The 57,671-nt window shown below is 54.3% G+C and carries 48 protein-coding genes and 4 pseudogenes; 19 read left to right on the forward strand and 33 right to left on the reverse strand.

The annotated features are described in order from the left end of the window. From AC56KZ_RS18025 to AC56KZ_RS18035, 3 genes and pseudogenes are all read right to left on the reverse strand, one after another. Nucleotides 1–534, reverse strand: a pseudogene (locus AC56KZ_RS18025) (type II secretion system secretin GspD); the annotation flags it as partial. A 4,372-nt stretch (nt 535–4,906) separates the two neighbouring features. Continuing rightward, nucleotides 4,907–5,956 (reverse strand): ParB/RepB/Spo0J family partition protein, encoded by a 1,050-nt coding sequence (locus tag AC56KZ_RS18030; protein ID WP_497163567.1) that lies wholly within the window; start codon nt 5,954–5,956, stop codon nt 4,907–4,909. Nucleotides 5,957–5,987: 31 nt separating this feature from the next. Continuing rightward, nucleotides 5,988–7,172, reverse strand: coding sequence for a ParA family protein (locus AC56KZ_RS18035; protein ID WP_497163684.1), 1,185 nt, complete (start codon nt 7,170–7,172; stop codon nt 5,988–5,990). Between the two features lie 2,314 nt (nt 7,173–9,486). Between AC56KZ_RS18035 and AC56KZ_RS18040 the strand changes: the two genes are divergently transcribed. Next, nucleotides 9,487–10,854, forward strand: coding sequence for a RepB family plasmid replication initiator protein (locus AC56KZ_RS18040; protein ID WP_497163568.1), 1,368 nt, complete (start codon nt 9,487–9,489; stop codon nt 10,852–10,854). Nucleotides 10,855–11,217: 363 nt separating this feature from the next. Here the strand turns inward: AC56KZ_RS18040 and AC56KZ_RS18045 are convergent, their stop codons facing one another. Beyond that, nucleotides 11,218–12,093, reverse strand: a complete 876-nt coding sequence (locus tag AC56KZ_RS18045) for a hypothetical protein (RefSeq protein WP_497163569.1) — start codon at nt 12,091–12,093, stop codon at nt 11,218–11,220. After that, on the reverse strand, nt 12,090–13,094 hold the full coding sequence (locus AC56KZ_RS18050; protein WP_497163570.1) for a site-specific integrase: 1,005 nt from the start codon (nt 13,092–13,094) through the stop codon (nt 12,090–12,092). The genes AC56KZ_RS18045 and AC56KZ_RS18050 overlap by 4 nt, the downstream gene beginning before the upstream one ends. 1,130 nt (nt 13,095–14,224) lie before the next feature. Here AC56KZ_RS18050 and AC56KZ_RS18055 point away from each other — a divergent pair. The 3 genes from AC56KZ_RS18055 (at nt 14,225) to AC56KZ_RS18065 (ending at nt 15,422) form a co-directional block, all read left to right on the forward strand. Next, nucleotides 14,225–14,398 (forward strand): hypothetical protein, encoded by a 174-nt coding sequence (locus AC56KZ_RS18055; protein WP_497163571.1) that lies wholly within the window; start codon nt 14,225–14,227, stop codon nt 14,396–14,398. 240 nt (nt 14,399–14,638) lie between these two features. After that, a complete protein-coding gene (locus tag AC56KZ_RS18060; protein WP_497163572.1) occupies nt 14,639–14,896 on the forward strand; it encodes a hypothetical protein in 258 nt (85 codons plus the stop codon). 289 nt (nt 14,897–15,185) lie between these two features. Then, nucleotides 15,186–15,422 carry a hypothetical protein gene (locus AC56KZ_RS18065; RefSeq protein ID WP_497163573.1) on the forward strand — a complete coding sequence of 79 codons (237 nt, stop codon included), beginning with the start codon at nt 15,186–15,188 and terminating at the stop codon, nt 15,420–15,422. A gap of 415 nt (nt 15,423–15,837) precedes the next feature. Here the strand turns inward: AC56KZ_RS18065 and AC56KZ_RS18070 are convergent, their stop codons facing one another. The 6 genes and pseudogenes from AC56KZ_RS18070 to AC56KZ_RS18095 form a co-directional block, all read right to left on the reverse strand. Then, on the reverse strand, nt 15,838–16,896 hold the full coding sequence (locus AC56KZ_RS18070; RefSeq protein ID WP_497163574.1) for a CAP domain-containing protein: 1,059 nt from the start codon (nt 16,894–16,896) through the stop codon (nt 15,838–15,840). Between the two features lie 322 nt (nt 16,897–17,218). Then, nucleotides 17,219–18,585, reverse strand: a pseudogene (locus AC56KZ_RS18075) (IS3 family transposase). A 194-nt stretch (nt 18,586–18,779) separates the two neighbouring features. After that, on the reverse strand, nt 18,780–19,082 hold the full coding sequence (locus AC56KZ_RS18080; RefSeq protein WP_497163575.1) for a hypothetical protein: 303 nt from the start codon (nt 19,080–19,082) through the stop codon (nt 18,780–18,782). A gap of 79 nt (nt 19,083–19,161) precedes the next feature. Next, nucleotides 19,162–19,773 (reverse strand): hypothetical protein, encoded by a 612-nt coding sequence (locus AC56KZ_RS18085; RefSeq protein WP_497163576.1) that lies wholly within the window; start codon nt 19,771–19,773, stop codon nt 19,162–19,164. A 2-nt stretch (nt 19,774–19,775) separates the two neighbouring features. Next, nucleotides 19,776–20,498, reverse strand: a complete 723-nt coding sequence (locus tag AC56KZ_RS18090) for a nucleotide-binding protein (RefSeq protein WP_497163577.1) — start codon at nt 20,496–20,498, stop codon at nt 19,776–19,778. A gap of 9 nt (nt 20,499–20,507) precedes the next feature. Continuing rightward, nucleotides 20,508–20,879, reverse strand: a complete 372-nt coding sequence (locus AC56KZ_RS18095; protein ID WP_497163578.1) for a hypothetical protein — start codon at nt 20,877–20,879, stop codon at nt 20,508–20,510. A gap of 1,065 nt (nt 20,880–21,944) precedes the next feature. Here AC56KZ_RS18095 and AC56KZ_RS18100 point away from each other — a divergent pair. After that, a complete protein-coding gene (locus AC56KZ_RS18100; protein WP_497163579.1) occupies nt 21,945–23,171 on the forward strand; it encodes an integrase domain-containing protein in 1,227 nt (408 codons plus the stop codon). Between the two features lie 68 nt (nt 23,172–23,239). Here the strand turns inward: AC56KZ_RS18100 and AC56KZ_RS18105 are convergent. From AC56KZ_RS18105 to AC56KZ_RS18115, 3 genes and pseudogenes are all read right to left on the reverse strand, one after another. Further along, nucleotides 23,240–24,587: pseudogene (locus tag AC56KZ_RS18105) on the reverse strand (IS3 family transposase); the annotation flags it as partial. Nucleotides 24,588–24,903: 316 nt separating this feature from the next. Further along, nucleotides 24,904–25,077, reverse strand: coding sequence for a hypothetical protein (locus AC56KZ_RS18110; RefSeq protein WP_497163580.1), 174 nt, complete (start codon nt 25,075–25,077; stop codon nt 24,904–24,906). A 677-nt stretch (nt 25,078–25,754) separates the two neighbouring features. Beyond that, a complete protein-coding gene (locus AC56KZ_RS18115) occupies nt 25,755–25,997 on the reverse strand; it encodes a hypothetical protein (RefSeq protein ID WP_497163581.1) in 243 nt (80 codons plus the stop codon). 39 nt (nt 25,998–26,036) lie between these two features. Between AC56KZ_RS18115 and AC56KZ_RS18120 the strand changes: the two genes are divergently transcribed. Further along, the gene (locus AC56KZ_RS18120; protein WP_497163582.1) at nt 26,037–26,261 is read left to right on the forward strand and encodes a hypothetical protein; all 225 of its coding nucleotides are present in this window, start codon (nt 26,037–26,039) and stop codon (nt 26,259–26,261) included. Between the two features lie 98 nt (nt 26,262–26,359). Here the strand turns inward: AC56KZ_RS18120 and AC56KZ_RS18125 are convergent, their stop codons facing one another. From AC56KZ_RS18125 to AC56KZ_RS18145, 5 genes are all read right to left on the reverse strand, one after another. After that, nucleotides 26,360–26,617, reverse strand: coding sequence for a Txe/YoeB family addiction module toxin (locus AC56KZ_RS18125; RefSeq protein ID WP_497163583.1), 258 nt, complete (start codon nt 26,615–26,617; stop codon nt 26,360–26,362). Continuing rightward, a complete protein-coding gene (locus tag AC56KZ_RS18130) occupies nt 26,592–26,891 on the reverse strand; it encodes a type II toxin-antitoxin system Phd/YefM family antitoxin (RefSeq protein ID WP_497163584.1) in 300 nt (99 codons plus the stop codon). The genes AC56KZ_RS18125 and AC56KZ_RS18130 overlap by 26 nt, the downstream gene beginning before the upstream one ends. A 96-nt stretch (nt 26,892–26,987) precedes the next feature. After that, nucleotides 26,988–27,167 (reverse strand): hypothetical protein, encoded by a 180-nt coding sequence (locus AC56KZ_RS18135; RefSeq protein ID WP_497163585.1) that lies wholly within the window; start codon nt 27,165–27,167, stop codon nt 26,988–26,990. 199 nt (nt 27,168–27,366) lie between these two features. After that, entirely contained in the window at nt 27,367–27,906 is a 540-nt protein-coding gene (locus AC56KZ_RS18140; RefSeq protein WP_497163586.1) for a cytochrome C, read from the reverse strand. A gap of 146 nt (nt 27,907–28,052) precedes the next feature. Further along, nucleotides 28,053–28,634: a recombinase family protein gene (locus AC56KZ_RS18145; RefSeq protein WP_497163587.1), complete on the reverse strand. Its 582-nt coding sequence runs from the start codon at nt 28,632–28,634 to the stop codon at nt 28,053–28,055. A gap of 893 nt (nt 28,635–29,527) precedes the next feature. Between AC56KZ_RS18145 and AC56KZ_RS18150 the strand changes: the two genes are divergently transcribed. Continuing rightward, nucleotides 29,528–29,722 (forward strand): hypothetical protein, encoded by a 195-nt coding sequence (locus tag AC56KZ_RS18150; RefSeq protein ID WP_497163588.1) that lies wholly within the window; start codon nt 29,528–29,530, stop codon nt 29,720–29,722. A 577-nt stretch (nt 29,723–30,299) separates the two neighbouring features. Further along, nucleotides 30,300–30,503, forward strand: a complete 204-nt coding sequence (locus tag AC56KZ_RS18155; RefSeq protein WP_497163589.1) for a cold-shock protein — start codon at nt 30,300–30,302, stop codon at nt 30,501–30,503. A 605-nt stretch (nt 30,504–31,108) separates the two neighbouring features. Here AC56KZ_RS18155 and AC56KZ_RS18160 read toward each other — a convergent pair. Both AC56KZ_RS18160 and AC56KZ_RS18165 read right to left on the reverse strand, forming a co-directional pair. Continuing rightward, the gene (locus tag AC56KZ_RS18160; protein WP_497163590.1) at nt 31,109–31,528 is read right to left on the reverse strand and encodes a hypothetical protein; all 420 of its coding nucleotides are present in this window, start codon (nt 31,526–31,528) and stop codon (nt 31,109–31,111) included. Between the two features lie 265 nt (nt 31,529–31,793). Then, nucleotides 31,794–32,273: a hypothetical protein gene (locus AC56KZ_RS18165; protein ID WP_497163591.1), complete on the reverse strand. Its 480-nt coding sequence runs from the start codon at nt 32,271–32,273 to the stop codon at nt 31,794–31,796. Nucleotides 32,274–33,227: 954 nt separating this feature from the next. Between AC56KZ_RS18165 and AC56KZ_RS18170 the strand changes: the two genes are divergently transcribed. The 5 genes from AC56KZ_RS18170 to AC56KZ_RS18190 all read left to right on the forward strand — a co-directional run bounded on the left by AC56KZ_RS18170 (nt 33,228) and on the right by AC56KZ_RS18190 (nt 38,364). Then, on the forward strand, nt 33,228–33,350 hold the full coding sequence (locus AC56KZ_RS18170) for a hypothetical protein (protein WP_497163592.1): 123 nt from the start codon (nt 33,228–33,230) through the stop codon (nt 33,348–33,350). A gap of 15 nt (nt 33,351–33,365) precedes the next feature. Then, the gene (locus AC56KZ_RS18175; protein WP_497163593.1) at nt 33,366–33,956 is read left to right on the forward strand and encodes a hypothetical protein; all 591 of its coding nucleotides are present in this window, start codon (nt 33,366–33,368) and stop codon (nt 33,954–33,956) included. Nucleotides 33,957–34,459: 503 nt separating this feature from the next. Beyond that, nucleotides 34,460–34,786 carry an H-NS histone family protein gene (locus AC56KZ_RS18180; protein WP_497163594.1) on the forward strand — a complete coding sequence of 109 codons (327 nt, stop codon included), beginning with the start codon at nt 34,460–34,462 and terminating at the stop codon, nt 34,784–34,786. Nucleotides 34,787–35,297: 511 nt separating this feature from the next. Continuing rightward, nucleotides 35,298–36,797: a recombinase family protein gene (locus AC56KZ_RS18185; protein ID WP_497163595.1), complete on the forward strand. Its 1,500-nt coding sequence runs from the start codon at nt 35,298–35,300 to the stop codon at nt 36,795–36,797. A gap of 64 nt (nt 36,798–36,861) precedes the next feature. Next, entirely contained in the window at nt 36,862–38,364 is a 1,503-nt protein-coding gene (locus AC56KZ_RS18190; protein ID WP_497163596.1) for a recombinase family protein, read from the forward strand. 66 nt (nt 38,365–38,430) lie between these two features. Here AC56KZ_RS18190 and AC56KZ_RS18195 read toward each other — a convergent pair whose 3' ends face one another. Continuing rightward, nucleotides 38,431–38,664 carry a hypothetical protein gene (locus AC56KZ_RS18195; RefSeq protein WP_497163597.1) on the reverse strand — a complete coding sequence of 78 codons (234 nt, stop codon included), beginning with the start codon at nt 38,662–38,664 and terminating at the stop codon, nt 38,431–38,433. Nucleotides 38,665–38,872: 208 nt separating this feature from the next. On the opposite strand from AC56KZ_RS18195, the pseudogene AC56KZ_RS18200 reads away from it, so the two are divergent. From AC56KZ_RS18200 to AC56KZ_RS18215, 4 genes and pseudogenes are all read left to right on the forward strand, one after another. Continuing rightward, nucleotides 38,873–39,630: pseudogene (locus AC56KZ_RS18200) on the forward strand (IS30 family transposase). A 336-nt stretch (nt 39,631–39,966) separates the two neighbouring features. After that, on the forward strand, nt 39,967–40,731 hold the full coding sequence (locus tag AC56KZ_RS18205; RefSeq protein WP_497163685.1) for a glycosyltransferase family 2 protein: 765 nt from the start codon (nt 39,967–39,969) through the stop codon (nt 40,729–40,731). Then, nucleotides 40,728–41,426 carry a TVP38/TMEM64 family protein gene (locus tag AC56KZ_RS18210; protein WP_497163598.1) on the forward strand — a complete coding sequence of 233 codons (699 nt, stop codon included), beginning with the start codon at nt 40,728–40,730 and terminating at the stop codon, nt 41,424–41,426. The genes AC56KZ_RS18205 and AC56KZ_RS18210 overlap by 4 nt, the downstream gene beginning before the upstream one ends. After that, nucleotides 41,404–43,131, forward strand: a complete 1,728-nt coding sequence (locus AC56KZ_RS18215) for an ArnT family glycosyltransferase (RefSeq protein ID WP_497163599.1) — start codon at nt 41,404–41,406, stop codon at nt 43,129–43,131. Before AC56KZ_RS18210 ends, AC56KZ_RS18215 begins: the two co-directional genes overlap by 23 nt. Before the next feature lie 1,031 nt (nt 43,132–44,162). Here the strand turns inward: AC56KZ_RS18215 and AC56KZ_RS18220 are convergent. From AC56KZ_RS18220 to AC56KZ_RS18250, 7 genes are all read right to left on the reverse strand, one after another. After that, nucleotides 44,163–44,582, reverse strand: a complete 420-nt coding sequence (locus AC56KZ_RS18220; RefSeq protein WP_497163600.1) for a response regulator — start codon at nt 44,580–44,582, stop codon at nt 44,163–44,165. Between the two features lie 375 nt (nt 44,583–44,957). Continuing rightward, a complete protein-coding gene (locus AC56KZ_RS18225; protein ID WP_497163601.1) occupies nt 44,958–46,955 on the reverse strand; it encodes a PAS domain-containing hybrid sensor histidine kinase/response regulator in 1,998 nt (665 codons plus the stop codon). Between the two features lie 332 nt (nt 46,956–47,287). Then, nucleotides 47,288–47,704: a hypothetical protein gene (locus tag AC56KZ_RS18230; RefSeq protein ID WP_497163602.1), complete on the reverse strand. Its 417-nt coding sequence runs from the start codon at nt 47,702–47,704 to the stop codon at nt 47,288–47,290. A gap of 735 nt (nt 47,705–48,439) precedes the next feature. After that, nucleotides 48,440–48,724 (reverse strand): response regulator transcription factor, encoded by a 285-nt coding sequence (locus AC56KZ_RS18235; RefSeq protein ID WP_497163603.1) that lies wholly within the window; start codon nt 48,722–48,724, stop codon nt 48,440–48,442. Next, nucleotides 48,721–49,161: a response regulator gene (locus tag AC56KZ_RS18240; RefSeq protein ID WP_497163604.1), complete on the reverse strand. Its 441-nt coding sequence runs from the start codon at nt 49,159–49,161 to the stop codon at nt 48,721–48,723. Before AC56KZ_RS18240 ends, AC56KZ_RS18235 begins: the two co-directional genes overlap by 4 nt. A 384-nt stretch (nt 49,162–49,545) precedes the next feature. After that, nucleotides 49,546–50,013 carry an RES family NAD+ phosphorylase gene (locus tag AC56KZ_RS18245; RefSeq protein WP_497163605.1) on the reverse strand — a complete coding sequence of 156 codons (468 nt, stop codon included), beginning with the start codon at nt 50,011–50,013 and terminating at the stop codon, nt 49,546–49,548. Continuing rightward, nucleotides 50,010–50,573, reverse strand: coding sequence for an Xre family toxin-antitoxin system antitoxin (locus tag AC56KZ_RS18250; RefSeq protein ID WP_497163606.1), 564 nt, complete (start codon nt 50,571–50,573; stop codon nt 50,010–50,012). The genes AC56KZ_RS18245 and AC56KZ_RS18250 overlap by 4 nt, the downstream gene beginning before the upstream one ends. Nucleotides 50,574–51,602: 1,029 nt before the next feature. Here AC56KZ_RS18250 and AC56KZ_RS18255 point away from each other — a divergent pair. After that, the gene (locus AC56KZ_RS18255; protein WP_497163607.1) at nt 51,603–52,178 is read left to right on the forward strand and encodes a DUF4209 domain-containing protein; all 576 of its coding nucleotides are present in this window, start codon (nt 51,603–51,605) and stop codon (nt 52,176–52,178) included. A gap of 305 nt (nt 52,179–52,483) precedes the next feature. Here AC56KZ_RS18255 and AC56KZ_RS18260 read toward each other — a convergent pair whose 3' ends face one another. After that, entirely contained in the window at nt 52,484–52,645 is a 162-nt protein-coding gene (locus AC56KZ_RS18260; RefSeq protein WP_497163608.1) for a helix-turn-helix domain-containing protein, read from the reverse strand. On the opposite strand from AC56KZ_RS18260, the gene AC56KZ_RS18265 reads away from it, so the two are divergent. After that, complete coding sequence (locus AC56KZ_RS18265; RefSeq protein ID WP_497163609.1) at nt 52,627–52,950, forward strand: LysR family transcriptional regulator; 324 nt, start codon at nt 52,627–52,629, stop codon at nt 52,948–52,950. The two genes, AC56KZ_RS18260 and AC56KZ_RS18265, sit on opposite strands and share 19 nt — an antisense overlap. A 2-nt stretch (nt 52,951–52,952) precedes the next feature. Here the strand turns inward: AC56KZ_RS18265 and AC56KZ_RS18270 are convergent, their stop codons facing one another. From AC56KZ_RS18270 to AC56KZ_RS18280, 3 genes are read right to left on the reverse strand one after another with little or no spacing between them, the layout of a single operon-like run. Further along, complete coding sequence (locus AC56KZ_RS18270) at nt 52,953–53,879, reverse strand: hypothetical protein (RefSeq protein WP_497163610.1); 927 nt, start codon at nt 53,877–53,879, stop codon at nt 52,953–52,955. Between the two features lie 39 nt (nt 53,880–53,918). After that, nucleotides 53,919–56,579, reverse strand: a complete 2,661-nt coding sequence (locus tag AC56KZ_RS18275; RefSeq protein WP_497163611.1) for a hypothetical protein — start codon at nt 56,577–56,579, stop codon at nt 53,919–53,921. 9 nt (nt 56,580–56,588) lie between these two features. Beyond that, on the reverse strand, nt 56,589–56,969 hold the full coding sequence (locus tag AC56KZ_RS18280) for a hypothetical protein (protein ID WP_497163612.1): 381 nt from the start codon (nt 56,967–56,969) through the stop codon (nt 56,589–56,591). Nucleotides 56,970–57,671: the final 702 nt, after the last annotated feature.

Here is a 57,671-nt window from a genome sequence, read left to right on the forward strand (position 1 = left end):
GTTGCCCGGATTGGCCATGATCGAATTGTTCGGCGAAATCAGCGGCCGCAGCACGGCGGTGAGGTTGGCCGCCGATTCATACGACAGGTGGAAGATTTGCGTGGCGATCTGGTCGCCTTGGACGCGGGTGCCGCGCTTGCCCACCTGGGTCGGCGAGGATTGCAGCTTGGCTTCCGCTTCCGGCACCACCTTGGCATAGCCTTCGCCGGTGGTGACCACGGCAAAGCCCTGCAGCCGCAGTGCCGACGTCAGCAGGCCGAAGGCCTGGCTCTTAGTCAGCGACCTTTCCGATTGCAGGGTGATCGTGCCTTTGACGCGCGGGTCGACAATGAAGGTCATCCCGGTGTAGTGGCCGACGGCCTTGATGACGGACTCAATGTCGGCGTTCACGAAGCTGAGGGCGGCGGCGTTTTCCTGTCCCTGGGACAGGGCCGGCAGCGGCGCCGTGGCCACCGCGCAGCACAGTAGAACGCTGGGGCAAATACGGCGTTGGGTGTGCGATTGGCGGGTTCTACCATGGACGAATGTTTTCATTATTCGACGTCTCATGGAAGTGTGTTTTTACCGTTCAACATTGGTGTTCTAGGTTCCGACATAAGGGGCTCGGGCGCGTCGGCGCCAACATTTGAACTAGTCAACTTCAGTCTATACGTGACGCAGCGCACAATATCTGACTTCTGCCCATTGGAGGGACGGTTCAGCCTTTAACGCTAGCGCGGCTCCGTCGGTGACTACGCGCCGAATTACCCCCCTGGTTTTGAGCAGCTACTTCCGCGCGGCCTCGTCGGAACGTTTTCTGTTAAGCATTATAATTCGTCCATTCAAACGCATCAGGTCCGCTTCCCGATGCTAGCGGGATTAACTTGCGCTGTCTTGATATGACTCAAGGCTTCTATCCGTAAACTGCAGGTTAAAGAGGCAGTATTAGTGACCTAGTGCCGCAGCAGGAAATGGACAACTGACCAATAAAACGCAACCTCTGCAGTTGAGAAATTTTCGGCAGTCGAAATCAAGGTGCAGCTGAGGGAGCGATTGTTGGACTCGCTCTCTGAACTTAGCGGCTACAGTAAGGTGCGCGGCTGCGATCTAGCAAATCTTTCTGGCTAGGTGAAAGATATGCTGAAATCTTGGCTTAGGTCCTCGCTGCATGAGTCGTCATGGGTTGCTAGACGCTCGCCAGCCGCTGGGAACACTGGTTTTCGTATTTGACCGGCGATAAGTCATTGCTAAAGCTGTGCCAGCGCCTCGGATCGTAGAAAAACTCGTTGTAATCGAAGACATCCGGTCGCGCCCGGCGGAATTGGCCTTAAGGGGCGGCATTAGATCAATTAGGAAAGACCTCGGGTGCATCCTAAGCGCCGGGCACATTGGTACCGACACCCACGTTGACAGTCACCTATCGTCCGACGTCTAATCGCGCTTGCGGAATTATCTTTGCATGGGCAATTTGCGGCATCGCTCTGCCATATTTCAAGCAGCTTATTGATGATTAGCTGGCAGCAGCACTGCAATTTCCACCGCCGAGACGTGCGCATCGGTTATGAGGATGCGTCGCGCGCTTATACGCACTGCGCTATGCGCTGCAGTTACTCGTCACCTTGCACGTGACAATAATCCTATAAACGATGTGTTCCGCATGAGTGTAGACACTTATGCATTTCCGCATCCGATCCTAAACGCAGACGACGTGCTTGCAGCATTTCCGGCATCACGTAAGCAGAGGATGTTCCGAGACGTTTAATTCGGGCAGTCGCAAAATTTTCCAGCGGAGTTGCCAGACAAAAGCTAGTTGTGCCTGATCAGACAGCCCAGGCATCAGTAAAGTTGGACAAATCGCGTAATCGCATATCAGAGGCTTTTCGGCTTTCTCGCATTTATAAGCAGCTTATAACGGGGAGTGGGCCTTCGTTGCATTCGAAGTTCCTGTCGATCACGCTTAAGAGGCGCGCTGGTGCCCCTAGCTCGATTATATTACGCTGCCTGAAAGCGCCTGGTTTCACTTAGTCTGGTGTAGTAGAGCATAACGTGTCGTTAACGCTTGTGGCGCGACAGTCCCTCGTATGCTTATAAGCTGCTTATATTTGAAGAAACCACCTGGCACAACCAATACTGATTCAGGTCGGAAAGTAAGCTCGATTTCGCTGGCTTCTCGTGTGAGCATCGTTTCCAGCCTCTCCACCATCGACTTAGAGGCGATTCTTCACCCATTTTAAATCGCTTGCGGGATGGGACGACACGGAGAAAGAGCCCAACTCAGCCAGCCTATGTGTCGGGACAGATCCCGCGTCGACCCACGAGTGCTTCAGTCGCTCAATACGGTGGCAAGTGCTGTGATACCACGGAACACGAACCAGTTTATAAGCTGCTTATATTTGTGAGGCCTCGCCGTGCTTAGTGCACTTGCATGCCCCCGAGCGCGCAGTATGGAGTAGTGGGCGTTAGTCGCAACTCATTGTTCAGGGTTTATAAGCTGTTTATATCTATTGCAAGCTTCGTCATTGAAGAAGAAACGGTCGGGAGGACAGGTCGCAAACTCCAGGCATCAATGAACGCCGCAATATCTTTCTGCCTTAGCGTTGTACTTGTTCAGCAAAACCCGCTTTTTTGATCTCAGCACGAGAAATGTGTGTTGGCTATGCAGCAGAACCTTACGTTCACAAATTTGATGAGGAGGATGCTTACTTATGACCCAATGAGCTGTTTTCTCCTGGAAATTCCTGCGCTTTTGGCAAAGTACGTGGCGGACGCTAGACATGTTAGTGACAGCGTTACGCGAATTGTGGACAATCTGAATAGGCGGGGTTTATGTTTGCCTAGGCATCTAATTAGTGCGCCTAAGTTGAGATTCTCCACTCAACGTGAGCGTTTTTAGACTAAAGCCGGATTGATAGGTAGAAGAACGGGCCGCATCATGCTTCTCTACAGAGTGGACGGCTGTGCAAAGCTCCACTGCGGGGACCGCAAGCTGTACACTTGTTGATCAGACCTTTTGGCAGGGGCATTATGCTTGTTCACCCATGCCATCGCGCAACACACGTGAACACGAGTTATAAGCTGCTTATACAGTTCAAGTAATTGAATTTAAAGAGATTTCTCGTAGGCTCGGCGCTCAGCTATTAGATTCAGGAACTGTGTTTCAGCTATGGACACGTTGTTGGAGAGGCAAGCCGATAGACACATACTATGTGCCGCATTAGGCTAATTCGAGTTTGGCCGAACGCGAACAATGAACAAAATATCGTAAGTAATTGGCGATCTAGTCCGTCAGCCTCTGTGACGCCCATTGTTTCTGTCCCTGCAGACACTCACCTTTCCCATAGCGGCCGATCGGACCATCCTTTCACGAACTTGTCCCCGAAGGCTCCGTCTGCCGAGGCATGTTTCTAACGCTCTTCTCGGAAGGATAATTTTAGAGTTGGCTCTCGTATCGGATCAACTGTCCGGGCGGAAGCGCCTGGAATACGAGGCGACCCGTAGCCGAGTCGCGGAAAGTGTCGACCCGCGGCCTGTGCTAAAGCGCTCGCATGTGCCATCCTAGTTGCTATCTCGCCACCTAACCAGATGCAACACACCATGTAGCCGTGTGTGAGGTCACAGTGCCAGGATGGTAGAAAGGTAACGCGCGCGCGGTAGGCGGGCAGTGTCAACGCAGCAGACACAAAAGGTGGGAAGCTTTTTACACCATAGACTCTGACTAGGCAGTGGCGCAAATCTTTGGCTTCGAGCACGACTATCCATCCCCGTACGTGCTCACCTTGCACTCCAATGGTCCCTGCTAAAGCTCACCTATGACGGGTTTGATCTGTGTCGAGGCCTAATGCTAAGAAAAGCTTCAGTATATGTGTTTAATATACTTCGTCATCGATCGATGATGTCGAGGCGATACCGTTGTGCCAATGCTATGCATGAAGCGGACACGTCTTTCAGTGGCCGAAATTGCGTGAGCCCAGGCGCGCGCTCTGTACCATCGACCGAATTCCGATTAGGGCTTGAAACCGAATTCGTCTATTGCATAATGGTCGCTATAACACACCGAAGGAGTGGCTCGTCTGCACGGATATCAGCACGTCTTCTGCGAGAAATACTATGGTATAAACGGACAGTGCTTCGTTACTGAACAGCCACATTTGGATCGGCGTCAGCGGCTGCTCTACGAAGTGCCACAACTGCCCCTCCATGTGGAATCTCACCTTACGCTTTCGGTAGCTCGCGTCTATGCCTTTTTTCCCATGGACAGACCAGATGACTCCCGCTGTGTACCGATCTGCGCGCCAAGGGACGTCCGGTGCCGTTTAAGAGCTAGCTCCCGTCCGGTCGTTCCAAGCTTACTCCCTGTAACGTCTCACCTTTATCGCCTTTTTACTTCGCTTAACATCTCGGGGCGACAATGAACGGCAAGACGAGCCGTTGTACGAATATCGTTCCAAAGTTTGTAGGAACGCGCTGAGTTGGAAGACATCGAGCCAAGCGCACAGAGGTGTGAGTTGGTACCGATCACAGCTCGGGAACCAGAACGAGAACGAAGTTTATCTCATTACCCTATATAGGAGCGTTCTGTACGCTTGAGAGACCTGACCCTGGATGGCGCCGCTGCATGTGAATTGAAACCGACGACTGGATGCTCTCCTTGGCCAGCGCTCACATTTCACACGGGACGCAAAACTGAAACCCGTTCTCCACGCGTGGCACCGTTCAGCTCACTCGACTGGAGTGAGAAGGAGGCCGGCACTGGCTCGCCGTGCGAGTAGTACATTTTTGGCTCTATGCATTCTGACATAGAGACAACGCGTGTGTACGATTATGACGATAAACCCACAAAGGGCGCCTCAAACGCCCGTATAAGCTGCTTATATTTGGTCGCTTACACCACCGCCCGCCATGTTGCATTGGCGACAAACTTTTCGGCTTAACTGTTTGCCTTCTGTTTTTTAGGTAGCTCAAGCGTTATAGCGAGATCACGTAGCGCGGCCATTGCACTTTGCAAGACAAGCTCGACGTCGACCCCATCTTCAACCTGGATAAGGATGTCGCGCGACTTGACCTGGATCCGAAAAGCCGACTCGCCGTTCTTATCACCGATCGTCCGCGGCGTAGGGGCTTTCGCACGAACCCGCTTAGCCTCGAACGGTTTCAGTAGTATCGCGCGCAATTCTGACTGGTCCATTTGCGGCTTGTCGATCAGGGTCTCTACCCCACGCAGGATTGTGTCCTCACCGTCGGGATGCTTAACTAAAACCTCTTTAATCACGCGTGCCTTGCGATAGGTGATCAATTCCGGATACTTTGCCATCAAGTCCAGCAGTGGACGGGGCAGGTCGAACAAGCTTACACACTGCGACACGCGGGCTTGTGTGCATCCGAACACGGTAGCGACCTCGGATTGGGTCGACGCGTACCCTTCCTTGAGCGCGGTTCTGTATGCTAAGCCACGTTCGTAATCAGTCAGCTTGACGTTGCTTTCGTTGTGAACCAAGGTCGCCAGGCACGCCTCTCGATCCGGCAGATTCACTACGCGTGCGTTAAGTTCCGACCAGCCAATGAGTCGCGCCGCCCTCACGCGACGGTGACCAGCGATGAGCTCGAACTTGCCGCTGTTGAGTCTGCGCACAGTAATTGGTTCGTCCTGACCTCGCCCCTTTAAGGTTTCACCGAGTAACTGCAACTCGGATTCGTCATATTTTTTGCGTGGCTGATACGGAGAGTCGACAATCAGGTGCAAAGGCACCTGTCGTGCGTTCTCCATCGCGCCGTCTGCCTCTTTTAGCAAACCAGACTGCGCTTCGCGAATCGGATGCTCTGCCGATGGCTGATTATCGTTTAATAAGTCTGTGAGGGACTTCGATGGTCCGCTTGGTAGGTCATTCATGTGCATCGGTGCCGCTGTACGCTGAGTCGTGCGCAGGCGTTCGGCGAGCGAAGCATTGAAAGCAGTTTCTGTTTGCTGGTGTTTGGTCACAGTTTCTCCGTTTTTTCGAGTGGCTCGCCGCTCAGGCGGCACGTGCGCCGTCTTTCTGGACGTTAGAACTCAACATGCCCATTTTTTCCACCAACTCGCGCGTAGCCGCCCGCAGTTCGTCAGCAGATGTACTGGTTGGTCGAGCTAGAGTCAGCGGCAAGCCATCGTCGTCATCGAGCACTTTCTTAAATTCCTCACTCGTGCTGATTTGATTATCCATCCATGCTTCTGGGTATTTGCTAGTAAGCGCAATGACCTGGGCAGCGACACGGACTCGTTTCGCGTCAAAGAAGTTGCCTAGTACCGATAACTGCGGGAATTTACTGTAGGTTGTTTTCATTTCACCGATAACGTCCGCCAGATAGGACACCGATTTCGTACTGTAGCGCTCCATCGACACTGGAGCGACTGCGAAGTCGCTGGCCAGCAGCGCGCCTCGGGTGGTCTGGTTTTTCGCTGGTGGCGCATCGAACATCACGATATCGTACTGCGAGAGATCAAGATTCGGGTTGCGACCGGATAAGCCTTCATCAAGCCAGCGGGCGATCGCCAACTCCGGCTTTTTCCCCATGATGGCGTCAACCGTAAACAGTGCTTCGAGTCGATCGAGTGTTACCTCTGACGGAATCAAGTGTGGGCCATTCTCTCCAAACGGCTTTTTGATGACCTTGGAAAGGGGCTGGACCGTGCCATTCTGCTGCCATTGAGGCAACAGATGACCAAGGTGATACTCGACGCAGGTAGACTGCGCCAGTCCAGCGGCAGCCGCTTCCTCCGGCGTAAGCTCAGGGTCGTAGCCGAAGGAGATCGTCAAGTTGGCTTGGAAATCGAGGTCGATGACAAGTACGCGCAAACCCATCAAGGCGAGGATACAGGCGATGTTTGAGCTAATCGTCGTTTTTCCGACGCCACCCTTGGGTGCGTAAACCGTTAAGATGCGCTTTATCTTCGTCGCAAATCCATATTTGCGAGCACGGTGCGCAGCGAGATCGAAGACGTTTTCGACCGTAAAAATGCGGGTTTTTGGGCCACTTCCGCCCTGACGTTCGATCTGAAGGCCTGCTTCATCGGCGTCGCGGCGTACGGAATCGACACTGATTCCAAGTAGCTTCGCAACACCTTGTACCTTAAATGTCTTCCGCGCCAAGTCGCTCTCCCCAATTTCGATATCGCAATTCTCTCCTAACATCCCGCTTCTTTGCAAGGTAAAAATCATAATCAAAGGAAAAATCCTTGCAACCCTGCTAGATAGCCATCTCAGTGGTTTTGCCTTGCATTGGTTTCGACCTTCGTCAATGGCGTTTGTCTCTCGTTGACAGGGTCGACAGAAGTCGGTCTGTCGGCTGTCTGGTCAGCCAATGCGTTGAGACGGTAACGAGTCTCAGGTACGACTGCACCTGGCCACTAGGAGGCTATGCCGGAAGTGAGCGCCAAAGGTGAAAAGCGACAGGGACTAAGTGGCAGTCATCAAAGCTGTTCTGCAAGTTGAGCATTGAAGGCCATCTCTTTTAGGTGAGAGTGAACGGGGACGTGTATAGCTCTGGCGTCTGCGACCTGAAGCTCTGGATTCATTCGGAGCGAAACATCGCCAACGATTTTAGGTGAGAAGCTACAGGGACTTATTGGGCGTATCGGTATCTATGTGATCTAGGGAAGTGAGGCGTTCCAGGGACTGTGCAGATAACAGGATCGTTTTGCTGAAAGACCATAGCGCAACCGTGTCGTCAGTGGTCTGATAGGCGGTCACAGGTCGGTGCATCTGCACTTAACGTCGAACAGCTGGTTGGGACGTCATAGTACTTCCGACTAGGTGCCTCGGCACATTGAGAGGTCTTTATTTGAGAAAACAAAGTTAACCTCTGTTCATCTGTTTACGTTCGCTGAGAGCTAGCATCCATGCGGGATGTGGACGATTGAGGTGAGCCTGTCCGGTGACATCAGTGAGTGTAAACAGGGACGTCGGTGAGACTGTACAGGGATCATCTCATTGATGGGTGAGCGAAGTCAGGGACGTCAGGTGAGTGGATACAGGTAGCAATAGGATGAAAGGTGAGAGCGTACAGGGAGCAGGACGCATCAAGGGTGAGCGTTAGCGGGGAGTCCTTCTTCGAAGGTGAGGCCAAACAGGGACCGATTATCCGGCGCGTTGCCTCGTGCCGCATGGATAGCTGGGAAATGACTTCAAAGCGCTGAGTGCATGTGGCCAGCGCCTTTAGCTGACGTTACAATCAGGAACTAACTTGGCTAAGGCACAATGAATCTATTTGACTAGGGTTAGCCGGTGTAGAAACGCGGGAACTCATGTCCGGCAGCCAGATTTGTGCGTACATGACTGGGCCTGTTCTGTGCACCATTGTGATGACCACTGTCGTGTTTTGCGTTTAAGGTTGCAGCGTATGACGTGCTGAGGTTTTACCTTCTAATGCTATGTTCCTTCATGACGACCTCTTGCTTGTGGAAGCCACGATAACGATGGCGTCTTTTCGGGCCTTCACGTCACCCGAGCGCATTTTATCGACACAAAAGCGTATGCATTGGCGTGATTTCAATGGTTCGGTAGCCGATTAGTATGGCGTCAGGGGGCGTTAAGCGAAAGCGAGAGTAATGAAATTAGTCAAAGAGCGCGAGGTGATGGGTCGTATTGAGAGGTTTTTAGTTAAAAAACCAAAGTTAACCCTTGTTTACCTGTTTAAGTTGTCTGAAACCTCGCAGCCATGCGGCTTCCAGCCATTTGAGGTGAGGTTTTCCAGGCATGTAGGTGAGGCTGGTCAGGGACATGGGTGAACGCCTACGGGGAGCTGGTCACAGTCGAGTGAATGTACGCAGGGACGGAAGGTGAGTGGATTCGGGTACCTTTATTCCTAAAGGTGAGTGTGCGCGGGGACAAGATGCTTCTATTGGGTGAGTTCGTACAGGGAGGCAGGCTGTAAGGTGAGGCTTACCAGGGACCAAGCCGAATGGTCCATCCGGCTTTCTAGTGCTTGATCTATTCTATCGGCCCAGGGGCCCCTTCATCTTCCTACTGGCGTTTTCAAAGGTGAGTATCTACAGGGGATGGACGACAAACAGTCAGTTTTACAGGTGAGCTTACACAGGGAGTAATGTTCACGCTCCGATCCTTATGCCAGTTGGTTCGTTATCGACGATGTGCTAGGTGAGCTTCCACGGGGAGTTTTCCCTGGTCTGCGCTGCTAAGGTGAGGTACTACAGGGACAGGAAGTCCTAGCCCCGCTTTTCCGCGTTAGTTTGACGTCGCTGTAGCGTCCGCTTTCCTCAGCGGCCGTTTGGACACATTTTTTCTGAGGAGGGCGTGCCTCATCGCTTGTTAAATAGCTGAAAAGGTGAGATCCAACAGGGAGCGGATGGCCGCTGTCGTAGAAAAGGTGAGTCTGCACAGGGACAGCGCGATTGGTGAACTGTCGCGTTCACCCTTACAAAGGTGAATATACTTGACTCACGTATGGTGGCACATGCAATAATTCGTTTCAGCAATGCATTCGCTTAGGTGTGGTGAAGATAGGGAGACGTGGATGGCAGAGAACGCAAAGGAGATCACCGCCAGCGTGACCGATGTTGTCGACAACGCTGTCAAGCGGGCGTCCTTGCGTTCCGAACTTGAGATCCGTAAATCGAATGAAGCGATTGGGCTGCGGGTCGTTTCCGGTCGTTTGACGCTGTTGAACCGCAAGGTGTTCAATGTACTGATGTACCATGCTCAACGAATTCGTAAGCTTGGACAAGATGCACCAATCGATACGCCGGCCGCCCAAAAGTATTTCTGGGTGCCACTCTCGGTCTTGGCGCGCAATGCCAGTTACGACAGCCGGGACATGCAATTCTTGCGTGAGCAGATCTCGGAAATGCAGGACATTAAACTCTTGCTCGAGACCGATCGACAATGGACGAGCGAACGTCTGATTGCCTCGGTTACCTTCGTCAATCCAAAAGGCTTGCATAGCCGGACCGGGCAGGTGTGGGTTGGTTTCGCGTTTCCACCGGAAGTGCATGAAAGCGTGATGCAGCCGGAAACCTATACTCGGCTGAGCATTCACTACCAAGGGCTGCTTAGGTCCGGCACGGCCCTAGCCCTGTACGAACTGTGCAGGCGTTACGCTACCAATCCCTCCAAGCTGACTTCGACGTATTCCGTCGAGCATTGGTACGGCCTCCTGACTGGCAACCCGGTCCCGGAAAATCCGGAGGATTTGCCTGAATATAAATATTTCAAGCGAGATGTACTGAAAAATGCCATTGCCGAAGTGAACCGCGTCACCGACATTGAGGTTGAGCTGATTGAGCACAAGTTGGGCCGTCGGGTTCAGCAGCTGCAGTTTCGCGTTGCTTTCAAGCCTGATACACAGCAGGAATCTCGTGCCCCGTTCACGATCGACTTGTCCCTACTTGAGAAGCTAATGGCTCTGGGTATGACCCAGCAGGAGGCCAGTAATGTCATTGGGGAGTACGCGGATGAGAAGATCGTACAAGCCCTGACCGTCGTCGCTGCCCGCGTCAGCTCTGCCAATGGTGGACCGGTCCATTCGAAAGTCGCCTATCTGCGTTGGGCTCTAAAGAGCGAGGCCAAGCTTCCAGAGAAGAAAGCGGAGCTGAAGCTAAAAACCGGCTCTGCGAGCGAAGGACCAACATTGCTCGAGCGTTTCCTAGCGGCGCGGGCCAAACTGGCGCTTGACGTGTTCAACGAGATGGATGCCGAGCAGCGCAGCGTCACCTACGAGCAATACAAAACGCAGGCGACTGGAAAGGTGCCCGCGCTGGAGAAAGCGCTCGAGAAGGGTGTTACACGCACCGCCCTCAGCCTGTGGTACGCCGATGCGCTGTGGGGTGAGCCCACAGTCGAAAAGCTGTCTCACTTCGCCGACAAGAGCCAGGTCTTGATTTGACAGGTGTTTATCAAAGGCCTGAGTGCGGCGGTTCATGACGTTGGTGTCGAAACGATCCTCGCGACGCCGATCCGTCGCACATCATGTACGGCCAGCCGATGGTCATGCCTCTTCGGGTAAGCGAAGCGCTGTCTGATTTTTGCAAGTTGTCAACCGCTAAAACGGCTTGCACGCAAGATGAGAATCGAGGTCCCGGAACTGCGTGAACAGCTTTCGAAACTGGCCGTGTACGGCGGCTTTGACGTGTTTATCGCCGCTTGCGCACACTGGGCGTCCAAGGCAGTGTAGTAGCGATTACGCACTGCTGCTGCTGCGACGCGAGTCATAAAACTAGCTTGCACTTTAGCTCCAGTGCCGGATGGTTTAGCCTCTCTGTGTCAGCACCATCGACGCCATTCGGCCAACCATTGTCCGTACGTCCTCAATGCGCAGATGTGGGTCATTAGCAAGCAACTGCTTAAACAGGAGCGAGACGATCTGGAGCGATTCAACCGCACGCACCTGAACTGCCACAGCAGCCTTACCGCGCTGGATGATCCGGAAAAAGTAGTGCGATTTCTGGAACTCGATCTGAAGCGACTTGTCGTGCGTAGGCCCATGGCCGTCGAACTTTACGCTCGGGATTAGGTTCTCGAATAGGGCCAGTGCCAAGTATGCCTCCTGCACGGTCAACTGAATGATAATCTTGTTGTGCCAATCGAACTCTCGGCGAGCGTCGCCACCGCCCAGCGCCAGCGCGCCTTCGATCTGGATCGTGCACTGGTTACCTGCGCGAGTCCGCGCCTCGCTCACGCACAGCGCGGCCGAGCTGCCGAATATTTTGAAGGAGTAGTAGGGCGGTTCCATCGGTGCGGCCGCTGCCAGTGCCGCAGTGCGGGCGGCCAACTGCAGTCCAACGCCCTGGAGATAGGCAACTGTCCGGGCACGGTTGCCAGGGTTTGCGTTCGCCGCCGTGATCGTTTCGATTCCTGCTGATCCGTCGAGCTTGGCAGCGGCGATGAGAGCCTGCAGGTCGAACTTGAATCCCAGTTGCTCGACCGTGCGGCGCACACCTGGTGCTAGCGCATGAACGACAGCGGCCAGCTGCTGGCGGCGCTCGGCCGCGCCGGCGGCGAACCACTTCAGGTCGTCGGCGAATGCTTTGCCTTCAACGGTGCCGACGAGCTGCTGCAGCTGCTCGCCCGTGACAGACGGAAGCCTGGCGGTGGCTAGCGTCTCGAGAATAGTGGACAGCTTCATTTTTTCGGATCGTCTGTAACGCGGGTGAATTGGTAGTCGGCGGCAGACCGCTCGAGCGCCAGGCCGAGCACATCCTTCAATTCGTCTGGACTGGCGCCGGCGTCCAATTGTCTCTTCGCGAACGTGTTGCGCAAGGTGCGGCCGCCAGCCCGGGACATGTCCAGGCCTGCGCGCTGGAACGTCGCCCGGATTTGCTTGTACACGGTTTTCTTCGTCATCTTGCCGCCGCTGACGTTGGCGGGAAAAACGAAGCCACCGGGTAGCTCGAGCGCCTCGACCATCCGCTCACGCTCGTCCAGCCACCGGCGCAGCTCGGCCACGCCTTCGCGGGGCAGGGGAGTGACGTGCTTATAGCTGGTGTCGTGCTTTTCCTCTGGCGTGATGGTCAGGTCGACCGACTCGTCAAGCGCCACCTGGTTGCCGATTTCGTGCACGAGAAGCCCGATCGCCTCGGCCACGCGCAGGCCGGCCAGCGCCATCACCACTTGCATCGCGCGATCGCGCCGGCGCTTCCAGCCATCGAACGCGGTCACGCGTCGGCGCCGCAGTGGATCCGCTGGCAGCGCGTCGAAGAACCGCTGCAGCTGATCGGGGGAGAGAGCGCGGCCCGCGTCGTCCTTCGGCTGCTCCGTGCGGTCAGTGGCCAGAATTGCTTGCTTGGCTGGATTGGGTATGACGCTGAGGTGTTCGTAGCATCGTTCCAGGAGGCGCAGGTAGCGGTACGCGATCTTACTGTTGAGGACTCGCTTTCCGCCGTCTACCCGGTTGACGAAGCGGATCAGGTCGCCCTGGGTCACAGTCGAGAGCGTCTTCCCCTGATCGGTTATCCATGCGGCGACGTTGGCAAACATCGAGATGTACGTCCTGGCCGAGTCTTTCGAGACGCCGCGAAGCATGCCATGGGCAGGGAGACGCTGGGCGGTTTTTACGAAAGCATCGGTACCGACGAATTCCTTGAACGCCTGGACCGGGTCGCTGTCCCAGGAAGTCAGTTTTTTCATGGTGAAAAGGGGAGTGGACTTGTCGGCAAGTATATCACGAAAGGTAACTAACCCACACTTACCCACCACTACGCCAAGACTGTTTTGCTGCCGCTGACTCCGACGTAACTGGGTGGTCCTCTTTGCTCTCTTTTTGCTCTTTTCTCTCCCTTAGCTCTTTTAGCACTGGGGCTGGCCGAGCGGCCAGGGGCGTTTGGACGTAGAGTAGCCGAAGAGTATCTGGAGGGATAGGGTGAGGCCTGTATCGGTGGGTTAATTACCTTTCAAAGCATGTAATGCTTGTTCTTTCTGAATGGTCCGAACGACTAGTTTCTGCCTGTACATCCGACCGCACCTCAAGCACCTCCACATCTGACCCGCCAGGTAACACCACAGACAACAACCCTGGCTAACGAAGGCCATGTCGTTCCTGTAGTGTTGGAAACGCGGGTCAACGGTGACTTGCCAAGCCGCTCCCTTGCGCGTGCGATCTCAGGCGTCTATGACAGCAATCAGCGTTCTATCGTGACCCTAAAGGGCCGCGGGCTCATTAGCGTGTATAGCAGCCGGATTGTCGTGGGCTAGGAATAACTGCTTACAGCAGTGAACCACCAGATTCTCCTGAATGGAAGCTGGCTCTGATGTTCTGGCGTTGGTGCATCCGGTATGAGCGGAATGCCGGGGGTGAAGACGAAAATGAACAACCAGTTTATGAAGATTTATGGCGGAGGTTGCGCTCGGTGCATCAACGCTCCTGGTGTCATATGCGGACCCGCCTACCGGCACCCTGCAGAGTCTCGCCGAAACGGTACAGCAAGCTGTGCAACAGGGGCGATTTCGCGACATCGCTGAACGACGCGCTTGGGACACTGCCTGCGCGAAACAAGCAAATCTCTCCGACGCTGAGCCTGTAAGAAGCTGAAGAGGTCATTTTCATGGTCGCGTAGGACATCGCGATGATTCTCTCTACCAACCCTAAAACGATGGACACAGTGTCCATCGTGAAGGTTCCGTAACCCGTTGAATATAAATAAATCACAGTATCGCGCCATGCAAAAACGGGGTCGGTTTTTTGCACGGCGCGATAGCGACCCCCGCGAATCCTGCACTAAATCGGCTACTTATTTGATGCTCAGAAACACGAGTCTTGAATGAGAATTCAGCCGCACAACCTGACGTTCAACATGAACCCAACTGTTTTCATCGCTGCGCTGACGCTCGACGAATCGTTGTCCCACTTGCGTGGTGTTGGAAACGCGGGTCAACAGCGACTTGCAGGCCGCCCACTCGCGCCAATGAACGTGGAAGCCTTCGACAGCAATTAGCGTTCTGTGATGATTCCAAAGGACAGCGGGCTTATTGGCCTGTAGAGCAGCCGGGTTGTCTTGGGCCAGGAACGTCTCTTAATGGCGATGAACCGCCTGATCCGTCCAATAGTAGCTGCATCCCCCATCTCAGCGCCTAGGCAGCCGACATGACTGGCATGTTGGGACAAAAGGACTGTGAACAACCACTTCGTTAAGTTGTTTTGCAGCAGACTCGTGTTCAGTACGTCGACACTCTTGATGTCTAGAGCGCACACAATCATTGACGACTTTCAAAGCTTTGCAAGCATTGGAACGAAAGGCGGCACGACGGACTCGATCTTTGAAACATCGATGAAGGATGCTCTCCAGACGCGTCTTGAGCCAAACAAGCAAATCTCACCAACGTTCGGTCTGCAAGAAGACGAGGAGTTTATTTTCATGGTTGCGCGCGATATGGAGACGGTCCTTACCGACCTTGACCCGATGGACACAGTGTCCATCGGAAAAGCGCTATAACCCTTTGAATACAAAGAGATCATGGTATGGCGCCCGTCGAAAACGGGGCCTTGTTTTCGACGTGCTCCGTAACGAACCATGCGAATTCTGAAGTAAATCGGCTACTAACTGACGTTCGACATATGTGTTCTGAATGAAAATTTAGCCATAAAACCTAACGTCCAGAATGCAACCAGCTGTCCTCAATGTCATCCTTAATCTCGCTATGAGGACCGCGTTGACCGCCTCGCCAGCGGTGACTGACCGCAGCTACTACGTGACAGAGCCGGCGCCCTAGACAAAGTTCGATATGGACAACCACGTCCGCAACACTTACCTCGAGTCGGTTCCCGGCTTGGCCATCATCGGCGTAACGGCTGACGGTGAGCACTACATTGTCAATCGCCTCCCACCGCAGTTCTGCGGATTTATGAATGGCCCGGTCATTCATGGTTGTACGTTGCATCCGCCACGTACAAAGGCGGTTGCTCCTGACCCTGCTGCGCGCGACGATGGCTACATCGGAACGCAATACTTCACTGCCTAAAATACTTGCCCTACCCGCTCATATATCACGAGAGACACCTCTGACTGCGGTTGTGCCAATGGCGCCGACGACAACCCGACATGTACACCGCAAGAGCTAGAGCCGGCGTTCGATGTATTGGAGAGAAACGTGTCCTATCGATGAATACTAAATCGTTTAGCAGTGGCATGCATGAGCCGGACGAAATCGAGCATGGGAAGTCTATGAGATCGACAATGAAACGTATCCCAAGACCTACCAGTACACCTTTACTCGCGGACAACGCAATGCGCTTCGGGTGACTTTGGATGGGATAAGGACGCGGCCATACTAATAGGATAGCAAAGTAAGCTTGCTGCCCAAAAACGCCTGGTCGTTGCCCGGCGGTACTACTATGAACGATAGTTGGTCAAGCCGCCAAGCTGTGCTGCTGATCCTACTGGCGAGTCGTAAACTGCCACTCTTTGTTGAGCAGGACGTTAACCACGCGGCCGGAAAACTTTGCCGTGTAGGTGGTGGTGGCCTTGAGCGGCGCCCTCGCGGCCAAGAACGCGAAGTTCGATGGGAGGTAGCGGTTCGGATCGTTGGCCTGGGTCATCATACGTGTGTCCAGCGGCGTCAAGCTTCCTGCTTCGATCAGGGTGAACGACAGCACTTCAAGAACTGCACCTGCCTTTGCCACAACGCTGACCGGATAACCGGTTTTAGTTGGGAAATCGGCGTTAGCGGTTGACAAGTCAGGGAACGGGTTCGGCGACTCCACACCAGTATGCAGGCCGACGCTAATTTGATTCGCAGCGGGATACGTACCGAAGAAATCGCTTGGGTTGACCTGTGGCTTCTGGTTGCCAGTCACATAAACAAAGGTCTGTGAAAGATCTTTACCGACCGCAATACCAATTTCACGCTTCGCTTCAAACATCAAACCAGCGCGATGATAGATGGTCGAGGCAACACTATCGAACGCGGCTTGCGCGCCTTTGCCGCCACCAAACGTGCCCTGTTCGCCGACGCCGGTACCGGCATACCCCACAAACTTTGCCCGGTCGGCTTCTTGCACGCCAGTGAACAGCGGCTTATCGCCGTGCTCGATGTGGAACCAGGCTCGGCCAGTTGCCGGATCGACCGCCTTCATGTTTACTTTACCGCCAGTGGTGACGTCGTTCTTGAGGACATAAGCCAGGTGGTTTGCCGCAGCCATGTCCAGCTGAGGACTTTGTGCCAGGATGCCGAGACCAACCCGTGCGCGGAACTGATTGTAGAGGGTAACGAATTTGTGTTCTTCGCTAGTCGCTGCGTAAGTGAAGGCTGTAACACTCGTTTGAATGTCAGCAGCGGTGACGAGTGGCGCAGGTGTTGGTGCTGGAACCGAAACTGGTCGAGTCGGCGTGGTTGAGATTAGAGCCGATGGGGCATCGCTGCCGCCACCACCACCGCAAGCGGGGAGAAACAAAGCAACTGCCACGGCGGAAACTGAGATCTTGAATTGCATCATGGTCTTGCCTTTCGAGGGGTTACGTGCGTTTCTTATCTGAAACTTACAACCACGATATAGCGGCAGACCGATAGTGCAAGTCAACAATAGAGACCGAAATTCTACCGATTTCAGCCCCCACTTTCTGAGACTCGGAAAGACACGATATTGGCACAATGCAACATACCTTTCCAACTGGAGTGTCATGATGAGCCGTACCGTGATGTCAAGCACAACTCGCCGAGCTGCAATTGCAGTCTCCGTGGCATCCCCCCCGGTAGCAAAAGCGTAGGACGAAAAAAAGGGACGCCACTTGAACTGACAAAGTTGGACGGTTAGTTTGCTAAGCGGCCAAGGCCTGAGTCCTGTACTGAACGGGACTTAGGCCTTTTAGTTTGAGCTTGATGCGTTTGTGGTTGTAATAGTGGATATAGTCAGCTAGGCCGTCGCGTAACTCATCGATGCTGTCGAACCTGTTCAGGTGGAAGTACTCGGACTTGAGCACGGCGAAGAAGCTTTCCATGGCTGCATTGTCGAGACAGTTTCCCTTACGAGACATGCTCTGCACAAGTTGACGCTCTTTAAGCTGGCGTTGGTAGGCCGGCATCCGATACTGCTAGCCTTGGTCGGAATGCAACATGGGCTTCTCATCTGGTCCTAGCTTGGCCAGCGCTTTCTTGAGCATCGAATCGACCAGTGCAAAGGCAGGTCGTTTGCTCGTCTCGAAAGCGACAATCTCTCCGTTGTACAGGTCCAGCACTGGCGACAGGTAAAGCTTTTCTCCAGCCAGGTGAAATTCGGTGACGTCCGTCGCCCACTTCTGATTGGCGCTTTGTGCGTTGAACTGACGCTGCAACGCATTCGGCGTAGCATGGCCCACGTCGCCTTTAAACGAGCGATATTTCTTCGGTCGTACCAGCGATTTCAAGCCCAGCGAGCCCATCAGGCGCTGAACCGTCTTGTGGTTGACCTAGCATCCCAACTGGCGTAGCCCGGCCGTGATGCGCCTGTAACCATAACGGCCCTTGTGGCTGCTGAAGATCGTCCGAATCTGTACCTTGAGCTGCTCGTACTTGTCGGCAGCTTCGAGAGATTTTCGTTGATAGTAAAAAGTACTGCGCGCTAGGCTGGCCAGCCTCAGCAAGCCAGCCATTGGAAACAGCTGCCTTAGTTCATGCACTACTTGCGCTTTTTCTGCAGTGTTTGCTGCTGCCGGGCTTGAACTAAGGCTTGCAATTTTTTTGTGTAAGCGAGCTCTATACGCAGCTGCTTCACCTCGGCTAGCAATTGCTCGCGGCTGAGTTTGTCATCGTCGGGCGGATTATCTGGCGCTGATGTTGGTGTTGGCATTGCTCTAGATCTTCCTCGCGGGCGCGGGACCAATGCCTCAACGCCTCCATCTCGGTATGCTCGCTCCCAGATGCCAACCACTGCATGGTGACGAATATCTAACTTGGCGGCAGTCTGGGTGATCAATAGATGATTCTCCCACATGTGCTGCAGTACCGACAATTTGTATTCGGCATTGTACGTACTAGACTTCTTGACCAACCCCGCGCCCCCACGCAGCCGGTAAGCCAGAACCCACCTCTCCAGCATCGTATGGCTCGTCAGCCCGTAACGCCTTGCCACTGCACGAAAACCGTCAGATCGATCCAGTAGATAGTCCTGGACGACTGTGATCTTGAATTGCTCGTCGTACTTCGCCATAAAAAAAAACCCCAAAAGTTGTGTCCAACTTTTGCGGGTCAGTTCACACTGCCTTCCCTTTTTGCATTCTTGCTGGTCGCGCTATCGTTTCATTTCCCGCGCAACCGCATTGCTCGCTGCCGCGAGCACGCCGTTCTGCTCAATGTCGGCCGCGGTGTCGGCGACCAAGAAAGCAAAGCTGAGTTTGGCCAGGGTCAGGCGTGATGGAGGCTGTGGAACGAGAACCTCGCACGTTCCACCGATGCGTCCGGGATGACGGTCATGTAGATCGTGTTGTTGAATTCCCACCAGGTGGCAAGCAGGTCGCCTTTGCCGGCGAGGTAGGCGCGTAAGAAGCGCGGGTCCTCGCTGGTTACTTCCGTACCCCATCCGCTTGACGCCGGCGTCGGCGTGCGCATCGCCTGGCCAGCGCGCAGAGATCGGAGCAGAATAGCACGGTCGCGCTGCGCGCAGTCGTGCTGGGTGAAGTCGGCGTTCGTAGCTTGACCGTTGAACATGCTGTGCTCCTTTTGGTGGTGTAACCGGAGAGTAGCAACGGAAGTCTGCGGCGCAAATGGGCTATGCGCCGCCAATGGGTCAGCCAGCTTTTTTTTGCAGGTGTTCCATGATGTGGGCCCGCACCTTCGGATCCAGCTCGGGCACAACACGTGAAAAGGCGCGACCGACCGCAGCTTCTTCTGCGCGTGCAGTGCCTTGCTGCACGCCCAGCCACCACCCTGCAGACAGCGCAACACCCACTGCCAGCGATCCGACCACGGCATACCAGGCAGGAATATAGCGAAGCGACAGCGGACCAGCATTCGCCCGGGTTGCCTGTCGCAAGGCTTTCGCCACCTGAACTTCAACGGACTTAACTAGATGCATGCGTTCAGCAGCTAAGCAAGCAAGCTGCGCGGTAGCGGCCTGGGCGGCCAAGTCTGCCTTTCCAGACGCTGCAGCAGCTTCTGCCGCGCATTGCTGACTTGACTCGTTCATCGCGACCGAAGCTTTCTGAGAGGCTTCATGGATCGCAGCTGCTGCATGTTGCCCCGCCGCCTGCATATGTTTGGCCGAAAGGGTGGCCACCTCGTTGAGCTTGTGAGAAAACAGGATAGCGCCTGTGACGATATGGTCGTCTTCTGGAATGCTCTCGCCAGTGGCAGCGAACAGTTCGAACGTAATGGCTTTTCTCGCAGCAGGGTCGACCATCGTTACAGTTCGATCTTTTCGAGTTGGTCTGAAATGTCGCGACGCATGATCGTGAGCCGGTTACGCTGCATCGTCATGAATCCGTCGTCCTCGAGTGCTTCATTCCATGTCAGCCGGCGCGCATGCATAGCGCGAAGATCCGCTTCGGCGGTTTTTTGATTTTTCTTCGCGAGCAGAACTAAGCCCAGAACCCTGTCCTTGAACTGCTCATACCCAGAGGTTTGCACGAAACGCTTGCCGTTCAATTCAACAGCGCCGAAATATTCGTTCTCCCACACGACGACAGGGCATTCACTCATTTTTAGAAGCGCTTTCAGGCCGCTGATGGTCTCATTCATGGCAACCCCGCCGACCAAGGGCGAATGAATTACGACGCGACGGCCAGATTTAACGAGGAATGAAAAAACTTCATTCTCCGCAAGGTAATTTACAAGCGGCATAAACGTCGGTGCGCCGGTGTCGATAACCCAGTCCGTCTCTGACGCGAGAATCTTTTCCATCAGTACATCGAAGCGAGTCGGGTCGATGTTGCACTCACTATCAGCGATATCGATATGCTCGACGTTGAGTGCTCTAAACTGCTTAAAAGTCGGGCTGGTAGGATCGAGATCGACGCAGTTAAGCGGGCGACCGATAGCTACGAGATATTGAGCCAGCGTTACCGCAATAAGCGACTTACCAACGCCGCCTTTACCCATCATTACCAAGTGAATAGTATTACTCATATAATTTCCTTATGAAAAAAAGTCGCCTATCGGCTCGCTTAACACCGCCTGCAACTTACTTCGAGGCGCATCATTTGATTGCGGCGTAGTGGTCCGCTGAACCGGTTTCAGCGGCGCTGGCCGATCCTGTACTGCTACGGGGATCGTGGCATATTTTGCCTGAGCCTTATTGCGCTGCCTGAGCCGGTGTAGCGTATTTTTGTAATACCCGAGCGTAAGGTCGAGTCCTACTGTATTTCTGATCTGTTCGAAGATAACCTGGTGACTGTGCCCTGCGGCCAGTGCTGCCTCAATTTCCGGGAGTAGCTCGGCGACCTGCGCCGCTTTAGACTCAGCATTTGCAGCTGGCTCAAACAAAGAAATAGGGAGTCGCGTCATCATGGGGTAGGCTAAAGCTATCGCAAAGCCGCCAGTTGCATATTGGTCGGGAAAATCAGCGGGTACTATTTGGATGCTACTTCGATGCTACCTTTAGTGCTACCTGGGTGCTACCTGGTTGCTACCTGGGTGCTACCTGGGTGCTACCCAGATGCTATCCGCCAGCTAGTTGCTACATTACACCGTGCATCCAATTGAAAGGTCGATGAAAGCACCTCGTTTTACGTAAGGATTTAGGTTTGCTTTTAGCAGAAAACGCTTTAGACTTCTCTTCGTCGCCATGCGGCATTGTTGTAACCCACCACCTTTTCGATTCCTATGGAATAGAAAAGCACCAATTAGTACGCCGCCTTAGCGCATGCCTCCTGACCAGGGAAATTTGGCCTGGCAACACAACTTCAATCCGTTCTTCTTCCTGCCTGTCGGTGCATTCCTGCACCAATTTTTTTGGCAGTGTGCAGGAAACCTAGAGGAACACTGAGTGATGACAAAATCCAGGCTGCATCGGAGCCCGGCGTCAGTTGGGAACACTGATTTCACACTGATCGCAAAGTTCCAGCGCATTTTTGCTAGGACGGTCGGCCGGATTTCGGAACGTGACAACAGCAGCTCGGCAGCAGCTGCGCCGTTGGCCCCAATCCGGGCCAAAGACATTTACATCGAGACATAGACAGGCGGATATCTGGAAGCTCCCAGACGCAGGAATCGCTGGCCAAGAGCTAGTGCCAATGCAGCCTCCGCGACGCTCAAGGGCGTGAGCAAAACCATCTGGTGATAGCGCCACCAAAGGCCTGCCCCTGGGGCAGGAAGCGCTACGTGAGAAACCACGTGAGCGTTCCGGGCCTGGCAGCAGTAAGTCAGGCGATCGGTTGTCGAAAGGTGCCGACATGTTGTCTTCTTGCCAAGAGGGGAGACTGCATGAAATTAGTGTGCTTACGTTTGGGTCCCTCTCCCCGGCAGGTTGTAGCAATTTCGAAATCGATGGCAAGGCTGCATCTCTCTGCGCGTAACGTCGCTGCGCGTACAGAGATGTGTCTTTTCCGCACGTCTTAATCTAATGGAGCAAGTATGGACTCGCTAAAACATCAAATTAACGCAATTCTGCACGTGAACTCAGGAACGAGGACTAACGGCAAGGTAGCCAGTGAGAGGACGAAGACGGCAATTGGGGAAGCGATTCATGCTGACTTCAATAGGCTGTCGTCCTTGGGATTTCGACTGCAAAAACCAGATAATCTTGGCGAGAAGCACGTTACTGCGCTCTGTACATCGTGGCATACTGACGGTTTCACCCCTAAAACAATTCAAGTCAAGCTGTCATACCTTCGAATCTTCTGCCGGTGGATCGGCAAAGGCGAAATGGTTAAAACCGCGGCATATTATCTGCCTCACGTTCCAACAGCTGAGCTTCGGGTTACGTCCGCAGCCACATTGAGTAAGAGCTGGGCCGCTAACGGCATTGATATCGCTGTAAAGGTTAGGGAAGCCGATGCTTTGGACATTCGGTTCGGCGCTATGTTACGCCTGGCTGTAGCCTTCGGGCTACGCAGGCATGAAGTTCTCGAATGCTATCCATGGGAAGTGGATAGGGAAATCCATTTTGCTGCATATAGAACTAAAGGCAACCGGCCCCGGAACATTTACATTGACACACCGGAGCAGCGAGTAGTTTTAGACCATGTAAAATCCCTGATCAAGAAAAGCGAACATTTGGGCTGGACCACTAAGCGTAACGGACAGGCGGCTACGATTGCCTATAACCTGAGCAAATGGCATAAGATGTTAGCGAAAATTGGGATTACGAAAGCCATTAGCAATGTAACGGGTCACGGCTTGCGAGCTCAATATGCTGAGAATGCAGCGCTGATCGTTAATGTGATTCCTCCTACCTTGGGCGGCACCAGCGGCCAGATGCTGAAAGAGAACTTGGATTTAAAGCGTGTGCAAATCAGTGAACTGCTGGGGCACTCTCGCAAAAGCGTAACCTCGGCCTACTTTGGCTCCTTCGGCCGGGACGCAACATTTGATTCGCCCGATCGAACGATGCTTGCAATTGCTGCAGCAGTTCCATCGATTCCCTCCGATAGACTCAAAACAGTGCCGCTGGAGCGTGTGAACGATTGCATTCGTCTGTCGGCAGAATTGATGATGGCTGGTGCTTATGTTGAGCCGCGTGTGACCCAGGCGCTGTGGGAGTACCACAGCAGCCGGCATTGCACTGATTGGCTCGCGCCTGGGACGCAGAATCTTGCAGCGCTTGAGGCGGCGGCAAACCACTTCGCCGCCGCGTGCTAAGTATGAAAAAAATGCCTGGGGATTATGAACTGACCCCGTAAAGTTGGACGGTTAAGATTGTAGACAGCCAAGGGCTGGGTTCTGTATTGCACAGGACTCAGCCCTTTTAGTTTCGACTTGATCCTGTCGTGGTTGTAGTAGTGGATGTAGTCGGCCAGCCCATCACGCAATGCATCGAGGCTGTCAAATTTGTTCAGGTAAAAGAACTCCGACTTGAGCACCCCGGAAAAGCTTTCCATGGGTGCGTTGTCATAGCAGTTCCCCTTACGCGACATGCTCTGCACCAGTTGGCGCTCTCGAAGCTGGCGTTGATAGGCGGGCATTCGATACTGCCATCCCAGGTTCGAATGCAGCATCGGCTTCTCATCTGGCGATAGCTTATCCAATGCCTTTCTCAGCATCGAGTTGACGAGGTCAATACAGGACGTTTGCTTGTCTTGAACGCGACGATCTCGCCATTGTACAGATCCAGTACCTGCGACAGGTATAGTTTCTGTCCGGCGACGTTGAACTCCGTTACGTCGGTCACCCATTTTTGATTGGCAATGTCTGCAGCGAAGCGACGCTGCAGTTGGTTTGGTGCCGCGTGCTCTACCTCGCCCTTGAATGAACGATATCTCTTCGGTCGCATTAACGATTTCAGGCTTAGCACGCCTATCAGTCGCTGGACCGTCTTGTGGTTGACGCAGCTACCCAACTTGCGCACCGCTGCCGTGATACGTCGTTAGCCATAGCGTCCCTTGTGCTGCTCGAAAACGGTCTTGATGATCTCTTTCAGCTGCCCGTGCTTGTCGTCCTGCCGAAGTACTTTCTGCCGGTAGTATAACGTGCTTCGGGGAAGCTGCGCCACTTTGAGCAGACCAGCAATCGGATGTTGCTGCCTCAGTTCTTGCACTATTTGCGCTTTTTCGGCGACGCTGGCTTTGGCCTGGCCTTAACTAAGGCTTGCAACTTTTTTAGGTAAGCATTCTCCATGCGTAGATAGTCCAGCTCGGCCTGCAAATCCTCCCGTGACTTCTCTTTATCGGGTTTCGATTCTGGCGGTGGTGGAGCGACTGACATTGACTTCGGCCTTCCTCGTAAGGCGCGTCGCCAAACCATCCAGGCCTGCTCGACGATATTGGCGTTCCCAGATACTCAAGCTGCGTGGTTGCGGATGTTGAACAATGCAGCCGTCTGGCCAAGGGCAAGCGAATTGTCCCACATGTGCCGCAGCACTGACAGCTTGAACTCTGCGCTGTAATGGCTGAACTTCTTCTTCAGTCCATCCAAACCATGGGCGCGAAAAGCCAGAACCCATCGCCATAACACTCCATGTTCCATCCCATGCTGCTTCGCAAGCGACTTAACGCCCGCCGCCCCATTTAAGTACTGCTGCACCAACGTCAGCTTGAAATGCTCGTCGTACTTCGCCATGTAAAACCCCAAAAGTTGGTGTCCAACTTTTGGGTTCAGTTCAGATTAGCTAGGAATGTTTTTCCGCCAGCGCGTCCGCTGCGGCTGATCAGGTTCGGTGCGCGAGACCCAACCAGTCGGTACTGGCATTACGCGCGTCTTACAGACTGACCTGGCCGCCGTCGATCATCCTTATACGAGGAGGACACTGAAGAAATTACGGTAAGGGGACAGCCACTCTAGAACGTCCGTCAGCATATCGCTCCTGGCAAGGATGAGTTAAGTACTCAGTACCTATAGTACGTCCGCTCTTGGTCTTGGATTCATTCGCCCAGAATCAGTCATTGTAATTCACGCTTGCAGGGTTCCAGCTCGCGTTCTCGTAATCGCTATTGTCTTCGGGATCTTCCTCGCAGATCGAGCCGCCGCTGCACATCGCGAGGACGCCGACCACGGTCAGCAGGATGTGGATCGGGTTGGTGTTCATGAGAGTGTCGAAAAGTTCTAGCATTTTGCGCTCCTAAAAAGCTGCTCGGTAAAGTACGATCTATGTATTTATAGTAACTCCCGAACCTCCTGGCGCAAGTCGACAAACCATTCCCGATGAAGAAGCTGGACACCGGTGCTGGTGTTCTGGCTGCTACGGGTTTTTGCGTCAACTTACTTCAAGTCCGACAGGTGTTGCGCAGCTCGACGCGTCGTCCATGTGCGCGATCACGGCCGACGCGACCTTCAAGACCACCCTCGGCGATAGCTCGCGAGCAACTCACGTTTTCTCGAGCACGAAATGCTCATACTGCCGAAAGATCGAGCCTGAGCTTGACTGCCTGGAGAATATCAAGGTCTACCAGCACATGCGTCCCGATGTCACCGAGACGAGTCGCGTCCTGTCAATGAACGTCTGGTGTGCGGGAAATCCGGTGCTAGAGTGAAAGAAAATCGCTGCAGGCCAGCCAGCGAGTTTGAAGAAGTGTGATGCGCCCGCGCTGGAACAGAATCTGGTGCTCGCTGGGCGCTTGGGACTGAGCAAGACGCCGAGTATCGTCTACCCGGATGGGCAAGTCTCCGCTGGAATGCTTTCTGCTACTAAGATTACCAAACGCCTATCTGCGCCATCGTCACGCTGTCGCTCTCAATCGCGCCAATCGCCGCGCCCATCCAGTCCGTTCCAACGAGGCCATCGACAGACTAGCCCTGCACCATATCCACTTTTGCGGCCTGGGCGAAGGCAAACATCGCCTCGGTCTCGGCGCCCTCGGCGATGGACTTGACCCCTTCCAGAGCTACTGGTCGATAAGCATGCACAGCTTCCAACATGCGTCCGGACGCTCCATGCCGGTCAGGAAAAATTCGGTCGATCTTCACCGCCGCGACGTCGCGAACAGCGTACAGGCAGTATTCGATTGCCAGCGTACCTGATGACTCGATCAAGTTTTAGTGGCAGAATACCCACATGCATTGGAGGAAAAAATGTTCTTAAATTCTCGCCTAATTCGCATTGGCCGTTTGGCCATTGCGCCCCTCAAAGGCTTTTTCTCGTTCAAGACCGAGACAGTGATGCCGGTTTATGATTCTGAACGCACCAGCTTTGGGGCTCATCTCATAGCGCTGGCTCGGCAGGATACGATCCTTTATTTCGAGCCTTTCAAGTTTGCGATTAGAGCGTTCAAGCAGGAACGTGCCAAGACCTTTTAGAAGGTATGGAGCTACAAGCCTCATCGCGGGGCAACAGTACCGGCGGCGATGCATGCGAGGGAATAAAAAGGGCTCCTCGGTTGAGGAGCCCTTCAAGGTCAGTAGTGGTAGCGGCAGCTGATGATCGTGATCTCGTCGTCATCTGCCTCATAGACCACGCGGTTTGCCTCGTCTATCCGCCTAGACCATAAGCTGCTTAAGCTGTGCTTTAAAGGCTCGGGCTTGCCGATTCCTACGAAAAGATTGCGCCGAACATCTCTTATTAGATCGTTGATGCGTCTCAGCGCTTTCTTGTCTTGCGTTTGCCAGTAAATGTAGTCGCTCCAAGACTCATCCGTGAACTTCAGATTGCGCATCTTGCTTTTCCTTAGCGTCGGATACTTCAATTAGATCCCGATGCTTCGCTTGACCTGCGCGGGCCTGCGCTATGGACTTTGCCAAGTGAGCCGCATTTGCAGGCGAGCTTAACAAGTAGACAGTCTCCATGAGGCTGCTGTAATGATCGAAGGACATGACGACGGCGTCAGCCGCATCGCGACGTGAGATTACCGTTACGTCAGCATCCTCGACTACTTGGTCGATAACAGTCCGAAGACTGTTACGAGCATCAGAAAAATTAATGATTCTCATGGGTGTACTCCGTTGCTTATCCGGTGGAATTAGTCGTAGTTAGATAGTGTAATTAGCGAATTTAGTATGAATTTTGTCGTAGGTGTTAGCAGGTATCTAACAGATGAAGACTTGTACAGTGAGCCGTACAAGTGCGAGTATTGCGCACGTCCGGTGAAAATACTTCGCTACCATTGCCATATCCCAGAGCTGATCGGCCAGCGGCACCGCTGGCTGCTCGAGCAAGGCAAGGAGGCTGTCGAGCTTAGCCTCGAGCCGCGCCAGATCGTGACTCATGCGGTCACCGCTTGACTAGTTCGGCTGGCTTCACGATCCGCATCACATCCCCTTGGCGTTGAGCTCCTCACTGCACTGTTAGCAGAGGGCAAAAAAAAGGATACCCAAATGGATAGCCTTTAGATACAAGGTAGCTACTAGTCATTTAGTATGACTACTTGCAACCCTTATGAAGGTAAGGCTAACTATGAGTTGCCAATTATTTCGGTGGCATAGGGAACTGGACATAGGGTCCAACGGGAACTTCGTTTGGTGGAACATATGCTGGGGCGGAAACACCTGCAGGCCCTAAGTAACGTATGAAGCGATAGATTGCGCGTACATCCTCCTTATCCATGTCGCGCAATGCGAACCAGGGCATTGGAGGTCGCAGCTTTGTTGTTTGAGCGGTCTTCATCCAGTCGCTTTCCGTGATTTTACTCATGGTCAAACGTAGGTTGGCCGGGTAGGTAGTCCCCCATGGGCCACGAAACCCAAGGCGGTCCCCAAGCAACCATTCCTTTTCCAGGACTTTTCCGTCAGTCTGCGCATACTTGGCTGTATGGCAATCGTTGCATCCTGCAACTCGTACAAGGTAGCGACCACGCTCAAGATAGTCACCATTGTTTGTGATGCCAGGCTTTGGCGTACCTACAATAGTGTCCGCAGCAAAAGTTGTAGATGATATACAAACAGCAGAAAGTATTACGACATTGAAAAATTTGACAGGATATGACTCGTATATTTTTGTGAATATCATAGTTCGCTCCCCCCAACTGATCTACGTTGATAATCCATCATAGCCAGCGGTACAACGAAATCAAGTATGAAAATCGGCTTTATGACGTCAGCTAGACGAACCGGCAGAACGGCTTAATGCCAACAGCAATGATGTGAACGAAGCACTTAGGTTGCGGCTGATATCGGCTTCACGATACGCATCACGCTTGCACGCGAAACGTCATACTCGCGGGCCAAGGCGCTGATCGTCTCGCCAGCTGTGTGTCGCTTCACCATGATCGCGCGCTGCTCATTGGTCGTTAGAGCCGGCCGGCCAAGAGTCTTGCCCTCCGCCTTCGCGCGCGCCAGGCCCGATTGCGTACGTTCAACAAGCAGATCGCGCTCCATCGCGGCAACAGCGGCCAGCATGGTCAGCATCAGCTTGCCCGCGGCACTGGTCAGGTCGAGCTTGCCCAGCAGCAGAACGATGACCTCGATGCGTCGCGCGGCTAGCATCTTGATCGTGGCGCCGACGTCCTGGGCATCACGGCCGAGGCAATCGAGCTTCGTCACCACCAGGGTTTCGCCGTCGCGGAGCTGGGCGAGCATCTTGGCGAACTGGGGGCGCTGCAACGCGCAGACCTTGCCCGACACGCGTTCATCGGCAAACCAGTGTTCCATCTGGTAGCCGGCGGCCTGGATCTCGCGACGCTGGTTCTCTGTCGTCTGCTCTTCAGTGCTAACTCGACCGTATCCGAACGTTGCCATTTTGTTCCCCTTTTTGTCCAAACCGTACATTAAGGTCTATTCTACTTATGAACATGTTTAAAAGTTAAATACCTATTATTTGAACAGTGCGCAGGGGTGTTGTTTTTAGGTGTTCATAAACGTCGTTTTTGAAAGACACAGTACGCTCTTGAAAAACAAGGAGATGATGCTAATCTTAAAACTTAAGTCCCCAGCGGCTAGTCAGCCGCTTAGGCTCCGTTCCTGGAGCCATTTTTTTGATATGCATGGCTAGCATCCCAGTCCGCGCCGGTACACTCCGCGCGAAGTCCGCGCCGTATAGTAGAAAAGCTGTCCTCCCACCATCTAGTCTGGCCCTGGATTCCTGTTTCTGATCGACTGAACGTTTGTCGGTTTGATTCAAATCAAAAAATAGTGCTTGCCTGTTCAGCAGTCGTCAGGCCGACAGGTCGGCGTGGTCGTAGCGCGCCGCTCATTTCATTGGTGGCGGCGTTGCGCATTCAAGTTTGCTTACTTCTGTTTAAAAATGACGGGCAGAAAGGTGTTAACTATTTCCCCTGCCGCCCCACCAGGATCTCGGTGTGGCACGCCTGCATCCCCGTCACGATAGTGTGGTCGACTGACTATCTCGTTACGATGCCAGCCATCGATCGTCGAGCGGCGTGCGATGTTAGGGCCTGTTGCTGGCAGGGAACCGGCAGCGTGTCAGCTACTTAGCGTGACATCATCTACCGTTGTGCCATGGCGATGATGCGCGCTCGCCTCCAAGCAGCTGCCGAGGACGCGCTCGCCCTTTCTCTACGTCTGGTTCATACTTTGGATATGCGCAGTTGAAAACGCCTTCTAGGCCTTTGTAAGCACATCTGTGCGTCGATGTGCAGTCGGTTGCTAGGGAGTTATCGAGGGAGATCATCATGACTCAGTATGTGCTGCATGTGTACCTTGACCATTTCGGCTGGGTGGTCGGTCGCCTGTTCACCGGCGAGGATGAAATCTGTAGCGTTGCCGGTTGCGCTACGGTCAATGAAGTTAGGCAGGTCATTGAGGACACCGGCCAGCGAGTTGATTTTGTGGTCGATGGCATTTCTGGTAAGGGGCTTGCAAACTGAGGACAGATTCGTCAATAGTGTAAAGAGCCGGGTCATGTGCGTGTCTTGTCTGCGTTGCTTAACGTGTACTTTCTGACCCCTTGTAAGTTCGCTCGGGTGGCCAATTCGGGAAGCGTCTCGTAATGTCATGATCTGGCACACAAACCTTCTTCGAACGATCTGATCGACCCTAATTGAATTTTCTACGGGTCGGCTCCATTTAGCATGACTGCAGGCAGTAACTGCCAGTGCAGCCTATCCAGGCCACGCAAACTGTCCGTGTTGGGCTTTCCAGTCGCGGCAGCCGATACGCGCTTCTCGTGCCCTGAACGGCCTTCGGATGTGTGATGGCACTTAGCCGTTAAAGGCACAGCGTCAGAAATCACCTTCGGTACAAACGGAAGTAGCTACACTCAACTACGCAAAATTTGAGAATGTCGGCCCGATCAAGCTCGGAAGCAAAATTACAATGAATTATGTTTACTATTGTTTATTTGTGCTTATAATAATTTTGCCTTGGACCGCTTGGAGCCACGCTTCTCGTTACCAATCGGCCGAAACAAGGTACACAACAAATAATCTTTAGGGGAGCAACAACATGGCGAGCGGTATAGTTAAATGGTTCAACGATGCCAAGGGGTTCGGTTTCATTACGCCCGACGACGGCGGTGAAGACCTCTTTGCGCATTTTTCGGCAATCAGCTCCACAGGCTTCAAGTCGCTTAAAGAAGGGCAGCGCGTGAGCTTTGATATCACGACCGGTCCGAAGGGCAAGCAAGCTGCCAACATTCAACCGCAGTAGCAAAAAATCTACTGTTCACCTAAGAGGCGCAGTGGGTGGCGAAAGCGAAAAGCGTTCTTCCGGGGCGCTTTTCTTTTTGGTACATTTACCGTTTGAAGCCGTAGCTACCGCCCCTTCAGCAAGGACTATCGTAGTTGACAACACAGGATCTGACTTTGATTGCTTCATTAGCCATTGCCACTCGAGGCGGCCGGCGACTCAACGCGACGCTGGTTTGATCGAATCGCTGCTGGGTGCGCACAACGGCACGGCTTCGATCTTAACAAGCTACTGCCTAGTTTATCGGGTGCTAGTTGAATCAGGCGACGCGGCTTTGCTGCCGACAAACTCTCTTCAACTAGACACGTCCAACTCAAGCTCTCGTTGTAGTCAGTCTTCAACTAATGATCCAGTATGCTGCGTGAGTCAAGTTTCTGCACCAAGTTGACAAAAACACAAATGCGAAACGTGCAAACCTCTACAATTTTATAAATAGCTTTGCCTGCCCGATAGGGAATTTCATGGTTCGGCCAGTCAATCTAATCCCAAGGTGACAAAAGGGCAGGACCCAACAAAAACGCCAACCAGTAGTTGGCGTTCGAGCCTCCGTACTAGATGCCCAGTGCTCATCGCCTAACCTTATGTGCGGGTATCGACAGCATTGATGGCTTTTTGGGGTCGGGTGCATAGGTCAGCTTCATATCGTCACCGATACCCTGCTGGAATTCCATCGTTACGTTGCCATCGCCGGAAACGAATTTATTCTTCGACACAGGTTGAAGCCGCAGCGGCTTTTCAGTGTCGATTGTGGCGTCGATATAGTCCGGCCTGCCGCGCACTTTCAGTTGCCAACCGTTCGCCATGTCATAGGTTCCGGCAAGCTGCTTGACATCGTCTGGCCTGAGTCGGATCGTTTTGGCTGGGGCCGTAACGGTCACGGTCGAGATCGGTGCCGTATCGGATGGTGGATAGGGTTGGGTTTGAGCACCCGCGCTGGCGGCAAGCACGAGCAGGGATGCCGGAATTAGAAAAGAATAGGATCGCATGATCGTTCCTTTTAGAGCAAAAGCGTTTAACGGGCGTCACGCCGAATCAATATGTGACGGGCGTCAGGCATCACAAAACCGACACTGCAATTGTGATGCTCCAGTGTAGGCCAGCGTCCATCCAGAACAAGAAAACAGGCGTACGCATCACCAAACTGTCTCGAACTGGAAGAAGTCATATTCGCGCGTAATTAACGGCGTCCGAGCGCAATAATACGAGCGTTAGGCGCTTATGCACCTTCCGCCGATCATATGTTGCCAAAATTCAGTAAGGAAAAATGATGAATGCTCGTTTCAACAAGAACGAGGTGATCATGGGATTGAGGTTTTGAAAATCTTTCAAGCTGACACCGGGCGTGCGTCTGAATTTCGGCGGTTCGGAAATGTCTTGGACTCTCGGCCCGCGGCGTGGCGCGTCGGTCAGCATCGGCAAGCGCGGCAGCCACTTCAATGCCAGTCGAAAGGACACCGGCTGTCGGGCGCGAATTTCGCTTGCGCGGCGCGCATGACCAGCGGAACACTCTGCGCTTCGACGCCCTCGACCAAGTTGATCCATGGGAGGCGTTGGGCGCTTCGAGATCGCGCGAAACATGACCGTGACCGGCATTTTCAGGCCGGTCCAACCCCTGGTGCTATTGAGCTTAGACCTTTTCCGACGCGCCTCTATATCGGTGCCGTCTTCGCGCCAGCTACTATACGCGCCTTGGCGTCCTTGGTGACCCTCGCCGGCGGTGGCCAGTGCCAAGCCTTGTATGCTCGCACCGTGCCTCAGGAAGCAGCCCAGCGAGCTGCTCAATTCTTCTCGAAGGCGGTCGTGGCTTTGATGGCGCGGTAGGCTGCTATGCTGCTGAGGCGCCGTTGTCGCGGTCAAACTGATCAACTAGCCGGCTCTGCACCATTGGAGCGCCGATCGGTCGGTCGAGCAAGAACCCATGCTGCAACACTCACCGGCACTCCTTTCTCAACAAGATCCCACGCCATGTCAATCAGGCTACGGGACTCGCCCGCCTCCAGGGTTCCCTCGATGAGCCGAGCTGTGGTTAAGTCATTACGGTCATGCATATTTACTCCCGTAAAAAGCGTGCTTCCGCCTTTGGAATCTCATGCAAGAACTAACTGTAACACGTTGATAAACCGTCACTAGCTCGTTTGCGGCAATAAAAGTTTTTGCCGATAGTTCCCGGCTATACTCGGCTGCCATCGTGCGCTTGATGCTCTTCAGTAGTGCCCCGAGCGGCGTGCCATCGTCGGTAACTACTTTCCGCTGTAGACGGCCTTGATACCGGCCCGGCAGCAAGTATGTTCATGGTAGGCAGCTTCGTCAATGTCTTAGAATCGGCCCCAGCGGCTCACCTCTCTCAACAGCTATCGTCTCTGCGGGGGACGTTCCTGAAACGGTTCCGCCAAGTGCTATCATACTAACGGTATCGACGTCGAGCGCATCCACATTATCGACACAGCAAAAACCCTACTTGCGCCCCACGGCCGAGGAGAAGGTTCTCTTGGCGCGATTTGAACCGGACGTAGCTTGGTCGAAATGATGGCCCGAGACTAGGACTACAACAGCGCTCAGGAACTGCGTCGTACCATCGATGTCGTTTGCTGGCTAATCATGGTCGAAGGATGGAACTTCGACACGGCAGCCACGCTGGCCTAGCAGTCGGTCTTGGTTCAGCCAGTACAGCCGAACGAGATGTTCTTGGCCGATGTGCTGACGTTCTCGCGGGGGCATTCTGAAAATAATGTGAAGCGCGCGGTCTCTCTACAGCAGGAAGCGCAGGTCAAGCGGAAAGTCGCTGCCACCGCCGAGGTGACCAGCTAGCCAGAAAAAGCAACAATGTTTCAGGTGGAAGCCAACTATCACGCCGCCGCGGCCCTCAAACAATTGCAACCGCTTGTCCTGCAGTCGATCACTGCAGGTAAGGTAGTGGCGGGCGAAGAAGCGGATCCACCGCACAACCGCGGTAGCTGGACGGTGCGTGATATGTTTGCAATACTTGACACACCCGGCCTGGCTGCCTTGCTGGCACGTACAGAACTTCTAAAAGCAAACCGTCTTGATGTTTTGGCCCTCGGTATTGACGCCGCTTCGGCGCAAACATCGCCTCAAGCCTTTTTTGCGACACCTGGAGATATGGCCGCACATGGTCCAGCTCGGCGTGCCCAGCAGCAGCTGTACGGTCTCTATGTCCTTGCCTTGCTGGATGAGTCGCAACGCCATCGTGCGCCGCCCACTGTGCGACGAACCGCCCCGAATGCCGGCGTCGCTCTACAGCTACGTGACGTGCGACTGCAGGCTGTTGCACGCCGGGTATTCCACTGGCTCGCCCGCCCAGCTTATGCGCCGCTTGATATTCAATTGGAACTTGTATCAAAACGAGCTTGCTACTCGGCTCCAGGCCTCGGTAGCGGCTCGGGTCGCCCGTAACGCGCCGGTGCCGCTTCACCCGGTAGGCCAGGTAGCGGTCGAACGCGTCGATGGCCCAAGCGTGGGGTGAGGTAGATGCAGCGCTGCCGGCATCCTTTCGTGATCGCTGCGCGCAAGATGATCTCATCGCGCAGGGCGCCGGCTAGGAATAGCACTTCCTGGACCTTGATCTGCGCGACTTTGGTCACGTGCATTCCAGCTGTCCGGCCGCGAAGCAGGACTAGGCAGTATCGCTCTGGATGCCGACTTGTGGCCGCAGTGACGCAGAGAAGGTGACGGATTTGCCCCGGCTCGAGCGTGGTGGCTTGGACCAGTTGAAACTCTGGATAGGACGGGTTGAAGACGGATTCAGAGGGAAAGCCGCGCGGGCTCAATTTCGCCAGCGCACAGCCGTAGCGCTTTTCCCTCGTCCAAATGGTCGCGAATACGTTTGATTAGCATGCACATAGTAGAATCGCTTGTGGCATTAGCTCACAAGCAACCTAACGAAGAAGGATAAATCTATGGCCAAGGTGGATCTGTCGGACTATAACCTCAGCGAGCTCAAAGGACTGCAGGCAGATATTGAAAAAGAACTTAAAGCCCGCCAACAACAGGACGTCACTAAAGCGCGCGAACAAATCCTTGCTATTGCTCAGGGTTTGGGTTTATCGGTAGAGGAGCTGCTTGCGAATGGTGGCGCAAAACCGAAAGGCAGCGGCAAGAAGGTGCAAGCGCAATACCAGAACCCAGCCGAAAATGCGCAGACGTGGACCGGTCGGGGCCGACAGCCGAAGTGGATTGCTGAGGGATTGGCCGGTGGGAAGTCGTTAGACGATTTCAGAATCTAACTATCGGTTGTTCTCTGCTGTCACAAGGCGTATCGCTACACCTCCGAGCGTCCGAGTGCTGCCCAGCGCAAGGCATGGTTACCCACATTTTTTGTGGATAACCTTACTCTTAACTTCGTAAGAACCAGCGCTCGTGCGGCTCTCCGTGGGTTGCCTGATAATTGGGCAACCACCTAGATCGGCGCTTGCAGCAAAGTCCCTTCGGCGATAATACCGAGTAGTAAGCAGATGACGCCGAAAGTGCGAGCTTTCGTCGACTTCGTGGCCAAGCGGTTTAAGCAAGAGCTTGTAGCTTGACGCGAGAACGTTCCCCAAACATTTCTTCCTGAGGACAGTCCGCTCCGGGTCGTAAACAGACGCTCTTTGCTCACTTTGTCCTTACGCTAGTTGTCGCTTGAGACGGCAAGCTCAACCTGCGCTGTCATTCTCACGCGGGCGTCCGGCTGTCGCCTATTCCGATACTCTTCTTAACTCTACAAGTTTCGTTGGTAGCTCAACAAGGAGTGCAGCCGTGTCATCAAGCCAAAAACCTCAGGCCGCAATTTATGTGCGGATGTCGACCGAAAACCAGAACTACTCAACCGACCACCAGCGTGCCAAGATTCGTGATTACGCGCTCGGCAAGGGGATTGAGATCGTAAGGGAGTATGTCGACGAAGGAAAAAGTGGACTAGACATTCGGCGACGTGCCGGCCTAAGCACCCTGATCCGCGACGTGCAGTCGGGGGAATCTGCCTTCCAACTCATCATTGTCTACGATGTCAGCCGCTGGGGCAGGTTCCAGGACGTTGACGAAGCCGCTTACCACGAGCACACCTGCCGCCGTGCTGGCATCAAGGTCGTCTACTGCGGTGAACAGTTCGGTGATGATGGCACCCCGCTTGGAGCGCTTTTGAAAAGCATCAAGCGAACAATGGCCGCCGAGTACAGTCGGGAGCTTTCTACCAAGACCTTTATTGCTCAGTGTCGGTTCACCGAAATCGGTTTCAAGCAAGGGGGCCATGCTGGTTACGGGCTGCGGCGCTTGGCCATTACAAAGAATGGAATACCGCGGCGAGTACTCGAGTATGGCGAAGGGAAAGGGGCGGTGACCGATCGGGTTGTTCTCATCCCAGGGCCCGAACACGAAGCGGCGACAATCCAGCGAGTGTATGCGCTCTACCTGGCCGAAAAACTAAGCGAACCTGCCATTGCCCGACTTCTGAACACTGAGGGGATCGCCGGCGAGTTCGACAGGCCTTGGACCCATTCCATGGTCAACTCCTTGCTGACGAACCTAAAATATTGCGGGACGTTGGCGTTCAACAGAAAGTCGTGCAAGCTGTCTAGTCGCCGCAAGCCAAATCCTCGTGAAGACTGGATTGTGAACGAAGGCGCTGTCAAACCGCTTATCTCGTTATCGCTGTTCGAACAGGCGAAGGAAGAGCGCGCCAGGCGCCTGCGCCGTTATATGCCAGGTGAGCTGCTCAACCTACTCCGGACATGCAATGAAACCCATGGCAGGGTGAACGCCAAGATCATCGCTTTGGACCCCCTGATGCCCGATCCTCAACTGTTCGTGCGAACCTTCGGTTCACTAATCGCTGCCTATGATGCAGCCGGACTCGCTCGATGTCCATCACATACGTTTGTTGAGACGAAGAGAATCATAGCGTCAAGACTGCAGGAACTTTCTGCCGAAGTGATGAGGCTTGCACGCTCAGCAGGGGCTAGTGTGAGCGAGTCTCAAGCAGCCCACTCGTTGACCATTAACCAGACTGTTCGTGTCAAAGTCGAGGTGGCAACCCGGCGAAGGCCGAGGAAGGGTCACATCAACTGGAGAGTCAAACCATCTCCAGGCACCGATTTCATCATTACAGCTCGCCTCCATGGTGACACGCATGAGCTCATCGACTATTTCCTCATTTCGGCAGCAGAATTGTCCAGCGGCCCGCTCTACCTGAAAGAATCGAATCTCGAACATTTTGAGGCAATGCGGCACGAGTCATTGGCATCGATGTTTGGTTTGTAAGGGGTTCGCGGAGCATGCCTCGACGGTAGCTTTGCTTCCTCAGCACCTCTCCAGGAGTATCGCTATGGGCCTCTCTTCTTCTCACAGCACGGCGCTGTACATGAGGGCATCTACTGAGCATCAGAACTACTCAACAGATCATCAGGAATCGGCTTTACGAGAGTACGCGGCTCAGCACGATTTCGAGGTCGTGGCCGTATATCGAGATGAAGGCCGAAGCGGGCTCACCCTCGACGGGCGCACCGGCTTATTGCAACTACTCAAGGACGTGCAGTCCGGCGAAGCCGGCTATGTCGCGGTGCTCGTGTATGACGTTAGTCGGTGGGGGCGGTTCCAGGACGTTGATGAGAGTGCATATTACGAGTACGCGTGCCGGAAGGCCGGTATCATGGTCACGTACTGCGCCGAGCCGTTTACCAACGACGGTTCACCTCTTGCGACTCTACTCAAGAGTTTGAAGCGCGCTATGGCTGCCGAGTACAGCCGGGAACTTTCCGCGAAGGTCTTCAGGGCTCAATGCCGTCTTACCGCGGCTGGCTTCAAGCAAGGTGGCTCAGCCGGGTATGGACTCAGACGTCAGTGCCTCTCGGCAGATGGGCGCACGCTACGAACACTCGAGATGGGCGAACGAAAAAGCTTACTTACCGATCGGGTCGGCTTCATTCACGGCCCAAGCAATGAAGTGGCTGTCGTGCGCAGGATCTTCGATATGTGTACGAACCAGCATATGCCTGATACAAGGATTACGGAAGCCCTCAACGCCGAAGGGCTGACAAACCAACACGGCAGGTCGTGGTCTGAGCATAACGTGAAGGCCATCCTCACCAATGAAAAGTATGCGGGAACACTCATCTTCAATCGCAGCACGCAGCGGCTGAGAAGTTCTCGTCGCCCGAACGACGCGAACAAGTGGATCCGGGTTGAAGATGCCTTTCCCGGCATTGTAACCAAGGAGTTGTTCAGCCAGACCAGACAAGTCCGATTGCGTCGTGGGAAGCGTTGGTCAAACGACGAGATGCTGGACGGTTTGCGCGACATCCTCGTCGAGCACGGCAAAGTGTCTGCCGAGCTTATCGACAACAGCGATCTCCCGTCAGCGAAGTCGTATGCCCTGCGCTTCCGAGGATTGGTTGCAGCATATGTGGCTGCTGGGGTTTCCGGGCCATCTCTGTCACAAGCAACGATCACACGGTACAGGCTTCGTTGTGTCGTCAAGGACATGTCGATCGAGCTCGAGCGTTGTGCACTTCGAGCGAACGCTCAGGTAGAAAAAATCACCACGCGTACTTATCGGGTTAACGGAGTGACCGTACGCTTGTTGTGCACAAGGTGTCGCTACGAGCGAAGCCATCCCTGCTGGAAGGTCACCGTGCGCCACCGCCCAGCGGTGGACTTCGTTCTATGGGTACGCATGAACCAGGCTAATGAGGACGTTGCTCAGATCTATTTGCTGCCAGTCCAAGACTTCCCTGAGCACCAACACCTTTGGCCGTCGACACTCACTCTACCTCGCTTTCAGCAGTTCGCCCATGCATCCCTCCAGCATCTCTTTGGACTGCCTGAGTAGCGACTGACCACGAATTTTGAAAAGTTCCAAGCGCTGGAGAGATGCGCAGTTGGCAAAATACGGTAATTACTGGAACTTCTCGTCGGACCAGGCAACATACACTGCGCGTTCGATGATACCGCCACCACTCGATTTCCCGGTCAACTCCTCATCCGTAAGCGTAGCGATCTGAAAATGCTCAGGGTCTTCTTTCATCCGGGCCAGCCATTCGTCACGTGACACAATTTGACCTGTAGCGACTGGCAAATTTATCCAGAAGCCTGTTTCCCTCTCTGCGGTTGCCTTGTAAAGGTCTAGCATCTTGTTTATGGCAAAAAGCGTCTCCAATGATGTACGGTATGGGTATCAAATCGCGAATCTAGCTGGGTTCTGCTCAATAAGCTTTACGTCAACGTCCAGCTACGATGAGAACAATATCATGGACACTTTTGATCTTGCTTAGGACCGCTTCCGACCGTGGATTCAAATGGTGAACGCAACACTCTAAGCCTTATGGAGGAGTGTTCACATGAAGCAGCGACCCCGAATTTACTACACAGACAGTCAAAAGGCGCTCATGTGGGAGCGATGGCGCCAGGGCGATTCGCTGCAAAAGATTGCCCAGCTGTTCGACCGTAATCACTCGTCTGTTATCCGGATTCTGCGGAAACGGGTGGCATCCGTCCACCCCAAAGATGCCGCTCTCGACTGGCGCTAACGCTCGCTGAGCGCGAGGAAATATCGCGATCTGTAGTTGCTGGCCAATCGATTCGCTCCATTGCCGCTACTCTCGGACGGGCTCCGTCCACAGTCAGTCGGGAGGTCAGGCGAAATGGCGGTCTGGAAAACTATCGCGCAACCCTGGCCGACCAGCGTGCATGGGATCGAGCGCGCCGTCCCAAGCCATGTAAGCTCGTGGTGAATCGGAAGCTCGCCGATATCGTCGCCGGCAAACTGCAGTTCCAATGGTCGCCGGAGCAAATCGCTGGTTGGCTGAAGCAGGCATACACGGGTGACGAGGACTTCCACGTGTCGCACGAAACGATCTACCGTAGCACCCATATCCAGGTGTATTTTTGCGATCCTCATCAACCTTGGCAACGTGGCTCTAACGAAAACACCAACGGACTCTTGAGGCAGTATTTTCCAAAAGGGCTGGACCTCTCTACGTACTCGCAGGAGAATCTGGACGAGGCGGCCAGGCTACTGAACGAGCGTCCACGGAAAACTCTCAGCTACCAAACACCCGCACAGCGATTTCATGAATGTGTTGCGTCGACTGGTTGAATGCGCAACCCAAAGCAGACACTCGCGAGCACAAATTCGGACACCTGAGCCAGTTTGACTTGTTGTAGACGGTTAGTTGTGTTTCTTTGCCATCGTGCTATATTTACAACTTGGACACTGCAGAGTTTCATTGGCGATTAATGAGAAAAATCGCTTACTGTTGCAACGGAACACAGTGCGCTAGATCACGATTCCTTTTCCATTCACGCATCGAGCGCGACCTCGGCGTATTGGAGCCAACGGCTAGTTGGATCGTCACCAAGCAGTAGCGAAGACTCTGGAGATCGTGCCACACAGATGTACATCCGCAATCTCTTTTAAAAGAGCTTGAACAATATGCCTGACGGAAAAAACGATAAGCGAGCATTCCTCGTCTCGGTGCTGATTCCAGCGAAGGACGAGGCCGGCAACATCGGGCATCTGGTGGATGAAATTCATCACGCACTCGCCGGTCGTTACTCCCATGAGGTGGTGCTGGTCGACGATGGCAGCAGCGACGACACCGGCGCTGTCTTCCTGCAGCATTGCCAGCAATCGGGCACGCCGGCGCGGCTAATCCGTCACGCGCGCTGTGCCGGGCAGAGCACTGCCCTGTGGACCGCGGCGCGCCACGCCGCCGGGCGTTTTTTCGTCACGATAGACGGCGACGGCCAGAACGATCCGGCCGACATTCCGGCACTGGTGGGACAGGGGCTGACGATGGAAGAGAAGCACCAGCATTTCTGCATTGCTGGTTTCCGCAAGAGCAGGCGCGACACGCGCTGGAAGAAAATGCAGTCACGCATCGCCAACGCCGTGCGTCGCCGCATACTCGACGACGGCGTACCCGATACCGGCTGCGGCATCAAGCTGGTGCCACGCGAAACCTGGCTTTGCCTGCCGTACTTTGACCACATGCACCGCTTCGTGCCGGCGCTGGTCAAACGCCTGGGGGGCGCGATCACGGTAGTGCCGGTGCACCATCGGCACCGTGCCGCCGGCGTATCGAAATACACCGCCTGGAACCGGCTGTGGGTCGGTATTGTCGACATGTGGGGAGTCAGCTGGCTGATCCGGCGCAGCAAGCTGCCGCTGATCGACCGCATGGAAGTGCGGCATTGAAAACCGAACTAAAGCTGCTGGTCAAGCCGCTCCTGATGACCTGCCTGCTAGCGCTGGGCTTTGCTTCTCTCCATTTCCAGTGGTGGGGATCATTCAGCGAACTGGATCTGCTGAACCGGCTATTTGAACGACATTGGGCGATCGCCTGGCCCGTGTTCGTGATAACGAGCGTCGTCTACACCGCGCTCGGCGGCCCGCGCCAGCTGCTCGCCTTCGGTTGCGGTTACTTGGTGGGTGGCTTGCCGGGTGCGTTTCTGAGCACCGTCCTCACCGGATTCGGCGCCCTGCTGGTAATTTATTGCGTGCGCAATATCGGCATGGAGTGGCTGCGCAAGCGCCACGGAGAACGCGTCGCCTTCATCCGCCGGCTGCTGGCGGAGGACACCTGGCTGTGGATTTGCACGGTGCGTCTGATGCCGGTCGGCAGCAACCTGGCCATTAATATTGCGGTGGCGCTGGCCGGGCTGAACACTCCGGCGGTTTTCTGGGGCAGCCTGCTGGGCTACCTGCCGCAAATGCTGCTGTTCAGCTTTGCCGGCGCAGGCCTAGCCTTGCATGACGAGCAGCAGATCTGGATCAGCCTGCTGATGCTGGTGCTGTCCACGGTGCTGGTACTCTATCTTTACCATCATGGCTTCAAGCAGCGGCTACAGGAAATCCGAGGACAAATGCATGCGTCTCCCGCACAACTCTAGCGCTAGGCAAGACGCAAGCTGGTGGCCGTGGATCGCAATCCTGCTATTCGCTGCGCTGTTCGCCGGGATCGGGCTGCGCGACCCTTGGCCTGCCGACGAGCCGCGCTTTGCCCAGGTCGCACGCGAGATGGTAGAGTCGGGCCAGTGGCTGTTCCCCACTCGCGGCGGCGAGTTCTATCCGGACAAGCCGCCGCTCTTTATGTGGCTGATCGCGCTTTTCTACCAGCTGACCGGACGGCTGAAGATCGCCTTCCTGCTGCCCAGTGCGCTGGCAGGCTTGGGCACGCTGTGGCTAGTATTCGACCTGGGGCGCCGGTTGTGGGGGGAGAAGGTCGCGCGTTCGGCTGTGCTTGCCCTCGCGTTCACGCCGCAGTTCCTGCTGCAGGCCAAGGGCGCGCAAATCGATGCCGTGGTCTGCTTTTGGGTCACGCTCGGCTGCTACGGACTGGTTCGTCACTTCCTGCTCGGTCCGGCCTGGGGCTGGTATGCCGCCAGCTGGGTGACGATGGCACTGGGCATCGTGACCAAGGGCGTCGGTTTTCTTCCGGTTCTGATGCTGATACCGCTGGCGATCTGGCGCCGGACCGCCACCGCATCCGAGCAGCAGGTCTGGCGCGCGCGCGCGTGGTGGGGACCGGCCCTGATGCTGGGCACACTGGCGCTGTGGCTGGTGCCGATGTGGATGGTGGTCGAGCGCATCCAGAGTCCGGAACTGCTGGCCTACCGCGACAACATCCTACTCAGGCAAACCGCTGAACGCTATGCAAATGCCTGGCACCACATCAAGCCCTGGCACTATTACCTGACGACCGCGCTGCCGAGCATGTGGTTTCCGCTGGCCGTGCTGTTCCTGCTACGGTTGCGCGGCATCAAGGATCTGTGGCCGTCCAGCGCGGCAATGCGCGTTCTGCTGAGCTGGGTTGCGCTGGTGCTGCTCTTCTTTTCCATCAGCCCCGGCAAGCGCGAAGTTTACATCCTGCCCGCGCTGCCGATGTCCGCCCTTGCGCTCGCGTATGTCTGGGAACAGGCGCCGGCAGAAGGGCGCCGCGCCACGTCTCTTTTGTTGCGCGCAGCGCTCGCGATCGTGGGTCTGCTGCTCGTACTGCTTGCGGCGGTATCGCTGTTTGCGCCGGATCGCCTGTCTTCCCGGGCGGACGACTACGCCGACGCTGTTGTTGCAGTGGCTCCGGGCTTGCTGATCCTCGGACTGGCGCTGTCCGGCATCGTCTGGCTATTGCGCAAACGTGCTTTGTTCGAACAGCTCGCCTTGGCCAGCGTGCTGGCCTGGCTGTTCATTTCTTTCTGGGTGTGGCCCATCCTCAACACACATCGGACGCCGCGTGCCATCATGCAGAAACTCGAATGGAGCATCGCCCCCGAAACGGAAGTCAGCATGCTCGAGTTCAAGGAACAATTCCTGTTGTTTTCAGACCGGCCCGTGGTCCATTTTAGTTATCTGGCACCGCTACCCCAGCAGGAGTGGAATGCCTGGCGCTGGGTGCGTGCAGACCCAGCGAGGGTGCTGCTGCTTCCCGATCATCTGGCGCTGCGCTGCTTCGATCTGGCGAAGAAACGCGTTCTTGGCGAAGCCCATCGCCGCAACTGGGTCTTGCTCGATGCCTCGTCCGCACATGAAAGCTGCAACGTGGCTGCCGACCGCGCACCCTACCGCTACGTACCCGTAAAGAAGGACATCCTTTCGTAAATCCAAGGCAGAAAGACAAGCATCACGAACGCATCCATTTATCATCTTCAAGATCCACTGCTGTAGGCACTTGAGTTCTGTCCGCTTTTGGCCGAAAGCAGACTTGGCTGAACGCCTGCTTAATACACACAGCACCAGGACTTTCATCTCTCACTTCTTAACCGCAAGTCTGACTAGCCGCAGCTCACGGACGGCCTGGTCAAGCGGGAGGCTCGGCGCCGTTAAATCACGAGGACGGTTCGCACTACTGAAAACTAACCAGCGTTTGATGAGCCCATTTTTGTCGCGAACCGGGCTGCCGGGCTCGTACGGCGAACCTAGCCAAGCGCTCACTCCGCAGCTGGCACCGAGGCCGGAGGTCACCGTATGGTATCGCTCGCCCGCTCGTAGCTTGCCCTTGAAAACCTCATCAATGCGAAACACCAACGACTCCGTCTGGAGGTCGCTAGGTTGGCCATGCGGCCCCCGTTTGGCACGCACGATCGTAGCGATGAACACTTTGTCCGCCATGCGCACCTGGGCCCGTAAACGCTGTTCTTCGTTCGGGTAGATTGGCGGCGGCGCGCATGCGTATGCCCCAGCACTGGCAAGCGTTAGCAGCAGCGCTGCCTCCCAACGGCGGATCCCAAGCTTGTACCGTTCATGATGCATCGTCCGTCTCCAGCTAATAGGTAAGACTATGGCATTACCTCCTTGCCGGCATCAAGCCCCGGTCAGAGGCGATTATTCGGCGGATTCTTTAACTCTCTCGCTAACAGTCTGCGCCTCGCCAATCTCTGCGGCTGTGGAGGACCGCTCCTAGCCGATAGCGGTCCTATTGTAGCGTCCGCTTACGACCCAAGCAGACCTTTTAGCTGGTCAGTGAAACGGTCCGACTGTCTCAGGAAAGGTTACGGGCTTTGGAAATGAATTACAGGAGCTTCGAGCGAGCTTTAGGAGACGCCGAGCATATTTAGCACCAGCGACGGTCGTACTCCCTGACGATATCCAACACATCATCTGAATGATGACCAACGTAGTGCGCTCAGGGTCTACTTCGGTATTCGGCGACGCTCAACCGGGGGAAGCATCGGTTCAGCACGCACGCCAAATCCTTCGATGTTCGTTTCCAATAGCCGCCGAAGCACCTCAAGGGAAGCTTGAGGCGGCACCACTGCACTGACACCGACGGGCGGATACAACTTTTTGACGATGTACTCCTTATCGTTAGCCGCGATAACGACCACTGCCGCCTCAGGCGCAACCCTCTTCAGCTCTCCTGGCACTTCACGTCTGTCGTCAGGCAGAGTCAGCACAGACGTAAAGATCAAATCAAAGTTTGCTGCAGCTGCAACTTCAAGAGCCTCATCAGCAGACTTCGCAACCGCTGGTGTGTAGCCGAGCCATCCGACTAACTTCTTAAGACGCTCACGCGCGTTTTCATTCGGTTCTAGTATCAATGCAAGTTTCATCGAGCACCTCCTATGCCTTAGGAGTTGTGGTCGACTTAACAATTTCAAGTAATTTCTTTGCAGTTTCTCTCAGCAGTATCCAATAACAAAACGTTGAAGTGAAAAAATGCCCGGCACAAGGCCGGGCGTAACCAAAGCGTCTAAAAGAGTGAAGGTTTTATGCTAGCTAAGGGTGCGACGACTGTGACGCACAGTTGAGGGTGCGAAGGCACCAGAGGCCCAGATGTGTTCAGACTCTGCGGACGATAGATCATACGTCCGAGAGTAGGAACACTCCTGAGGCCTCCTGTGCTGGTGAGGCGAAGACACCTCGACCCACTATCGATTGCGTCCGCTTACGACTGCGCAGACATTCCGGTTTTGGGCGAAAACGATTCAATGCAACTGTTCACCCGCGCGCCGCTGTGGGGTGCCATGAGCAACGAACTCTACGCCGAACTGATTTGCTCCGACCTGAGCAAGTATAGAAAGTAGCTCCTGTGCATTAACCGGTTTGACGAGGTGATAATCAAAGCCAGCAGAAAATGTAGCCTGTCGGTCGTTTTCTTGGCCATAACCTGTAACCGCGATCAGAACTGCATGTGCAGTCTCAGGTTGCATCCGCAGCCTTCGGGCCAGCTCATTGCCATCAATCTCAGGTAAGCCGATATCGAGCAGGAACACTTGTGGCGCTTCCTTCTGGCTCCGTTCGAGTGCTTGCAAAGGTGCATGCTCAATCACTACCTGATGCCCTGAGGCCTCGAGCAGCATGGCCAGCATTGACGCTGCATCGACATTGTCGTCCACAATCATTACGTGCAGAGAATAAGGTGTCCTTCCGGTATTGTGATTATCGGCGTTCCGATTGTCTTGACGCCGATCTCTGAACAAGCGCGGCAAACGAATGGTAAACTTGCTTCCTTTTCCGACCCCGGCACTGGTGCAGGTGACCGACCCTTGGTGAAGCGCAACCAAGCTCTTGACCAATGCAAGTCCGAGACCAAGGCCACCTGATGAACGGTCGGAGGTACGCCGCCCCTGCATGAACAAATCGAATACGTGCGACGTCAGTTCCGGTTCTATACCGATACCGTTATCGAGAACGTTAATGACCACTTCGGATTCCTGCACGCCGATATCTACCGAGATATTTCCACACTCAGGAGTGTACTTCGCAGCGTTATTTAGGATGTTGGCAACAACCTGCACAAGCCGTTTTTCATCGCCGAGTACCATGTCACTGTCCGGTGGCAAATGCATTTCGAGATTGTGGTGCCGGGACTGGATCAGAGGCGAGACCTGTTCCATGGCGCTGGCCAAAACATCCTTGATGTTAAGCGGAACAATGTCCAGTTCAATCAGCCCCCGGGAAACGCGTGAGACGTCAAGCAGGTCATCGATCAGCCCTGTCATGTGGCGGACTTGGCGGCCAATAATCTGACAGCTGTGCCGCATTCGCTCATTGTCAAGCTTCATTGTCTCAAGTAATTGCGCCGCCGCGCTGATCGGCGCCATTGGATTTCTGAGCTCGTGCGCTAACATCGCCAAGAACTCATCCTTGTGGCGGACTGATTCCATCAGCTGTTCCTCGGCCGCTTTGCGGTCGGTTATATCGCTGGCAGCCCCGATCCATTCGTAGATGTTACCTTGTTCGTCGAGCATGGGTACTGCTCTGGAGAAGGTCCATCCATATGTCCCGTCCACGCGGCGAACCCGATGTTCCAGTGTGAAAACTGACTTGCCGCCGATCGCATGTTCGATGGCCTCCTGGACCATCTCCTGGTCTTCGGTCGGAATGTACGCGTCAATCCAAGCACGACGGGAGTCGCAGGTATCTTGCAAAAAACCGCGTCCTTCGAGTTGGTGCATTTCACTCCAGTCGGGTCCCATACGATAGACCACTTCCGCACTCGCGCTGACCAAGGCCCTGTAACGTCTCTCGCTTTCGCTCCGCGCAGCCTCCGCACGGATCAGTGACGTAACATCCGTCGTGCTATGCGATATGCAAGCAAGCTTTCCGTCTTCCCCGAAGATCGGCGTACTGACCGCATTCCAGAAACGTTCCTCGTAACGCATATCGCCAGACGGAAGCTCGATACGAATCGGGTAACGAATCGCCAGCAAGGTATCCGGCTTTCCTGTTGCGATGACACGAGCGAGCGAGCAGCGCAGGGCAACCTCGCCTGTATCTTCAGGATCGTTCGGATTGCCAGGAAAGGCAACAAAGAGGCTAAGCCCAACTAGATCCGTCCGCTGTCGCCCCGACGCCTGAAGGAATGTATCGTTTACCGCGAGAATGATTGCGTCCGGCGTGGGCGACACCAAGTAGTTACCCGTCGGAGAACTGGCGAAGACTGCTTCGTACAGAAACGCTGAGTTCATTGAATTAAACATCGATATTGACTGGTCATCGAGACAATAAATAATCTTATCGGATCTTTAAGAAAGCAGGCGCGTCCATGACGTGTCGGGGGTCCCGTTGCATAGGCTGCTTCGGACCTTAGCCTCCGACCACCCTCAAATTTTTGGTGGAGTAACTGAATTTTGGGCCAATTGCAGACCTAACTCGAGTGTTCGTAATCGACTCGTAGTGCAGACAACGTCCGCTTCTGGCCGGTAGCAGACCTTTAATGTGCGATAAGTCTACCGGAGTTGTTGCTGACTAGGAAAGTTCAGCCTGGCTGCTCGAGGCGTGCCGGACGTCTGCTACCGACCCAGAGCAGACGCTAGCTTGACTCCACTTCGTCAACGGATACGACCTCAATGCCAGTGTCGGCGAGCGCCGCAACGACAGCGTGCCCCAGACGTTCGACCTCAGCGTCATGAGAAATGCCTTTGAACCGCTGCCTTATTGACGTGTGCGGGCGAATAAAGATGGACCATTGGATTGGCAGCCCTCGATACCCTTCGCTTTCTTCAGCCATGCTGGAACAACCGATAGTGAATTCGACCTTTGCGGGGTTTGAATATTCGATCATCCAGCCCCAGTCTTCCCCGAGAGGGTAGCTCGTAACGATGCCTTGAGCGGCGAGCATCTTGGCGAGCCAAAAAGCTAGTTCAAAGCCATACACTCCCGGGTTGCCTTGGCATTCCTCGGGGAGGGTCGGAAGAAATTCTGAAGAGGTAAATTCAATACGCCACATGAGGAGTGTTCGCCTAACGATAGATAACGGCGGTGTGCCGATATAGTGGGTTGTCTCTGGCCGCCGTAAGTGTTGACCCGCTCAACGACTTGTTCAAAGTCCGCTTCTGGCCGAAAGCAGACCTATTGTAACGTCCGCTAACGACCTTATTTCTGAAATCGGTTCGAAGGACTGATTGTTGGCGAAAGACCAGACCTTACTCCGGCTGCGTACTTGTTCACTTTCTATGAACGCTGTAAGCCTAATGGGCCGTCTCGTCTGACCAAGCGACGTACACTGCACACTCGATAACGTCCTCGTCAGCCGTCGAGTACCTAGTCAGCTCTTCAGCTGTGAGCCTAGCAAGTTGGAAATGTTCAGGATCGTCTCTCATCTTGCGCAGCCATTCGTCGCGAGAGACTGTTTCGCCGGTAGTGGCTGGCAGACCTATCCAAAAGCCTGTTTCTTTTTCGGCAACGACAGTATAAAGATCTAAAAATTTGTCCATGGCGTAGATTGATTGTAATGATTTCCGCAGCATACCAAAGGTAAATGCTGCTCTTACGATTCGAGTTGAGCCTTTGCCATCAGAACGGCAGGAACCGCAGCCGCTATCCCAACCATTCGCAGACGACGAATACTCTTGGCTGTCGTCTGCGACTAACGGCGAAGCGTATCGTTTGACATAAAATTCGTTCTACGTTGAGCGGAAAACCGTGACATCTGTCCGGGCCTGCGCAGGATAAGTAGAACTGGCTAAATAGCTGCGCGGGGCAGCCGGCGTCTGGTTGCACAAACATACAGCTCGAGCCGGCTGGCGACGCCGAGCTTTTTGTAGATGGTAACGAGATAGTTGCGTAGGGTGTGTTCGGAAATGAACAGGCTTTCGGCCAGGGCCTTGTTAGTCTCGCCGCTACCGGCGACGATGGCCTCGACGATCTTGCGCTCCTCGGGAGTAAGCGAGTCGATCTTGACCTGATGGGAATCGGGCTCGGCCGGCAGGCGCTGACGGGTCAGTTCGCCAAAGATACGGCTCATCATGTTCTGGTCGACCCATATTTCGCCCTGGTAAATTTTTCAATCGCGCGCAGCGCGATCTCGGCCGTCGCATCCTTACGCAATACCCCGCGCGCGCCGGCTAGGATAGAGCGGTCAAGCACGGCTTGGTCGCGCATGCCAGTGAATACGAGTGCACGCGACACCCCGCTTACTAACAGGGCCGGCAGAAAATCGAGAGAACAGGCGCCGCCAAGGTCGATATCGAGGAGGATGACGTCCGGCCCGTGCGTCGCGGCCAACGCTAGCGCTTCCTCTTGGCAGGTGGCCCAGGCCACCACCTTCATGCCGCTGCCTTCCCTGCCGATGAGACGCTCCAGAGCCCAGAGCAGGGTCCTGTGGTCGTCCACGAGTAAAACGGTGATGAGGGGCGGCAGGAGAGGGGGCATCTTAGTTGAGAAAGGAATGTCGATCTGAACCAAGGGGTCCCGTCCACGCTGCCCATACGAACACCGAGGACAAGCAAATCACGTGACAACCTGCGCTAGAATGCTGTCCTTAGATGATAAACGGTATTATCGTCGAAGTGACTTTGCTGCGAGCGCCGATCAGTGTGTTGCCCAATTTTCAGGCACCCCCCAGAGAGCCGCACGAGCGCTGGTTCTTACGAAGTTATGAGTAAGGTTATCCACCAAAAATGTGGGTAACCATGCCTCGCACTGCACAGTACTCCGGCGCTCCGAGATGTAGCGATATGCCTTGTGGCAGCAGAGAACAACCGATAGATCAGGGGAAGAAAGGCGGACGTCCCCGGGTCTTCTTTGTGCCCAGACAGACAAGCGGCCGTTCGGACTTCCTGCCGCTGCTTAGAAGTAACGCGGGTCGTAGTGCCACTTGCGCACGGCCGTAGCCACAATGCGCGTCGCGTCAGGATGCAGCGGGTTGATGAGCACGTTGAATTCCTCCGGCACCATTACCGAAGGTACCACTGCCAGCGCGGATGCTTTGCTCAGCAGCCAAGCCTCGCCCGTGTGTACGCTGGCCATCCCCGCAGGCAGCGCATCCCACCCGATCGGCGGTGCCAGCACTCGGCGCGCAGTCCAGACATCGTCCGGCACATCGATGCGCACCAAGTAGCGGTTCAATGGCAAACCGCCGCTGCGCAGGTGCACGATCGTTTCGTGCACGGCCAGCGCAATACTCTCTGAGCTGTACGTGACGGCCATGCCCACCGGGTTCCAACGCCCGCCCGTGTTCTTAGCGCCCGTACCGGACATATCATCGGCGACATACTTTGGTGTGGTGGCTGCGATCCGCCAAAGCGACACCGTCACGCGTACGCTCCGCCCTGGACTATCTCCAGCAGATTGCCAACGTACTTCTGGCCCTCGACCGTGTCCATGAAGCTCGCGGGCGTGGCGCCGCCGAGCGCGGGCAGAGGAGCCGCTAACCAGCCTGCCAACCACTTCGCGGCGTCAAATTCTGGCGTACTCTCCGTGTCGATCATTGCCTGCACCTGGCCGATCAGCGCTTGCATGCCCATCACGCGTTCGGTTTCGTCGGGAGATAGCCGCTGCTCGCGCTGCACCTTGCGATTGATGGTGGCGCGAGACAGGCCCAGCGAGTCCATCAACGCCTCTTTCGGCATGTTCATGACTGAAGACAGTTCTCCTACGCGCTGCGCGGGTACGCCTGACCGAATAACCTGAATTTTGTCGGCAACGTCCATTTTGTACCAAGAAGTTAATTGCCCGGTTTTTGCGTCCCGCTTGAGGCTGAGCATCGTCACCTCACGCGCCGTTTTCCGGGCTGCGGGCGTCGCTGCAGACTTTGCTACCGCCGGCGGCGCTGAGCGCTTGGCGGCAGACTTATCAGTTTCAGATCGAGTCGTCATATTTGGCTCCTTTGAGCCTAAAGGATAGCTCATATGAGCGCAGCTCGCAACTTGGGCTCGGTGTGGTGTTGATCAAGTCTGACCGCCGCAGGGCACGAGAAAAGAACACTCATCATGCGTTCGGCGCCCCAAATCATTCATCCACGTGAGCTATCGCTTCAACGCACAGGCCGGCCAAAACCTGAATCTGACGTTTGAAGAAGACGTCGAGAAGGTCTGCAAACAGCTCAACGAAACGCTCTCGAAAAAAACGCCGTTTGGTGGCGCCGTGTGCCCGTACGGCAGATATCTTTTCAAAAATTCATACGCTCGCCTTAGATGATAATTCGTATTATCAGCGAAAGGACTTTGCAGCCAGCGCCAATCTGGGCAGTTGCACAGTTATCGGGCAACCACCAAGAGTCGCATGTACGCTGGTTCTTACGGACTTATCAGTAACGTTATCCACCAAAAATGTGGGTAACCTTGCCTTGCACTGAGCAGTACTCGGGCGCTCAAGGTGTAGCGATACTCCTTTTAGTACGTGTACCCCTGATGTTGAATGGAGACCCGTAAGACAGACGCTCCTTCTATAAACTACTAGTGCATATGACAGAACCTATAGATGTTTGCAGCCAGTTCGAATGTTGACACGAATACCACTAGTGTTCAGCGACGGTCGTATCCTACCTTTGTCTAGTTATTCATCGAGTTGCCAAGTTGCAGTTATTTTGAGCATAGGAACTTTCTCCTTTAAAATCAAAGGCTTCCACACATGGCGCTGAGGTTCCTCACAAAGTTATCAACATTTTTTGCGAAGAAGTAACCCTCTATTGTAACGATCAAGTCTGCGGGGTAGATTTGGTATTCGCTGTGCCCCTATGCGTGGTCGTGGAGCATCGCCTCCGTTCAGTTTTGATACCAGACGACGACTGCCGCTGGCGGTTGTTCTTCGAGCACTTAGGCAGGAGTAGGAGCGCACGCGGGGTAACCTTCGGCGATCACCCAATTCTTGGAGCAGACCATGCAGCGCCTTAAATTTGTGAGAAAATGATCAAAGCGTGTGCACGCCGAGCTGATATTGCCGCGAGGGCACTGGTTGACCCCGCGCTCGACGTCATCCGGCAGCAGTTCCACCTGTCCCCTCACGATTTTCTCAAAATTACACAGCTATCGGCGCTGGTACCGAGCGACCGCGCTGACTTGGTGGCCAAGGGGCTCTATGCCGGCTACTGCCGCGATTTCGTCCAGGCCATTCACATCCTGATCCCGCAGTTCGAGCACATGGTCCGGATGGTGCTCAAGGAAGCTGGTAGGCCGACCACGAGCCGCCAGGAGGGGATTGAGATGGAATTGGGCTTGTCAACGCTGGTTGAACTCCCGGCCATGATAGAGCGCTTTGGCGAGCACCTGACGTTCACGATCCGTTCTCTGATGTGCAAGCCGATCGGACCGAACCTGCGCAACCAAATCGCGCGCGGCCTAGCAGGCGCAAACCTGTGCAACAGCGGCTACGGGGTCTACGCTTGGTGGCTGATCCTCGCCTTGGTCGTGGAGGGTTTCCACATGATGCTGCGAGCTGAACAAGCCAATCATCGTGATAGTCCCCTAGAGGCTCAAACATGAGCCAGCACGCCAACGTCGAATTTCCGGAGCTAAGCTTTGATCGGGCCAACTACACGGCTCTGCGAGCATTGTATAAAAACTCCCGCTGCCGCGCATCGCCAACTGTACTAAAGTGAGGGTAGTCCGCAGGTCGGACAAGGCTTAGCGCGCTGGCTCATCGACATGCGCGCGAAACTTGTGGAACGTGCGCGTGAACACAACGCGCATATCGCCGAAGTCCTTGTGGGAACCCGGTAAGGCGGCGCGATTACCACCAAGGCGCTCAATGTACTGTTCCAAGCTGCAGATCAAGACGCGCATGTATTTCACCCTCGATCGGATAACTCCTGCGTCACCAGCTCTTGAGTGAGTTCGATCAATCTAACTGGCGACAGTCCCAAGGCAGTGGCGAGCTTAAAGAGAACACGTACCGTTGGCTGTCGTTCGCCGCGCTCGAGTAGGCTTACAAATGAGCCAGGCACTGGCACAACTGGAGCGTCACCTGAATGTGCGCCCGTTTCACCGCACGACCCGGGTCATGTCCCTGACGGACGAAGGGCTGCGCTTTCTCTACGAGGCCCGCCCCGCCTTGCTCTGCATGCAAACAGCCTTGCACAATGCCAGACACAACAAGGACGAGATAACCGGGCCACTGAGGATTGTGAAACCGCGTACGACCTTCCACCCGATCATCTGGCGCTTGATTGATGAATTCTGCGAATGCCATTCAGGAGTACAGCCAGACGTGCAGCTCGACGACCGCCTCGAAAACTGGGTCGAGGATGAGCCATGACGTCAAGGTTGAGGCAATGTCACTTGCTCAACGAACTTCTCCGTGCTTTTACCGAGATAGATTCCCGCCCCGGCGAAAATAAGTCCGCAGGCGAGAAACCCCCACCCGGCCGTGGTCAAAGTGAACGTCGCGCATAGGGCAGGTGCGGCAAGCATAAATGCTTTCTCAACGACGGCGCCGGATGCCTTTCCGCCCAATTCTGCAACAGCTTTACGCCGCTCACTTTCGCTCTCTGTCGTCAGCACAATAACTGTCGCAGGCATAAGCTCGACCACCTGTATAACGTCGCCGACAAAAGTGAGTTTTTTGGCAAGCTTCTTATTTAATATCATTGGGGCGTCCTCAAGCACCGACACCCCTTGATCTAGCCTCTTGATGGATTGCCTTGCCAAATTATTGGCTGTCTTGCCAGTCGTCTTGGACATTGCACCGATGTCATTTTCAAGGCGTTTAAGCGTCTGCATGCTCTCTAGTGCAGGGTCCATGGTTGATATATTGAATCGGCTCTGCCCAGGAATGACTGCCTTGAATTCCTCTGCAAGTCGAGTCTGCGCATTGAAAATGTTTTTAGCATGCTCTGGCGTGTACTTTCCCGTCTTTTTAACATCCTGAGCGACCTCGAGTACTACTCGCTGAGCACGGTCAGCTGCCGCTTGCACCTGCTGAACATAAATTTCGCCGGCCAATGTCGTTTTCGACGCGGCAAGTAATGCGTCAGCAGCAGTGTGTTTGCTTGCATCCTGCCATTGCAAGCCCAACGACTCGATTAGTTGACGGGCATTCTGTGGACTGGACACAGGAAGATTGACGTCATAATGCTTGCCGGTGGGCGCGGGAACTAAATAGGCATGCCCGTCCGACTCGGCGGTCCCGGTTGCAGCGCGAAGCTCGGCCTGAGCAGGATAGTATGTCGTTCTTGGGTCTGCCATGAGAAACCTAGCGATATATGCCTTCTGATGAACCGGCGCTTAGATTAAAAACGTTAGCTCCTGCCTTGTCTCCGCATGAATAAGAGAAGCCAGCTCAACGGTGTCGTGAGACAACCAGGCTTGATCTTGATCGAATTTCAGTTCGTGAACCAGCTTTTCTTTTTCAATCGTAAATTCTTTAGCAAGGCTGGTGGCAACAAACAATTTCCATTCTCCGTGCAATGGAGCGCTCTCAAAAGTAAGACGTAGCGTTTTCAAATCCACCGCTTCTCCCTTGACTACGTTGCCCGGTTCAGGTTTCGAAAGACGTCTTGCCATAGCTTCGCTGTACTCTGCTCGCGCCATGATTTCACGGACTTCCGCTTGTTTGCGAGACAATTCCATAATGCGCATCTCTTCAGAATAAGGCTCAGTGGCGGCCCTCGCGCCAATATTAGCGTCAAGATACAATCCTGGGGAGCCGACCACAAGCGTATCGGATTTTCCATCAGCGCCCGGAGGGGTGATATCGTCGCCAGTGTATTGAATCGCGTTAAGCAACTTGGTAATGTGATCGATATGTTCATTGACTGGCGCCGAGGGGCCGCCGGGCGGCGTCCAATCGCCCTCAATTTTCGCAGCACCTGATGAGCCTTCTCTGCCCTTGACGTACTCATCGAGTGTATTCGTAAGACATTCCAATACGATTTTAGCGTATGCCTCTTTAGCCTGATTTGCGGGCGGTGGATCCTTTGGATCTGTGGGATTGGGATACAGCCGTGGATTCGGAATGACAGGCAAGCCGTCTATCATCAGCTTTTCTAGTGCCGATCGGAGGCCTGAAAGTGAAAAGACTTCAGGCAAGACAATTCCGCTGCCCGCAATGATTTCGCGTCCAGATAGAACCGTAAAAGACATGCGTTCCAGCTGCAAACTCAAACTATAGATGTTATACAATTGAAAAAATAACAAGTTCAGCGTTCGTCCCTGGTTGATATTTTGAATGTTAATTGTCGTGCTTGACCGCGTGCTGACGTTGCTTTTCGTAGCGGACTCCGTCTTTATTTCTTGGCGAGTTTGACGTGTCACCGAGCGTGATGCCTTATTAGCCACCTTTTGCAGGTCACGCGCGAACTGACGGGTCGTAAGGGTCGACGAGGTCGATCCTTCTACCCCGCCTGAAAAACCGCCGTAACTGCCTCCGGCCTTCGCACTGAGACTTTGGGTCGCTACCTTTTCTGTAGATGAGGTCGACTCCCGCTCCATCTCGGTCGACAAGTCGACCCGGTCGTTTTCGGTCAAATCACTGATTGACGTGGCAGTGCGACGCGTTTCCTGCTCAGCCAAGGTCGTTTTTTCAAATGTTATCTCTCGCTCTTCGCCAGGAGCTAAATTTATTGACTCCACGAGTTCGCCGACCTCGACCTGGCGAAAGTGGGTCGAAAAGAGCAAATCTTCTTCGACGAATAGTCGAGGCATTCTAATTTGACGAACGCCGCGACGAGGTGCTTTGATAACGATGTAGCGTGAAAGGACTTCTCCACTGACTAAACTTTGCTCGTATATCGGAATGAGCACAGCACAGCGCCTAGTAAAATCCGAGTCCACTTCACATCTCTGCATAATAGTTTCGATTGCGTCTCCGTTTGCGGTGACATACTTTTGCCCGAACCGCTCGAACCGAAATACTTCAAACCCTGCAGAAGCAAGCTCGCGTTCTTTTTCAGCCCAGGGATCAAAGTCTGGTATCACCTTCTTGTATCGAACGACCCGGGTCAAATGCTGCACAATGTAAGGGACCTGGAGCACCCAGCTGAAAGAGAAGAAAAATCCCGACTCCCGTACTAAATACTGCCGATAGTGAGTCGTACTCCACCTCACTTCCGTCAAATACGGCAAGTATAGATCGCCCGGCTGCAATTCGTCCTTTGATCCGTCTGGAAAGGTAATGGTCTCTGCTTCAAGCGCTAAGTAATATCCTAAGTCACGAGCACGGTCGCGCAGACGCTCGAGCTTGATTTCTGTATCCGTCTTGATCAACCGCATCCTCTGATATCCGGAGGTCAGCTCATTTAATTCCTCGGCCGTGGGAAATTCGGTGAGCTCTTTGGATATAATTTTATCGGCGTTTGCCGCTAGTGCATCGCCAAGCTTACTGATTGCAACTAATTCTCTATATTGCCTGTAGATTATAGCTGGAGCGAGATCAACGTACGACATCTCAGTGATGTCTTGATCCTCGGAGCTGATCCTTTCAATATATTTCCAAAAAAGCTCGTATTCCTTCAGTGTCATTATAAACGGCCCCTGCTCCGGGGGGACTGAGATTTCGCGATTGAACTTGATGGCTGCGAGATAATACCGCTGCGTATTAGGAATTGAGAGGCGGACAATAGGAGGATCAACTGCATAGATGTTCAGGCCGGCTGAATATGCCATTACATCATCAACTACCCCGCCGGGGAAACCCCATAGCCTTTCGATTTCCCGACGAAAATACAGCATGCCCGCACTTTCCGAGCTTACGTAAGGTATCTCTTCCTTTTCGCTTGCCCCAATTACCCTGTTCCAATCAATTGAAATTTCCCGGCTGCGAGAAAAGCTGATACGCTCCAAAGCGCGATCCTTTGGCACATTGGTAAGCGCAACGTGCGTCTCAAGCCCGTTCCCGGCGATGAATATCTCGCGCATTGCTTGGGCAGATACGTGCAAAGATTCCATTGTCTTCTCTCACTCAACGGTAAAGTCGCAAAAGGTGGCATCCTGGAAAATCACTTGACCGCCGGTCCGCATAGAAACTTTTACTTCAATCTTAATGAATTCCTTGGCTCGTACCAGTGGCAGCGAGTACTCAAGTTTAATGTTCTCCATTGACGTCCCAAGCGCGAGGTCAGCATCTTTTGTCACGGAATGAAGCACTTGACCAACTCTTCCGACCGTCAGCAATATCGCAACTGGGGCGGGCGAACTGGAGTTGTTTTCAAACGTGCATGCAACGTTGGGGGTGAAGCTATAACTACCGCCGGCAGTCAAGAAGGGTGGAGAGGGGCACATTACGTTGAGTACAGCTGAACCAATAATATCTTGCTGGAATACAATTCTGTTACTCATGGGATTCTCCGATCACCGGTTAGAACAGATACTTGTGCATTCAGCGCATTTATTGTGTTTACTCTTACGCGGATTATTCGTCAAGCAGAGAGCGAATTAAATAGTGTGCTGTGTCTTTATGTGTTGCGTCTGTGCGCTACCAACCTAGGTAAATTCATCTAAAACACCAGCCGCACTTCAGTGCGCGTTTCATATTGGCAGGTGACTAAGAGCGCCTAACAAAACCGCCAGGGCAAGGCGCAGCGCCGAAGACAGTACGAGGGTACGGCAAGGGTGCTGCAACGTAGCCATGGCGGTTTTGTTAGGCGCTCTAAGAGACTGCGGTGAAGTCCGGTGATCTCATCAGGATCGAAGCTTAACCGCCGCAGGCTTCGTAGAAGCTCCATCGTTTAGAAGACCGCAATGATCGAGCGTACAGTGCCCATATTTAGCGGAGCGGTCAGCCAGTACGAATCGCAGTAGGCAGTTATCACGTTAATCGCGGCCATTCGGACGCGGTGGTTTTCGAAGGCGTATGGACGGATCCAGTCGATGGAACTGGTGGATGGACCTTCACAATAGACCGTGAGAGCGATGAAGTCCCGGCACTTCGGCGCGCTCTTCCGGCGGACGACGACGGGATCACCACCGATCCAAATCCTCTCGATGAGTTATTTGCATCCGATGCGGTTACGGACTGGTTTCCAATCGACCTCCAGCCCG

The sequence above is a fragment of the Telluria sp. LT2P34 genome, assembly GCF_059685915.1.

Bases quoted from the DNA above. Each gene is read 5' to 3' on its own strand.
- AC56KZ_RS18065 (WP_497163573.1), top strand. From the start codon at position 15,186: ATGGACAACCACGTCCGCAACACTTACCTCGAGTCGGTTCCCGGCTTG.
- AC56KZ_RS18255 (WP_497163607.1), top strand. From the start codon at position 51,603: ATGATCAAAGCGTGTGCACGCCGAGCTGATATTGCCGCGAGGGCACTG.
- AC56KZ_RS18155 (WP_497163589.1), top strand. From the start codon at position 30,300: ATGGCGAGCGGTATAGTTAAATGGTTCAACGATGCCAAGGGGTTCGGT.
- AC56KZ_RS18080 (WP_497163575.1), bottom strand. From the start codon at position 19,082: ATGTTCAACGGTCAAGCTACGAACGCCGACTTCACCCAGCACGACTGC.
- AC56KZ_RS18150 (WP_497163588.1), top strand. From the start codon at position 29,528: ATGACTCAGTATGTGCTGCATGTGTACCTTGACCATTTCGGCTGGGTG.
- AC56KZ_RS18175 (WP_497163593.1), top strand. From the start codon at position 33,366: ATGTTTCAGGTGGAAGCCAACTATCACGCCGCCGCGGCCCTCAAACAA.
- AC56KZ_RS18125 (WP_497163583.1), bottom strand. From the start codon at position 26,617: ATGCGCAATCTGAAGTTCACGGATGAGTCTTGGAGCGACTACATTTAC.
- AC56KZ_RS18280 (WP_497163612.1), bottom strand. From the start codon at position 56,969: ATGAGTAACAGAATTGTATTCCAGCAAGATATTATTGGTTCAGCTGTA.
- AC56KZ_RS18055 (WP_497163571.1), top strand. From the start codon at position 14,225: ATGAGAATTCAGCCGCACAACCTGACGTTCAACATGAACCCAACTGTT.
- AC56KZ_RS18160 (WP_497163590.1), bottom strand. From the start codon at position 31,528: ATGCGATCCTATTCTTTTCTAATTCCGGCATCCCTGCTCGTGCTTGCC.
- AC56KZ_RS18060 (WP_497163572.1), top strand. From the start codon at position 14,639: ATGTCTAGAGCGCACACAATCATTGACGACTTTCAAAGCTTTGCAAGC.
- AC56KZ_RS18195 (WP_497163597.1), bottom strand. From the start codon at position 38,664: ATGCTAGACCTTTACAAGGCAACCGCAGAGAGGGAAACAGGCTTCTGG.
- AC56KZ_RS18100 (WP_497163579.1), top strand. From the start codon at position 21,945: ATGGACTCGCTAAAACATCAAATTAACGCAATTCTGCACGTGAACTCA.
- AC56KZ_RS18270 (WP_497163610.1), bottom strand. From the start codon at position 53,879: ATGGCAGACCCAAGAACGACATACTATCCTGCTCAGGCCGAGCTTCGC.
- AC56KZ_RS18095 (WP_497163578.1), bottom strand. From the start codon at position 20,879: ATGATGACGCGACTCCCTATTTCTTTGTTTGAGCCAGCTGCAAATGCT.
- AC56KZ_RS18180 (WP_497163594.1), top strand. From the start codon at position 34,460: ATGGCCAAGGTGGATCTGTCGGACTATAACCTCAGCGAGCTCAAAGGA.
- AC56KZ_RS18275 (WP_497163611.1), bottom strand. From the start codon at position 56,579: ATGGAATCTTTGCACGTATCTGCCCAAGCAATGCGCGAGATATTCATC.
- AC56KZ_RS18110 (WP_497163580.1), bottom strand. From the start codon at position 25,077: ATGCTAGAACTTTTCGACACTCTCATGAACACCAACCCGATCCACATC.
- AC56KZ_RS18090 (WP_497163577.1), bottom strand. From the start codon at position 20,498: ATGAGTAATACTATTCACTTGGTAATGATGGGTAAAGGCGGCGTTGGT.
- AC56KZ_RS18235 (WP_497163603.1), bottom strand. From the start codon at position 48,724: ATGATGAGCCGTATCTTTGGCGAACTGACCCGTCAGCGCCTGCCGGCC.
- AC56KZ_RS18120 (WP_497163582.1), top strand. From the start codon at position 26,037: ATGTTCTTAAATTCTCGCCTAATTCGCATTGGCCGTTTGGCCATTGCG.
- AC56KZ_RS18250 (WP_497163606.1), bottom strand. From the start codon at position 50,573: ATGACGACTCGATCTGAAACTGATAAGTCTGCCGCCAAGCGCTCAGCG.
- AC56KZ_RS18040 (WP_497163568.1), top strand. From the start codon at position 9,487: ATGGCAGAGAACGCAAAGGAGATCACCGCCAGCGTGACCGATGTTGTC.
- AC56KZ_RS18130 (WP_497163584.1), bottom strand. From the start codon at position 26,891: ATGAGAATCATTAATTTTTCTGATGCTCGTAACAGTCTTCGGACTGTT.
- AC56KZ_RS18230 (WP_497163602.1), bottom strand. From the start codon at position 47,704: ATGTGGCGTATTGAATTTACCTCTTCAGAATTTCTTCCGACCCTCCCC.
- AC56KZ_RS18035 (WP_497163684.1), bottom strand. From the start codon at position 7,172: ATGATTTTTACCTTGCAAAGAAGCGGGATGTTAGGAGAGAATTGCGAT.
- AC56KZ_RS18215 (WP_497163599.1), top strand. From the start codon at position 41,404: ATGCGTCTCCCGCACAACTCTAGCGCTAGGCAAGACGCAAGCTGGTGG.
- AC56KZ_RS18205 (WP_497163685.1), top strand. From the start codon at position 39,967: ATGCCTGACGGAAAAAACGATAAGCGAGCATTCCTCGTCTCGGTGCTG.
- AC56KZ_RS18140 (WP_497163586.1), bottom strand. From the start codon at position 27,906: ATGATATTCACAAAAATATACGAGTCATATCCTGTCAAATTTTTCAAT.
- AC56KZ_RS18265 (WP_497163609.1), top strand. From the start codon at position 52,627: ATGAGCCAGGCACTGGCACAACTGGAGCGTCACCTGAATGTGCGCCCG.
- AC56KZ_RS18135 (WP_497163585.1), bottom strand. From the start codon at position 27,167: ATGAGTCACGATCTGGCGCGGCTCGAGGCTAAGCTCGACAGCCTCCTT.
- AC56KZ_RS18225 (WP_497163601.1), bottom strand. From the start codon at position 46,955: ATGTTTAATTCAATGAACTCAGCGTTTCTGTACGAAGCAGTCTTCGCC.
- AC56KZ_RS18070 (WP_497163574.1), bottom strand. From the start codon at position 16,896: ATGATGCAATTCAAGATCTCAGTTTCCGCCGTGGCAGTTGCTTTGTTT.
- AC56KZ_RS18045 (WP_497163569.1), bottom strand. From the start codon at position 12,093: ATGAAGCTGTCCACTATTCTCGAGACGCTAGCCACCGCCAGGCTTCCG.
- AC56KZ_RS18145 (WP_497163587.1), bottom strand. From the start codon at position 28,634: ATGGCAACGTTCGGATACGGTCGAGTTAGCACTGAAGAGCAGACGACA.
- AC56KZ_RS18050 (WP_497163570.1), bottom strand. From the start codon at position 13,094: ATGAAAAAACTGACTTCCTGGGACAGCGACCCGGTCCAGGCGTTCAAG.
- AC56KZ_RS18190 (WP_497163596.1), top strand. From the start codon at position 36,862: ATGGGCCTCTCTTCTTCTCACAGCACGGCGCTGTACATGAGGGCATCT.
- AC56KZ_RS18220 (WP_497163600.1), bottom strand. From the start codon at position 44,582: ATGAAACTTGCATTGATACTAGAACCGAATGAAAACGCGCGTGAGCGT.
- AC56KZ_RS18085 (WP_497163576.1), bottom strand. From the start codon at position 19,773: ATGGTCGACCCTGCTGCGAGAAAAGCCATTACGTTCGAACTGTTCGCT.